This window comes from Microbacterium sp. K27 (genome assembly GCF_004794435.1).
Classification (GTDB): domain Bacteria; phylum Actinomycetota; class Actinomycetes; order Actinomycetales; family Microbacteriaceae; genus Microbacterium; species Microbacterium maritypicum_A.
Window position 1 is genome coordinate 1 of record NZ_SSDK01000024.1, and the last position, 56,831, is coordinate 56,831.

Sequence of the window (56,831 nt, forward strand, 5' to 3'; positions counted from 1 at the left end):
CGGCACCGCCCACGGCACCGCCCACGGCTCCGCCCGCACCGCCGACGGCTCCGCCCGCTGCTCCGCCGGCTCCTCCCGCAACCCCGGCGTCCCCGCCGACCGATCCCACACAGCCTCCGGCGTGATGGTCTGACGGTGTGACCTTCTGACACAGAGCCCCCGACCTCGGTCGGGGGCTCTGTGCTGTTCCGAGTGGTCGTCTATCCGCAGCGGCCGCTAACGTGGTGGCATGGTCTCGTCCCAGCGCCGTGTGGGTGCCTCCGGTCTTCTCGTGTCCGCCACCGGCCTCGGCTGCAACAACTTCGGGCGCGCGGGGACGATGACGGAGAGTCTTGCCGGCACGCGCGAGGTGATGGATGCGGCTCTCGCCAACGGCATCACCTTCTTCGACACCGCTGACATGTATGGAGCAGCAGCGGGGGCGAGCGAGCTGCTGATGGGCGAAGCTCTCGGGGGACGCCGCGACCGTGTGGTGCTGGCGACGAAGTTCGGACACGAGCGCGACATGGGTTACGCGTTCCCCGCTGCCCGGGGTTCTCGTCGCTACGTGCGTCGGGCCGTCGAGGAATCGCTGCGCCGGTTGCGCACGGACTGGATCGATCTCTATCAGCTGCATCTCCCCGATCCCGAGACGCCGATCGCGGAGACCACGGATGCCCTCGATGAACTCGTGCGCGAGGGCAAGATCCGCTACTACGGGCACTCGAACTTCGCCGGGTGGCAGATCGCCGAAGCGGAGTTCACGACGAGGGCGCGCTCGAGTGGCAGGTTCATCTCGGCTCAGAACCACTACTCCCTGCTGGCTCGGGCGGCGGAGCGGGAAGTGCTGCCGGCGGTGGAACGCTACGAACTCGGCTTCTTCCCGTATTTCCCCCTGCACAACGGCCTGCTCACGGGGAAGTTCACTCGCGACGGCGGGCCGCAGCAGAGCCGGATCATGTCGACACGGCGCCACGTGTGGGAGAACGCACCGTGGGATGCCCTGGAAGCATTCCGCGATTTCTGCGATGAGCGCGGCATCACGATGGTCCAGGCGTCGTTCGGCTGGTTGCTCTCGCATGCGGCGGTCTCGAGCGTGATCGCGGGCGCGACCTCGGTCCCGCAGGTCGAGGCGAACGCAGACGCGGGGGAGGCCTGGCGCCCCGACGCGGCCGAACTCGCCATCATCGATGATCTGTTCCCGCTGCCGGCCGATCCGGGTGCCAGGGTGTGATCGAGGTGCGCGTGACTTCTACTACGATGTGTTGTGAGTATCCTGCGACCGTCCGACCCGCCGCAGGCCCATCGGAGGCAGCACGTGGCTGAGACGAAGACGCACCGCGTCACGGTTGCGCAGCGCCCGCTGCTGCTGTCGTGGTCCGGGATCACCGATCAAGGCCGACGCCGGGAGACGAATCAGGACGCGTTCCTCGCCGACTATCCGCTGTTCATCGTCGCTGACGGAATGGGCGGTCATGCCGGCGGCGAGATCGCGAGTCAGAGCACGGTGGCCCGGTTGCAGGCCGTCGTCTCCTCGGGCAAGGTCGACGGACCGTCGATCGAGAACGCGCTCGAACTGGCTGTCGGAGACATCGCGGAGCATCCCGAGACCACCGACGAGGGCACGGGGACCACGCTCACGGGGGTGTACTTCGAGACCGATGGGGACGAGCCGCACTGGACCGCACTGAACATCGGCGACTCCCGCGTGTATCTCCTTCGCGACGATCGACTGGTCCAGATCACCACCGATCACTCGGTCGTGCAGGAACTGATCACAGCGGGCAAGCTCAGCCCGGAGGAAGCTGAAGGGCACCCCTACAGCAACGTGATCACGCGTGCCGTGGGGGCGAGTGAGCTCACAGCTCCCGATTACGTCTCCATCGACGTGCGTCCCGGTGACCGATTCGTCATCTGCTCGGACGGCCTCACCAAGGAACTGACCGACTACGGGATCCAGCATTTCCTCCGGGAGCACGACGATCCGGGTGCCGCGGTGGACGCGATGCTTGCGGCGGCGTTGGAGAACGGCGGTCGCGACAACGTGACCCTCATCATCGTCCAGGTGGCGGCAGAGGACGACTCGTCCTCCCCAATCGAGAACACCGCGGAGTAACGCTCCAGCGCTGTGCACAGCCCTGTTTCACGGGCCGTGATGCGGTCCACTGGATTCCATGGAATCCCCTCCGATCGTGCTTCCCGCGGCTCCGGCAGCGTCGCCTCGCGCTCCACTGCCTTTCATGGCCGCCCTCGTGCCGGTGGCCACGGGAGTGGTGATGTGGTTGGTCACCGGCTCCCTCCTCGCGCTCTGCTTCGCGGCATTGGGGCCGTTGATGATCGGCGCCTCACTGCTCGACGCGACACGTACGCGGCGCCGTGAACGCCGACGAACCGAGCAGCAGCTCGAAGCCGAGTGGGTTGCGGCGGAAGCGGATCTGGTCCAGCGTCAGCAGGACGAGCTCGAAGCCCTGTGGCAGCGGTGGCCCGACGCCGCGACCTGCATCGCACAGGCGCCCCTGCGCGGCGCTCAGGGAGTCGACGCGACGACTCCGATCGTCATCGGTGCCGGCAACACGACGAGTGCGGTCCGCTGCACCGGCGCGGATGACGCGCGCGGGCGGGACTTCCGTGAACGATGCCGTGTTATCGCGGACGCGCCGGTCTCCGCGCCGATCGGTGGGGGGATCTGTCTTCGAGGTGCGCGGCCTGTGGCCGAGGCGGCAGCGCGCGCTCTTGTCGTGCAGCTGTGTCTGCGGTTCGGCACCGGCCAGCTGTCGCTGATCGGCATCGATCCGGAAGACACTGATCTCGCTGACCACGGCCTGGCGAGCCTGCCCCACGCCCGGAGTGCGCGGCGTGGTGCTTTCCGGATCGGGCTCGGTCCTGCGGCGGGCGTCCGGGGGGACGCGGACGCCCTGATCGTGTTGACCGCGGTGGGGGAGGATGTCCCGGCGGGAATCACGACGGTCATCGACATCGTCGAACCTCGGCGGGCGACGCTGCGCACCCCGACAGGTAGCCAGCCAGTCGCTGTCGAGTGCCTGTCGCGTGCCCAAGCGGAGACCGTCTCCGCGGAGCTGGCGCGTCGGGACGACGAGACGGATGCGATCCCCGACGCGGTGCTGCTCTCCGAGCTCGAGCAGACCTCGGCCGGAGGCGGGCTCGTCGCGACCATCGGCCGAGGCGAACGCGCGAACATCACGGTCGACATCGTGGGAGACGGACCGCACGCGATCGTGACGGGGATGACGGGGACCGGCAAGAGCGAGCTGCTGGTCAGCTGGGTCACTGCGATCGCCACGGCGCACGGCCCGGACGAGGTGACGTTCGTGCTCGCCGATTTCAAAGGCGGAACGGCTTTCGAACCCCTGAGCGCACTGCCTCAGGTGGCCGCCGTCATCACTGATCTCGACGATCAGGGTGCAAGACGAGGCGTCTCCAGCCTGACCGCCGAGCTGCGACGTCGAGAGAGGGTGCTGGCCGCCGCCGGGGCGCGCGACGTCAGCGGTGTGTCGATGCCCCGGCTGATCATCGTCGTCGACGAGTTCGCGGCGCTTCTGACCGAGCACCCCGAGCTCGGTGCGGTCTTCATCGATATCGCTGCCCGCGGCCGCGCCCTCGGGATGCACCTGATTCTCGGGACACAGCGTGCTGCCGGGGTGATCAGAGACGCCCTGGCTGCGAACTGCCCCCTTCGCATCAGCCTGCGCGTCGGCGACGCCGCCGACAGTCGGCTCGTGATCGGTACCGATGCTGCCTCCGCGCTCACGGGAGACGCCGGTTCCCGCGGTCTCGGCTTGCTGCGTCGACCATCCGACCAGGAACCCGTCGCGATGCGCATCGCCCTGACTGAGGCTTCCGATATTCGTGGTGTCGGTCTGCGGTGGGCGGCAGCGGGCGAGTCATCCAGCCCGTGGCTTCCCCCGCTTCCGGCCATCCTGCCGATCGCCGAACTCGTCACGGAGGCCGGAATCCTCCCCGATGCGATCATCCTCGGTCGCGCCGATGACCCTGGTCGCCAGGCGCAGCCGCTGGAGATGCTCCGGCGCGGAGAGGAACGGGGGCTGGTGGTGCTGGGCGCCCCCGGATTCGGTAAGACCTCGGTGCTGAGAGCGGTCGCGGCGCAATGCGATGACGCATTCTGGATGCCCGGCGATCCCGAGGGCGCCTGGGACGTGCTCGCCGCATGGGTCGAGGGCGGGGAGCGTCCGCCCTCGGTCGTCCTGATCGACGACGTGGATGCGATGCTGGCGGCTCTGCCGGCCGAATACGCGCAGCAGCTCGCCCACCGCTGGGAGCGCGTGCTTCGGGCGACTCCGGACACGACCTTCGTTCTGACGGCCACCAGGGCGAGCGGGGCGTTGGGACGTGTACTCGATCTGGTGCCGCGTCGGGCGCTGTTGCGGATGCCGACGAGACTCGAGCATCTGGCGGCCGGCGGAGAGGCATCGGGGTTCGTGCGCGACCGCGTACCCGGGCGCGCCGTGATCGGAGATCGCGAGGTGCAGTTGGCGTGGGTCGACGAGGGCCGATGGGTGCCGCGAGCATCGCAGACGCCACGGTGGACGCCGTCGTCTGCGATCACCGCTGTCGTCAGTGCCGGCACCGATACGGTCATCGCCGCTCTGCGTGACGCGCACCCCGCATGCGAGGTGGTGGTGGCAGGATCTGAGTCGACTTCGCCGGGAACACGCTGCATCGTGGTCGCCGATGCGGAGACCTGGCAGCGGAACTGGTCGCTGTGGCAGCGCATCAGATCGGCAGGCGAGGTGCTCATCCGATGTGAACACCCCGGTGAGCTCCGGCAACTGGTCGGCGCGCGGGAGCTTCCTCCGTATGCACACCCGCACGCAGGCCGGGCCTGGTCGGTCACCGGCTCCGGTGCGCCGAAACGTGTCCACCTCGCCGAGCTGTCGCCTCGGTGAGGCGTTGCCCTGAGAAGCGATGCCCTGAGAAGCGTTGCCGTGCGGAGACGTTGTCGTGAGGAGAAGGCCCCTCGAATCGACGCTCAGCGACGAGGAACGCCGCCGCGGGCGTCAGACTCCTGCGCCGGGTCGGATGGAGCCGACGTTCTCCCCACCGCCGAGCACGGCGAGCGGAAGTGCGTCCGCGAGCGAGGCCACGTCGGCATCGCTCAGCCCGCCCGCCCGAGCGAGAAGGGTCGCGGCAACGATCGTCGAGGCTCGAGTGGCGCCGTCGAGCATCTTCAGCGCCACGGTCGTGCCGTTGGGGGCGACCATCACCATCACGCCCTCGGCGCCGTACTTGGTGAACACGCCGAGCCTCTCGGTCGCGATCGTGTCGGGGCGGCCCGGACCCTCGATCGTCCAGGGGTTCTCCCGCACGGCGCGGACCAGGGAACCGGCCACGCGGTGGAGGGCGAAGGGCGAGCGGTCGGAGGCGGTGCCGATGCGGTGGATCGCGCGCGCCAGCCCGGTCAGCGTCATCGCATGGACCGGCGCACCGCACCCGTCGATCGCGGTGTGGGCGATCTTCTCGCCGGTGAGGCGCTCGATGACGTCGCGGATGTGCTGTTGCAGTGGATGGGTCGGGTCGAGGTACCCGTCGGTCGGCCAGCCCGTCGCCACGCATGCGCGGAGCATCGCGGCGTGCTTGCCGGAGCAGTTCATGCGCACCCGGGTCGGCTCGCCGTGCTCGCGGACGAGCTCGTCTCGCGACGCCGAGTCGCTCGGCCACGTGGCCGGGCAGCGGAGGTCGTCTTCCGTCAGCCCGCCCTCGGTCAGGATGTCGCGTACCACCGAAGCGTGACGGTCGGTGCCGACGTGACTGGCCGTGGAGAGCGCGAGCTGCTCGCCTTCGAGGACGGCACCTGCGGTGATGCAGGCGATCGCCTGGAGAGGCTTGAGGCTGGATCGCGGCAGGATCAGCGCATCGGCATTTCCATGGCGACCGACGATGTCCCCGTCGGGGGAGAGCACGACGGCCGCGCCGGCGTGGCGGGATTCGACGAATCCGCTCCGCTCGACGACGGCGAGTTCCACGGAATCCTGAACGGTGAGAGTCTCCAGCACCCGTCAACTCTAGCCCGGGGCGTGCGGCGTCTCGCGTCGTGTCGGAGGAGCCTGACAGACTGAGCAGATGGCAGAGACGACCACGCGCACGCTCGGCGAACACCGCTACGCGCTCACCTCGACGTGGACCGGCAACACCGGCACCGGGACGACCGGATACCGGGACTACCGGCGAGACGTGACGATCGAGGTCGAGGGGAAGCCCGATCTCCTCGCCTCGGCAGACAAGCCGTTCCGCGGCGATCCCTCACGATGGAATCCGGAGGACCTGCTGCTCGCCTCCCTCTCCGAGTGCCACCTGCTGTCATACCTGCACGCGTGTGTGACCGCGGGCGTCGTCGTGGTGTCCTACCGCGACCGGGCCAGCGGGACGATGCGCGAAGACGGTACGGGGGGCGGATCGTTCGTAGAGGTGATGCTGCGGCCCGAGGTCGTCGTCGCCGAGGCCTCGATGATCGACGCAGCAGAGCGCGCCCACGCCCAGGCGAACGAGTGGTGCTTCATCGCGAACTCGATGAACTTCCCCGTACGCCACCAGGCGACGGTCACAGCCCTCGCCTGATTGGGGCTTACAGGCCTCAGCGACGCTCGTGCGGGAGTGCCTGCTTGATCTTCTCGATGGCACCTTGCGCCGGTGCCTCGTTGTACGCGCCGGCGAGCTCCTGGCCGGAGAGACCGTGGATCGCCGCCATGATCTGATCGGTGGCGAGACGACGTGCCCGCCCACTGGTCGCGGGCCCGTGCGGCGAGAGGTCGAGCGGCTCGCCGAAACGCACGGTGATGCGCTCCTTGAGGGTGGGGACCTTCGCTCCCACCGGCATCACCTTGTCCGTGCCGATGAGGCCGACCGGCACCACAGGGGCGCCCGTCTGCAGAGCGAGGAACGCGACGCCCGTGCGGCCTTTGTAGAGGCGGCCGTCGGTCGAGCGGGTCCCCTCCGGATACAGGGCGACGGCGAGACCTTCATCGAGGAGCTGGCGTTGCAGGTCGAGCGCGTCCAGCGCGGCCTGTCCGGCACCGCGTCGCACCGGGATCGCGCCGATCGATTCGAAGAAGGTCTTGCTCATCCAGCCTTTGAATCCGGTGCCTTCGAAGTACGTCGACTTCGCGAGGAAATGGACGGGACGAGGGGCCGCGACCGGTATCGCGATCGAGTCGATGAATGACAGATGGTTGCTCGCGAAGATGACGGGACCGGTCAGCGGCACGTTGTCGCGCCCCTCGATCCGAGGGCGGTACACCAGACGGGCGAGTGGCGTGATGAGGCTGCGGCCGAGCGTGTAGGCGAACCCGGCGTGGCGAGGCTTCGCAGTCTCCTCTGACGAGGATTCCTCTTCTGACGAGGATTCGGGCTCGACGGACTGCTCAGAGGTCATCAGAGCAGATTACTCCCGGATCCATGCCGGGGTGGGAATGAAGAGTTGCGCCGCGCCTCCCAGCGCGAGCAAAGGGGTATGGGGCAGGATGGAGTTTCCTGCCCGCGATCCCGAGGTCTCACTGTGCGCAAGCGTCCGCTCATCGTTCTGTCCACCGTCGCCGCGGCGACCCTGCTGCTGGCGGGTTGCGCCGGTGGTGGAGCCCCGGAGAGCTCCGGCACCCCGTCGCCCTCCGCATCGAGCACGTGCCAGTTGGATGCGAAGTCCGGGGATACCTCGGACGCGGTCGTCGTGGAGGGGGAAGGGGCAGACACCACCGTGACGGTCCCGGCCGATGCGCCGTTCGCCGGCGTCGAGAGGACCGTCATCTCCGAGGGAGACGGAGACGACGTCGTGGTCAATGACCTGGTGTCCGTCGAGTACCAGATCGTCGACGCGACCAACAATCAGGTGCTCGACTCGTCGGCTCGTGGTGAAGGTGGTGTGCTGCCCGTTCTCCTCGACACCAACCAGTCCTCGCTCTTCGTCGCGGCGCTCGAGTGCAAGCCGGTCGGCTCGCGCATCGTGCTGACTCTTCCCGGAAAGGTCCTCGGCGAGGGCGCCAACAACGTGGTCGTCTACGCCGAGGCCGTCGAGCAGCTGCCCGAGGTGGCGACGGGAACGCCGGTCGACCCGACTCCCGGCATGCCGACTGTCAAGCTCGACGACAAGGGCGCTCCGACCGTGACGATCCCGGACGGCGACGCGCCGACGGAGACCCAGGTCGCCGTCCTCAAGCAGGGTGACGGTGCGACGGTCGCCTCCGGCGACCTCGTCGTCGTGCAGTACCTGGGCGTCAAGTGGTCCGACGGCAAGGAGTTCGACTCCAGCTGGAGCCGCGACGCCGCGCCCGCGCAGTTCCAGACCACCGGCGTGGTCGCGGGCTTCCAGAAGGCCCTCGAAGGTCAGAAGGTCGGCTCACAGGTCATCGTCGTGATGCCGCCGTCCGACGGATACGGTGCGAGCGAGGGACATGAGCTCCAGAAGGAGAGCCTCGTGTTCGTCGTGGACATCCTGGCGACGACACCGGTCCAGGCGCAGCAGTAGCCGCTGGGTGCCGAGGGGGTGACCTAGGCTGACGGTATGCGTCGCGTCATCGTCCTCGGCTCCACCGGTTCCATCGGCACCCAGGCACTGGATGTGATCCGTGCCAATCCTCGCCGATTCGAGCTGGTAGGTCTCGCTGCCGGGTCCAACGCCGAGATGTTGGAAGCGCAGGCCGCACAGTTCCAGGTCGAGTCGACCGCTCTCGGCGCGCTCGAGGCCGAGCAGCTGGTCCGTGACGTCGATGCGGACGTGGTGCTCAATGCCATCACCGGCTCGATCGGACTGGGCTCGACGCTCGCGGCGCTGAAGGCGGGACGCGTGCTCGCTCTCGCGAACAAGGAGTCCCTCATCGTCGGCGGCGACCTGGTCCTCGCCGCCGCCGCTCCCTGTCAGATCGTCCCGGTCGATTCCGAGCACTCGGCTCTCGCGCAAGCGCTCCTGGCCGGTACCCATGCCGAGGTGCGCCGCCTCGTGGTGACGGCGTCGGGCGGGCCGTTCCGCGGTCGCAGCCGCGCGCAGCTGACCGAGGTCACTCCGTCCGAGGCTCTCGCGCATCCGACATGGGACATGGGACGGATGGTCACGACCAACTCCGCGTCCCTTGTCAACAAGGGACTCGAGGTGATCGAAGCGCACCTGCTGTTCGACGTCGCCTACGACGACATCGAGGTCGTGGTGCACCCGCAGTCCATCGTGCACTCGATGGTCGAGTTCATCGACGGTTCCACGATCGCACAGGCCTCCCCGCCCGACATGCGTCTGCCGATCTCCCTGGGTCTGGACTGGCCGCACCGCGTCGGTGGCGTCGGACGGCCCCTCGACTGGTCATCCGCCACTTCCTGGACGTTCGAGCCGCTCGACGCCGTGGCGTTCCCCTCCGTCGCACTCGCGAAGGCGGTGGGCCGCGCCGGCGGCACGTTCCCTGCTGTCTACAACGCCGCGAACGAACAAGCGGTCGACGCGTTCCACGAGGGACGGCTCTCGTTCCTCGGCATCGTGGACACGATCGCTCGGGTCGTCGACGCGCACGATGCGCCGGAGGCCCTCACCGTCGAGACGCTCGCCGAGGCCGAGACATGGGCGCGCTCGACGGCCGATCGGATGATCGCGGCGCTCTGATCGGGGACCAGGGCGGAGTCGCCCTGGTCGAGCAGGTCAATCCTCGTCGGGGTACGGGACCGGCCAACGCGAATCGGGTACGGGCCAGCCGGCGTCGCGCAGCGCGCGGCGAGCGAGCTCGCGTGCCGAATACGGTGTGCGGACGCCGCGGATGTCGCGATAGTCCTGGTGCCCGGGGCCGGCCCACAGGATGGCGTCGCCGTCGCCGACCAGGCCGACCGCGGTGATGATGGCGTTCTCGGGCGGTGAGGCCTCGTGGATCTCGGCATCCGGTCGTGCCGTGCGGGCGCCCTCGATGAGGGTCGCCCGAATGGACGCGGGGTCCTCGAAGCGGGGGTGGTGATCGGTGACGACGAGGATGTCACTGCCTTCGACCGCCGTGCGCGCCATGTCGAAGCGCTTGCTCGCATCGCGGTCGCCGTCGGCACCGAAGAGCATCAGTACCTTGCCCGGTGTCACACGCCGGACGGCGGCGAGGGTCTTCTCGAATGCGTCGGGTGAGTGTCCGAAGTCGACGAAGACGGCAGGCCCACGATCGCCGGAGACCAGCTGGGTGCGACCGGGCAGGTAGGCGCGGATCCCCCCGTCACGGGTGAGCGCATCGACGATGCGATCCCAGGCGTAGCCGCCCTCGAGGAGCATCACGATCGCCAGAGCCGCGTTGGCCGCCATGTGCGGTCCGATCACCGGGACCGTCGTGGTGAGGGACCCGGCGGGGCCGGTCATCGTGAAGGTCGTACCGGCGGCGCGCTCCTCGTCGATGACGACCACCCAGTCCGCGGCGGTCGCGGCGTCGGGATCGGCGGCGATCGACGGAGTGCCGACAGTGACGACCGGGATCTCGGCCCGGTCGACGACGACCGCACCGGACGGGGAATCCAGGCAGATGACCCCGCGCTGGGCGCGGTCGGGCCGGAAGAGGGGCAGCTTCGCCTCGAAGTACTCCTCCATGTCGGCGTAGTCGTCGAGATGATCGTGGCTCAGGTTCGTGAATCCGGCGACGTCGAACAGGATGCCGTCGACGCGGTGACGTGACAGCGCCTGTGCGCTGACCTCGACCGCGACGGCTTCGACCTGGCGCTCACGCATCAGCGCCAGGAGGGCGTGCATCTCGGATGCTTCGGGGGTGGTCAGGCGCGAGACGATGACCTCGCCCGCGATGTGACGTTCTGCGGTGGAGGAGAGGCCGGTGACCACGCCGATCTGATCGAGGATCCCCTCGAGCAGGTGGGAGACGCTGGTCTTGCCGTTGGTGCCCGTCGTCGCGAACAGCAGGGGGAGCGGGTCACCGGCGCCGGTGCCGTAGACCCACGCGCTGAGATCACCGAGCACGGCGCGAGGGTCGTCGACCACGAGGATCGGAAGCCCCGCGGCTTCGGCGATCTCCGCGCCAGCGTCGTCGGTGATGACGGCGACGGCACCCTTCTCAGCGGCGGTGACGGCGAAGTCCGCGCCATGCCGGTTGACGCCGCGGATCGCGACGAATGCCTCGCCGGGACGCAGGTCTGCCGTCGCGAGGGTGATGCCGGAGAGGGCGATTCCGTCGACATCGCCGCGGACGGTGCGGGCGAAACGGGAAGCGAGTTCGGACAGCTCACGCCGGGGCGGGTTCGCGGGGCGGAGCACGGGAGGCAGGCTCGGTTGTTGTTCAATCGACATGGCGCATCCATGATCTCACGACCGTGGTGGGAACCCTTCGCCGAGCGCCCCCTCGCGCGCCGCGTTGCGGAGCACGAGGGGGAGCTCGTGTCGTCAGGCTCGGCGTCGGTAGGCGAGGATCGCGACGACCAGGGCGGCGAAACCGGCGAGAAGCCCACCCGCCCCGAGCGCTACACCCAGGGGATCGGCGACCGTGGTCGGAGCCGTGCTCGCGGCCGCAGTGTCGGATTCGGTGTGCTCGCCGTGCCCGTCGCCGGCAGCGGCCGTGACGGAGACGACCGGAGCCGGCGCGTCGAGGCTGTGCGGATCCTGGCCGTCCTCGGCGATCTGCGTCCATTCGGTCGAGCCCTCGACGCACTGTTGGACCACGGGGAACGCCAGAGTGTCGGGGGTGGTCTCGTCCAGACCGACCCCCATGCTCACCGCGCCGCGAAGGTCGGTGGGCACCGGGGTGACCGCCGTATAGGTCACGGCGCTGACGAGACCGTCGTCGCCGCGCTCGACCTGGATGTCCCAGTCGGAGTCCATCGTCGGCGAGACGGAAGCGAGCCCCTCGGGCATCGTGATGCGCAGCGCGGTGGTGGGGGAGTTCTCGCAGCCGTGGGAGAACGAGAACGTGAGCACGCCGTGGTCTCCCGCAGCGATCTCGTCGGGGCTGACGCCCACATGGGCACCTGCCATCGTGGGAACGGCCAGGGCGAGTGCGGCTCCGCCGAGGACACCGAGCGCGGCGCGTCGCAGAGTGAGCGAGCGCCGAGCGGTGGAGCGCAGGGTGGTGGGGCGCGGAGTGCGGGTACGGATGTTGCGGGACATGAGAGTTCTCCTGGTGCTCGAAGTGCGGGCGCGCCACGGTGGCGTATCTCCGCGAGAAAGGGACGCTGCCCGTGTCGGAGCAGCGGATTCGAGTGCGACGGATCAGTCGCGCAGGAGAGCGGGAGGCCCGCGCCTCGGCACAGCGGCCGAGATGGTGACGGCGAAGCTGGGGATGGTGGTCGACCGCAGCCGCGGCGGCCGGCGATGCATGGCCGGTGCCCCGGCGGACGCGCGCCGGAAGAGGGCATCCACCCAGCGGGCGACGACCCGAACGACCGCTTCTCCGTGCCACACGAGAAGCGTCGTGAGCACGGCTGCGACGACGTGCGCGAACAGCATCAACGTGCCAGGGGCTGCTGTGGGCGCCGTGGAAGAGAGCGCGCTCAGATCGAGATGATGGGCGTGACCGCCGCCGCCGGCGATCGGAGCGGTACCGGTGGGCGAGCCCAGCAGTTGGAACACGACGTGGAAAGCGGCCTGTCCGAGGAACACGGCGATGGCGACACGACCCCGCGACTCACGGATGCCCACCAGGAGCGCCGACAGAGGGGTGAGCAGGGTCGCGACCGCCAGGATCAGCAGCATGTGCGGGACCGCTCCGCCGCCGAGGGTGTGCGAGAGGGCTGCGAGCAACGTCGCCACCGAGGAGACGGCCGCAGCGCGCACGAGTCGCAGCTGCCGGGCATTCACCGTCTCAGCCTAGCCGCGCGGCGTGCCGGGCGGATTCCTAGCTGTGGGCACTAACGTTGGCACGTGGAATTCCTGCTCTATCTGGCCGGCATCCTCTTCATGCTGATCGGCCTCGGGCTCTCGATCGGCCTGCATGAGGTGGGCCATCTCGTCCCCGCGAAGCTCTTCGGCGTGCGTGTCGGCCAGTACATGATCGGCTTCGGGCCGCGGCTGTGGTCCCGGCGCATCGGCGAGACCGAGTACGGGTTCAAGCTGCTCCCTCTAGGGGGCTTCATCTCGATGTCGGGCATGTACCCGGCGTCGAAGAACTCGGGCCCGGCGTCCGGCGTGTTCCGCTCGTTGATCCAGGACGCGCGCAGCGCCAACGACGAGACCATCGCCGAGGGTGCCGAGGATCGCGTCTTCTATCGTCTTCCCGTGTGGAAGCGCGTCGTCGTCATGCTCGGCGGGCCGGTGATGAACCTTCTCCTCGCGACCGTGATCTTCACCGTGCTGCTGTCGGGCATCGGCCTGCAGCAGGGAACGACGACGATCGCGTCCGTCACCGAGTGCGTCGTTCCGGCCGGTTCGACGGCGACCGAGTGCACACCCGATGACCCGGCCTCACCCGCCGCGGAAGCCGGGATCAAGCCGGGCGATGTGATCCTGTCCATCGACGGACAGCCCGTGTCGACGTTCGCGGAGGCGACGGCGATCGTGCAGGCCGCGCCAGGCGAGACGCTGGACATGGTCGTGAGCCGCGACGGGGCGGAGCAGTCGCTGAGCATCACGCCGATCGCCGCGGAACGCTCGATCACGGATGCCAGCGGCCAGCCCGTCCTCGATGAGGCCGGAAAGCCTGTCGTGAAGGAGGTCGGCTACGTCGGCATGGGCGCCCAGATGGGCTACGTGCAGCAGCCCCTCACCGCCGGCCCCGAGATGGCGGCGGACAGCACGGCGCGTGTCGCATCCTTGATCGTCACGCTCCCCGTGCGTCTATGGGACGTCGGCGTCTCACTCGTCACCGGCGGAGAACGCGATCCGAACGGACCGCTGAGCGTCGTCGGCGTCGGACGCCTCGCAGGAGAGGCGGCCGCTACCGATGCGCCGATCCTCAACAGGTTCGCGTTCCTGCTCGGTCTGCTGGGGTCGCTGAACATCGCGCTGTTCGTGTTCAACCTCATCCCGCTGCTCCCGCTCGACGGCGGTCACATCGTCGTCGCACTGTGGGACGGCATCAAGCGCGCGTGGGCCAAGCTCTTCCGCCGGCCCCCTCCGGCGCCGGTCGACGCGACCAAGCTCGTGCCGCTGACGGTGGTCGTCGCTGTGCTCCTGATCGGGATGGGAGCGCTGCTCCTGGTCGCCGACCTCTTCAATCCGGTCAACCTTCTCGGCTGAGTCGCAGGCCTGGTCGGACCGCGCGGGAGGCGAGCGCTGAGCAGCGATTCCTGTTCAGGCCAGCGCGTGGGAGACGAGACGCTCGAGCGTGCGGATCCCGTCGCGCGACAGGATCGACTCCAGGTGTCCCTGCACCGAAGCGAAGTGGTCTCCGCGGAGCGCGTACACGTCTCCCGAGTCGGGGTCCGCCGAGACGTCGGCGGCGCCGACGACCGTCGTGCCCGGTGCGACCCGCGCGGTGAAGGTGTTGTAGAAGCCGATCGATGCGGTCTCCCCGAAGACCGGGACGGGCTTCTGCAGGCCCTGGTGAGGGGCATCGAGCGGAGTCAGGGCGATGCCGAGCTTGTCGGCGAGGATCTGGTGGCTGAGGCACACCGCGAGCAGCGGCGCGTCGGAGTCCAGTCGGCGGGCGACGACATCGCGCATCCTCGCGATGCGGGCGTTCCGTGTATCCCGAGGGTCGCCGGGACCCGGGCCGGCGACGACCAGATCGGCGGCGTCCAAGTCCGCGTCCCGCACGTCGGCCCAGGGAGCGATCGTGACGGCGAGCCCGAGATGACGCAGCTGGTGGGCCAGCATCGTCGTGAAGCGGTCCTCCGCGTCCACGACGAGAGCGGAGCGGCCGGCGAACGGACCGGTGAAGTCCTCGCCCTGCGGGTTGAGCCAGAACTCGGCCAGGCGGGCGTTGCGCGATGACAGCAGCTCGGCGACGGTCGGGTCGTCGGCGAGGGCGCGCGCGTCGCCGGGCGCGTCGGCGTCGCTACGTGCCTCTGCCACCCGGTCGCGGTCGATCGCGCCGATGGCGCCCAGGACGCCGGCGGCCTTCCCGTGGGTCTCGGAGACCTCGCCCATCGGATCGGAGTGTCGAACCAGCGTCGCGCCGACCGGAACGCTGAGGGTGCCGTCCTGGAGGTAGACGGTCCGGATGAGGATAGGCGCATCCAGGTCGTGCCCGCCGTCCGCATTCGGGGTGAACAGCGCGGCGACACCGGAGTAGTAGCCGCGGGGCTTCTGCTCGTGACGGCGGATCACCGCGCAGGCGTTCTGCATGGGCGAACCCGTCACCGTCGGAGCGAACATCGTCTCGCGCAGGATGTCGCGGGGATCGAGGGCGCTGCGACCACGGAGCATGTACTCGGTGTGCGTGAGTCGCGACATCTCCTTGAGGTGCGGGCCGGTGATGCGGCCGCCGTCGGAGCAGACGGCGCTCATCATCTTGAGTTCCTCGTCGACGACCATGAAGAGTTCCTCGGTCTCCTTGGTCGAGGCGAGGAAGTCGACCAGCGTCTCCTTCGTCGCCCCTCCCGCCGGATGACGGAAGGTCCCGGAGATCGGGTTCATCGTGACGACGCCTTCGCGGGCGACCACATGCGCCTCGGGGCTGGCCCCCACGGCGATGTGCCCAGGAGTGACGACAGCGAACGTCCAGTAGGCGCCGCGCTCGTGCGTGAGGAGAGCACGGAACCACGTGAGTGCCGCAGTACGGTCCTCGACGTCGATGGTCGCGGTGAAGTCTCGACGGATGACGAAGTTCGCGCCCTCGCCGCGTCCGATCTCGTCGGCGATGACCGTCTCGACGATGGCCGCGTAGTCCGCGTCGGCGATGTCGAAGCCGTCGTCGTGGAGGGGGACGGGCGTGCTCGGGAGCGCGGGCAGAAGCTCGGCTGTCGGGAGGTGCAGGTGCTCGTCGACGATCACGCAGCGCAGCGGCGCCCCGTCGTCCTGGGCGACGAAGCCGCGTTCGCGCACCTGGCGATAGGGCACCAGGGCGAACACCTCGCGCGGGGTGCCGTCGACCGAGAGGGGGATGTCGGCAAGCAGCTCGACGTCGACGACGCCCCCGCTGAGCAGCTCGACGGTGTCGGCGCCGTCGCGTGCGATGAGCACGAAGGATGCCGTGGGATCGGCGCTGAGCTCGGCGAGTCGTGAGAGGGTCATCGATGTCTCCTGTGCAGTGCTCCGGCTCGGCGCAACGAAAAGACCGCCCCGGAGGCGGTCTGAATTCGTGGGAACGCGAACACACCGCCTAGAAGGCGGGCCACCAGGTGAAGTTCGCGAGCATGGGGCCGAAACTACCACATCGCGAGCGAGGGTCACGGCGCGATGACATCACCAGATGCTGCCGCCGGCCTCCGTCGACTCGGCGTCGAGGGCGTGATCCACGATGAGGCGCAGGGCGCGCGCCAGTTGCGCGTCGGCGAGGTGCAGCCCGCCTGCAGGGACCGTGGTCGTCGACCACGGAAGGTGCACGAATCCGGCACGCGCATCCGGCCGGACGGCACCCACTGCCGTGTACAGCACGTGGTTGCACACGTAGGTTCCCGCAGAGAGCGACAGCTGCGCCGGCAGCCCTTCCGCGGTCAGAACCTGGAGCAGGCGCTTCACGGGGAGCGTCGAGAACCGCGCGGCGGGACCGCCGGCCTCGCTGGGAGCATCGACGGGCTGTTCACCGTCGTTGTCGGGGATGCGGGCGTCGATCAGGTTGACACCGATGCGCTCGATCGCGACCCTGCTGCTCCCGGCGGCGAGCCCGGTAGCGATGACGACATCGGGGGAGTGCGCGGCGATCAGGGTCCGGAGCCGGTGAGCGGATGCCTCGAACGCGACCGGAAGTGTGGCCACCATGAGCTCGTGCGGACCGTCGTATGCGGCCGCGACCGCGTTCACGGCATCGGCAGACGGATTGCGGTCCGCCCCGTCGAAAGGGTCGAAGCCGGTCAGGAGGACGACGGTCATGCCTCCAGCGTAGGTGCGTCTGTTCAGCCCACTTGCATCCTGGCGGCGTAGGCTTGGGGCGTGCCAGCAGTGAACCTCGGAATGCCGAAGATCCCCGAAGTCCTCGCCCCGCGCCGCAAGTCCCGGCAGATCAGGGTGGGCAAGGTGCTCGTGGGCGGTGACGCTCCGGTCAGCGTGCAGTCGATGACGACCACCAAGACGACCGACATCAACGGGACGCTGCAGCAGATCGCCGAGCTCACGGCTTCGGGCTGCGAGATCGTCCGCGTCGCGGTGCCGCATCAGGACGATGCAGATGCATTGAAGATCATCGCGATGAAGAGCCAGATCCCCGTGATCGCCGACATCCACTTCCAGCCGCGCTACATCTACACGGCCATCGACGCCGGCTGCGGGGCGGTGCGGGTGAACCCCGGCAACATCCGCGAGTTCGACGGCAACGTCGGCAAGATCGCCGAGGCGGCGAAGGCGGCGGGAGTCTCCCTGCGCATCGGCGTGAACGCCGGATCTCTGGATCGTCGCATCCTCACCAAGTACGGCAAGGCGACGGCAGAGGCGCTGGTCGAGAGCGCCGTGTGGGAGGCATCGCTGTTCGAGGAGCACGACTTCCACGACTTCAAGATCTCCGTCAAGCACAACGACCCCATCGTCATGGTCAAGGCGTATCGGCAGCTGGCCGAGCGGGGCGACTGGCCCCTTCACCTCGGTGTGACCGAGGCGGGCCCGGCGTTCCAGGGAACGATCAAGAGCGCCACCGCGTTCGGAATCCTCCTCGGCGAGGGCATCGGCGACACGATCCGCGTGTCGCTCTCGGCGCCGCCCGCAGAAGAGGTCAAGGTCGGACACCAGATCCTTCAGTCCCTCAACCTGCGCGAGCGCAAGCTCGAGATCGTCTCCTGCCCCTCGTGCGGACGCGCTCAGGTCGACGTCTACACCCTGGCCGAGAACGTGACGGAGGGGCTCAAGGACATGACCGTTCCGCTGCGCGTCGCCGTGATGGGCTGCGTCGTCAATGGCCCGGGCGAAGCGCGAGAGGCCGACCTCGGCGTGGCTTCGGGCAACGGCAAGGGGCAGATCTTCGTGAAGGGCGAGGTCATCAAGACCGTGCCGGAGGCCGACATCGTCGCCACCCTGATCGAAGAGGCCAACCGGATCGCCGCTGAGATGGGACCTGAGGCCCCGCTCGGCACGGCCCAGGTCGTCACAGCCTGAGCTCGGAGGAGCGCGTGATGTCGGATGTCACCCTGCCCACGCCTGTCCAGGTGATGGTCGATGCGATCAACGCGGCGGATACCGATGCGTTCGTCGATGCCTTCACCCCGGACGGGCATGTCAGCGATTGGGGCACGGTCAAGGCCGGCCCTGATGGGGTGCGCGAATGGGCAGGCAGCGACGCGATCGGCGCCGGAGCGCGGATGACCGTGCTCTCCGCCGAGACCGACGGCGACACGACCCGCATCCGCTTCGGATGGGCGAGCCGGGTCTTCAACGGAGAATCCGACGGCATCTTCGTCGTCGAGGGCGACAAGCTCGCCAGCTTCACCATCCCGCCGTCCCACTGACCTTTCGTACCGGGGTCCGCCCCGCTCTCACGACGGCCCGACGGCCGCGAACACCGTCGAGATCACCGACGAATCCGAGGAGAACCATGTCGACGCCCACCACTGTGACCTTCTCGGACGGGACCATCGCCGGAGACGGCATCGTCACACGTGTGAAGAGCTTCGCCGACGGAGCGGTCGTCGTCGTCGACACGACGCCCTTCCATCCGGTCGACCACACCTGGCCGGATCAGCCGGGCGACAGCGGAACCATCACGGCCGCCGGCGTCACGGTCGCGGTGACCGAGGCTCTCATGGCCGCGATCTCCGACGAGGGCGAGTTCGCCGTGGGCCGCGAGATCCCGGTCAAGCGCGGTGCGGAGGGCTGGACGTGGCTGGTCGGGCATCGCATCGAGGGTGCCGTGCCGGCATCACTCGTTGAGGGAGCACCGGTGGCGCTCGCGGTCGACGGTGCCCGTCGCGCGGGACTCAGCCGCGGCCACACGGCATGTCATGTCGCTTCCCTGGCGCTTGATCTGGCCCTCGTCGATCTCTGGCGGAAGGACCCGGGGGAGGACGCTCTCGGGAACCCTGACTTCGAGGGTCGCGCCAACCAGTCCAGTCGTATCCAGGAGGACGGGGCCGTCGACGAATACCGGCTCGGCAAGAGTCTGCGCAGGGCAGGCTTCGACACCGAGACGTTCGCGGCGACCCTCGCCGACCGCGAGGCGCGGGTGAACGACCGACTGGCCGCTTGGATCGCCTCGGGTGCTTCCAGCAGCATCGAGACCGAGGGGCCGACGATCGTCGACCGGCGTCGCTGGCACTGCTCTCTCCCGGAGGGCGAAGCCGTGATCCTCTGCGGGGGAACCCATGCCGACTCCCTCGCCGCGTTCGGATCGATCACGGTGTCGCTCGATCTCAGCGATCCCCAGCTCCTCGTCATGACGACCACGGCTGTCCCCGCCGCCTGACATCAGCGCACGAACCCAGCCTGCAGCCGTCCGCCCGCTCGATCGAGCTCCTCCTCGACGCGATCCGCGAAGGCCGCGAAGTCTCCGGTGAGCAGCGGCGCACTCAGCCGCTCGGTGCGCTCCTCGCTCAGAGCGCGCAATCGACGGGGGAGCCACTTCCCGGTGGCGATCCAGCGGCGGTCGCCTAGCAGCATCAGCTCCGCGTTCCGCTCGGAAAGCACGTCGGCGACCACGCGTCGCCGATGAGCAGAAGGTCAGATCGCTAACTCGACTTCGCCCTTCGCGATGTCCGCACGCACGATGCGGAGTCGCACGACATCACCCGGCTTCGCACCCGGCGGCAGCGGTGCGGTCGCTGTCACGGCGGGATCGGCGATCTGCACGGCTGCGCGTTCACCGCGCAGCTCGATCACGGTCGCCTCGATCGTCGTGCCGACCAGGGGCGTGAGCAGCGCGGCCTCGACACTGTTGAGCGTCGCCGCGTTGAGGCGCGATGCACGCTGGCCGGATTCCTGCATGAGGGCGGGGAGCTCGCCGAGCGATGCGCGCGCCCATTCGGGGGCGGGCTCGCCGTTCGCGGCGGCGAGGCAGATCGCCAGTGCCCACCGGTCGACGAGTCGGCGCAGGGGAGCGGTCGCGTGGGCATAGGGCGCGGCGATGGCGGCCTGCACGGCGGTATCCGGCGCTTCGCCGTCGAACACCAGGTACCCGGCTCCGCGGAACAGCGACGACGCGGCCTCCAGCACGGGGAGGGTCATCGGGTCGGCGCGGTCGAGCCCGCGAAGGTAGTCGCCGTATGCACCGGCCGTCCACGGGCGCCCGAGGGCCTCGGTCTGATGCCGGAAGGTCTCGAAAGCGGCCGCATCCGGCTCCGGCATCGTCCGGAGGATGCCGACTCCGGCGTCGAGCATGAGGGAAGCTGCAGCCATCCCTGTCATGAGCGAGAGCTGGGCGTTCCACTCCTCCACGGGAAGTGGGCGGCGACGTTCGATCGCATAGGTGCCGTCTTCTGCACGTGCGACTTCTTCGTCGGGCAGATTCAGGCTCGCTCCTCCTCTCAGGCGCTCCTGCTCCATGCGCAAGGCTCCGATCTCCGGGAGCAGTGCCGCCGGGCCGTCCTCGCCGCGGTCGATCGCCAGCTGCGTCGTCGCGTAGTCGAGCTGTGCGCGCGAGCGGATCAGCGCGCGTTCCAGGCGGAAGTCGGAGACGACACCGCTGGAGTCGAGGGCGAAGGTCCACACCAGCGCCGGTCGGTCGACGTCGGCGAGCAGCGAGGCTCGATCCTCGCTCAGCACACGCGGATGCAGCGGGATCGAACCATCCGCGGCATACAGTGTCTGTCCGCGACGCCGTGCCTCGGCATCCACCGCACCGCCCGGTGCGACGAACCCGGGGACGTCGGCGATCGCGTAGCGAACGGTGTATCCGGTCCCCGCGCGCTCGAGGTGGAAGGCCTGATCGAGGTCGCGAGACCCTTCAGGGTCCAGCGTTGCGAAGGGGACGTCGCGAAGGTCGATCTGTGGCACGGGGGCGGTGGATGCCTCGGCCTCGGCGATGACCTCGTCGGGGAAGTCGAGGGGAGCATCGACAGATTCCCGCAGCCCGGCGAGTGCCGAGGCCAGCTCGGTCTGCGCAGCGGACGGGGCGACGTGTGATCGGCGCTGGGGCATGGCTCCACCCTAGGCGTGGCGATCAGGCGGAGCGGAATGAACCGGCCCCGGGGACGTCATCCCGCGTTAGCGTGGAGTCATGACCACTGCAGCCAAGGCCCAGACCCTTGTCGGACTCTATGACGCACCGGAGATCCTTCGCGTCGTGAATGTGTGGGACGTCGTCTCCGCGCGGGCGGTCGCCGCCCTCCCCGAGACCCAGGCGATCGCCACCGCCGGACACGGCATCGCGGCGTCGTTCGGCTACGACGACGGCGCCACGCCGCGCGAGATCATGATCGACATGGTGGGTCGCATCGCGGCCGCCGTCCATGTGCCCGTGACCGCCGATCTCGACGACGGATACGGCGACGCGGGGGAGACCACCCGCCTCGCCATCGGGGCAGGCATCGTCGGCGCGAACGTCGAGGACCGACTCAAGCCGCTCGACGAGTCCGTCGCCTCCGTCGAAGCGATCGTGAAGGCGGCGGAGGCCGAGGGCGTCCCGTTCGCCCTCAACGCCCGCACGGACGCCTTCGTCCGCGCCGGCGGTCGGCCCGTGCAGGAGAGCATCGCCGATGCCATCCAGCGTGGGCGGGCCTACCTCGACGCCGGAGCGACCGCGGTGTTCGTGCCCGGCATCCTCGACATGAACGTCACGCGTCAGCTCGTCGAGGGCATCGGCGAGCGCAAGATCAGCGTCATCGGGATTCCGGGTGCCCTCGCCGCCTCGGAGTACGAGAAGCTCGGAGTCGCGCGCATCTCCTACGGTCCGCTCCCACAGCGGGTCGCGCTGACGGCGCTGCAGGAGCTGGCGGCCGACCTGTACGCCGGCGGCGTCGTACCCGCGAACCTTCCGGCGCTCAACTGACGTCGTCGAAGACGAGTGACCGCGGCTCACTAGACTTGCTCCGTGGTCACTCGTCTTTCGAACTTCTTCCTCCGCACGCTCCGTGAAGACCCTGCAGGCGCAGAGGTCGCCAGCCACCGGCTGCTGATCCGGGCCGGATACATCCGCCCGCAGGCCGCCGGCATCTTCGCGTGGCTGCCACTGGGTCTCCGCGTCAAGTCGAAGATCGAGACCGTCGTCCGCGAGGAGATGGCCGCCGCAGGCGCACAGGAGGTGCACTTCCCGGCACTCATGCCCCGTGAGTCCTATGAGGCCACCGGCCGCTGGGACGAGTACGGCGACCTGCTCTTCCGTCTGCAGGATCGCAAGGGCGGCGACTACCTGCTCGCGCCCACCCACGAAGAGGCCTTCACTCTGCTCGTGAAAGACCTGTACTCCTCGTACAAGGATCTGCCGCTCACGATCTACCAGATCCAGGACAAGTACCGCGACGAGGCGCGCCCGCGGGCGGGCCTGCTCCGTGGACGCGAGTTCACGATGAAGGACGCGTACTCGTTCGACTCGTCCGATGAGGGGCTGGACGCCAGCTACCTGGCGCAGCGCGACGCGTACGAGCGCATCTTCCAGCGTCTCGGTCTCGAGTACGTCATCGTCCAGGCCGATGCGGGGGCGATGGGCGGATCCCGCAGTGAGGAGTTCCTGCACCCGACTCCGGTCGGCGAGGACACCTTCGTCCGCAGCGCCGGCGGCTATGCGGCGAACGTCGAGGCGTTCACCACCGCGGTGCCCGAGGCGATCGCGTACGACGCCGACGAGTCCCCGGTGATCTTCGACTCTCCCGACACACCGACCATCGAGACGCTGGTCGCGCATGTCAACCGAGAGCTCGAAGGCGAGTACACCGCAGCCGACACGCTTAAGAACGTCGTGCTCGCGCTGACCCACCTCGACGGCACCCGCGAACTCGTGATCGTCGGCATCCCCGGCGACCGTGAGGTCGACGAGAAGCGCGCCGAGGTCGCCTTCGCGCCTGCCGAGGTCGAGACCGCCACAGCGGACGACTTCGAGAACAACCCGCTGCTCGTGAAGGGCTACATCGGCCCCTGGTCACCCACCGGTGCGGTGCTCGGCGAGGAGTCGGCCACGGGCATCCGGTATCTTGTCGACCCGCGCGTCAGCGAGGGCACCAGCTGGATCACCGGCGCGAACATCGACGAGAAGCACGCGCACTCCGTCGTGGCCGGGCGTGACTTCGCCGCGGACGGCATCGTCGAGATCGCGAACGTGCGCGCCGGAGACCCGGCTCCCGACGGCTCGGGCCCGGTGGAGCTCGCGCGCGGCATGGAGATCGGACACGTCTTCCAGCTGGGCCGGAAGTACGCCGAGGCTCTGGGGCTGAAGGTGCTGAACGAGAACGGCAAGCTCGTCACCGTCACGATGGGCTCGTACGGCATCGGCGTGACCCGCATCCTCGCGATCATCGCCGAGCTCAACAATGACGACAAGGGCCTCATCTGGCCGGCGTCGGTCGCGCCGTTCGACGTGCAGGTCGTCGCGGCAGGTCGTGATCAGGTCGCATTCGAGGTGGCGGAAGGTATCTCCGCGCAGCTCGAGGCCGCCGGTCTCGATGTGCTGTACGACGACCGCCCCAAGGTGTCGCCCGGTGTGAAGTTCGGCGATGCCGAGCTCGTCGGAGTGCCGAGGATCGTCATCGTCGGCCGCGGGGCCACCGACGGCCAGGTCGAGCTGTGGGATCGCGCCACGGGGGACCGTGACGCGATCTCCGTCGACGAGGTCGTCGAGCGCCTCACCGTCGCACGCTGAGATCCACGGCCGCGTCGTCAGCAGACGATGCGGCCGTGGTTCATGATGTCGTCGTCCGGCGTATCGCGGGTGACGAGGGACTTGAGCGCTCCGGCAGCGAGGGCGAGTTTTCCCTTCGACGGCTCCCAGAACTCCGTGACCTTCGGAGTCACCTTGAGGAGAGCGATGCCCGGGGTGTCGAGGCCGTCGGCGAACCAGATCTCCAGCGACGCCGAGTAGAGCTCTTCCATCTTCGCGCGGTCGTGCACGACCTCTGCCGTTCCCGCGACGGACACGTAGCGCATCCCCTTCGCATCGCAGTAGGCGAGGCCGACATCGCGGTGCTTGCGTGCCTCATCGACCTTCTCGGTGTCTTCGGCCGTGAAGAACCAGATGTCGCCGGCGTCGTCCATCTGCCGGGTCGACATCGGCCGACTCACGAGGTTGCCGTCGTCGTCGGTGGTGGTGAGCATCGTGATGTCGATGTCCTCCACGAGCTCGACGACGCGGGCGAGGGCTTCGGGTCCTGTGATCTCGGTCATGACGTCAGCGTGCCGCCTGCGGGCGTCGTGGTCACGGGCATTGACACCGTGGCGGTGTCGTGACAGGGAGGCGACGGCGTCTCGCGGCGACACCCCGGCGTTGCGGCCCGTCGTCGCACTGCCGCATGACACCCTGGTGACATGATCGACGCACCCCTCCCCGAAGCCCTCAGCTCCGAGATCAACGCCGTCCTCGACGATGCGGGAGTGCATACCGACCGCAGGCTCGTGATGCGTATGCTGCGCACCGCGATCCTGCTCGGCGAGGACGGCGCCGATCGGCTCGACCTGAAGATCGCCTCGGCGGCGTTGGCCGAGATGCGTGACGCGTTCCGCCTGTTCGCGCCGTTCCGGGGAGTCCCCAAGGTGACGGTGTTCGGGTCGGCCCGAACCCGGCAGGACGATCCGCTCTACCTCACCGCCCGCGACGTCGCCGCCGCACTGGCCGGTGACGGCTGGATGGTCGTCACGGGAGCCGGCCCCGGCATCATGCAGGCGGCTTCCGAGGGCGCGGGCCCCGCGCTCTCCCTGGGGGTCTCCATCCGCCTGCCCTTCGAGGAGAAGCCCAACGGCTTCGTCGCGGGCCAGGACCACGTGGTCGCGATGAAGTACTTCTTCACCCGCAAGCTCATGCTCATCAAGGAATCGCTCGGATTCATCTGCCTCCCTGGCGGCTTCGGCACGCTCGACGAGATGTTCGAGCTGCTCACGCTGCAGCAGACGGGGAAGGCGGAGCCGACGCCCATCGTGCTCCTCGACGAGCCGGGCGGCACCTTCTGGCAGGGGCTGCGGAGCTTCATCGACGACCACCTCGCCCCGACCGGCGTCATCTCGGAGGGCGACTTCGACCGCGTCGTCATCACCGATTCGGTCGACGCGGTCCGGGCGGAGATCACCGGGTTCTGGCACAACTACGACTCGCTGCGATGGGTCGGCGACGCGCTGGTGCTGCGTCTGCGGGCCGAGCCGACGGATGCCGAGATCGAGACGCTCAACGGGCAGTTCGCCTCGATGCTCTCGTCGGGACGGATCGAGCGGACGGAGCCGCGGCCGCCGGAGGTGGCCGACGACGACAACCTCGACCTGCCGCGTCTGATCCTGCACCTGGATCAGCGCCAGGTGGGCAACCTGTTCCGGCTGATCGGTGCGATCAACGCACTTCCGTCTGCTCCCGCGCGGTGATACGGGCGGCGAAGTCAGCGAGGTCGACCGGACGATCGAGGATGCGCTCCGCGGCCCTGTGCCCGGAGTAGAACGCCGCGCCGACCGTCGCCGGCTCGTCACCCCAGGTGGCCTCGCCGGCGAAATGCAGAACGCCGTCGACGGGTCCCGCCAGCGCGTCATGATCGTGATGCGTCGAGCCCAGCGCGAGGTGCGAGTAGGAGCCGTTCGAGAACTCGTCCTCACCCCAGCGGGTGATCCAGTGAGCGAGTGGCTCGCCGACGGCGTCCCCGTAGAGGAGACGCAGCGCGCTGACCGCGTCGGCGACGATCTCGTCGTCCGGACGGTTCTGCATCCGGCGGCCGAACGGCCCGGCGGCAAAGGTCAGCAGGGTGGGGATGCCGCTGACGGCGGAGACGTCGTACCAGGAATGCCAGTGCTCGCCCGCCTCGCCGAGCGCGCGGATCACATAGCTCTCCTCGTTCCAGAACCGCTCGGGGAACTGGACGAACACCTTGTTGAAAACGCCCATCCCCAGCCGTGAGACGGGACCGGCGACCGCATCCGGCAAAGCCGGTTCGAAGGTGATCGTCCCGGCTTTGAGCACGCCGAGCGGCACGGTGACGATCGCCCGGTCTGCGCGGTACTCGGTGCCGCCCGCGTGCACGACGACTCCGTCCGCCGAGCGGCTCACCCGGGTCACGACGGTCTTCAGCCGCACGTCGAGGCCGGCCCCGATGCGCCGCGGCAGCTCGTCGTACCCGCGAGGGAAGATCACCTCGTCTCCGTCGATCGCATCCTCGTCGAGACCGTGCGCGTCGAGGTCGCCGATCCACGCGCCGCACTGCTCCTCGACCCGATGGCGGAAGAACTCGCGGACGTCGTCGATGCGCTCGGGCGACAGCCCCGACCTGTCGAGAGCGCGTTCGGTGACATCGAGATAGGTGTCGCCGGAGGAGGACGAGGCGATCTCCTCGACGAGAAGACGGTCGGCGAGTTCGACGTCGGCGACCCATCGCGAGGTGGCTGCCTCGTCCATGGCACGACCCTCGCCATCGAAGTTCTCGATCGGTCGACCACCCACCTGGAAGCTGCCCACCGTGTACTCGATCGCCGGGATCCTGAGCGCGTGGACGAGGTTCCACAGCGGCGAGTCCTCGATGCCGTGGATCCACGATGCACCGAGATCGACGGAGAATCCGGCACTTCGGTCGGTGTGCATCCGGCCCCCGATGCGGTCACGTCCTTCGAGGACGACGACACTCCGGCCCGCGTCGGCGAGCATGCGCGCGCTCGTGAGCCCCGACATCCCGGCGCCGATCACGATCGTGTCGAATGTGCTCACGTGCTCCTCCTCGAGCGGCTCCGGATCCCGACACCGCCGCCGCCGTGCGAGGGCCGGTGGGCACAGGGTATCGTGGTACGGATGTCGCGCGTGCGAACAGGCGCGACGAGAGCTGAATAGAGAGGCCGTCATGGACATCGAACTGAGTCTGCTGCGAGGGATCGAGAAGGAGAAGGCGATCCCCTTCGATGAGCTCGTCGCGATCATCGAACAGGCGATCCTGACCGCGTACTCCAAGCACGTCTCCGCCGACGGCGTCACTCCCGAGGGCGTCCGCGTGGATCTCGACCGCAAGACCGGCCACGTCGCCGTGCTGCAGGTCGTCAAGGACGAAGAGGGCGCGATCATCGGCGAGGAGGACGCCACGCCGGACGACTTCGGGCGTATCGCGGCGTTCGCGGCCAAGCAGGTCATCAGCCAGCGTCTGCGCGACATCGCGGACGACGTCGTGCTCGGTGACTTCAAGGACAAAGAGGGCGACATCGTCGCCGGTGTGATCCAGCAGGGCCCGAACCCCCGCATGATCCACGTCGATCTCGGAGCCGTCGAGGCGATCCTGCCGCCGGAGGAGCAGGTTCCCGGCGAGGAGTACACGCACGGCTCGCGTTTGCGCGTGTATGTCACCAGTGTCGCCAAGGGTCTCAAGGGGCCGCAGATCACGGTCTCGCGCACGCACCCCGGCCTGGTCCGCAAGCTCTTCGCCCTCGAAGTGCCCGAGATCGCTGCCGGTCTGGTCGAGATCGTCGCCCTGGCCCGCGAGGCCGGTCACCGCACGAAGATCGCGGTGAAGGCGAACGACCCGTCGATCAACGCCAAGGGTGCCTGCATCGGCGAGCTCGGGCGTCGCGTGCGCGCCGTGACCGAGGAACTCGCGGGCGAGAAGATCGACATCGTCGACTACGACGCCGATCTGCCGACCTTCGTGGCGCACGCGCTCTCACCGGCCAAGGTGACGAGCTCCTTCGTGCTCGACGCCAGCACCAAGGCCGTCCGTGCCCTGGTGCCCGATTACCAGCTGTCGCTGGCGATCGGTAAGGAAGGTCAGAACGCTCGTCTGGCCGCCAAGCTCACCGGCGCGAAGATCGACATCCAGCCGGACAGCGTCCTCGACTGACACGGCTTCGGCCTTCCGCCGCGCCCGGGAGCGGGCGAGGTGGGGTGAAACGCAGGTGTAAGATGGAACCCGTACGAACGTGCGTCGGTTGTCGCACGCGTGCTCCCCGCTCCGCCCTTCTCCGGGTGGTGGCCCAGAACGACACCCTCATCCCCGATGAGCGTGCTGTCCTGCCGGGGCGTGGCGCGTGGGTGCATCCGACAGCTGAATGCATGGCGGCCGCTCTGCGGCGGCGAGCTTTCGGACGAGCACTGCGTGTGACCACTCAGCTGGACACACGGACCTTCGAACAGCACCCACCAAGAAACAAAGGCTGAACAGCTATGGAAACAAAGTGAACGGCTCGAAATGAGACCCGTCCGCGACTAGTGGTCTGCCCTGTCTGGGTGGACCGACTCAGACAGGAGAATTGTGGCTGGTGAACCACGCGTACACGAGATCGCCGCCGAACTCGGCGTCGACAGCAAGATCGCACTTGCGAAGCTCAAGGAACTCGGCGAGTTCGTGAAGAGCCCGTCCTCGACCATCGAACCGCCCGTTGCGCGCAAGCTGCGCGCGGCGATCGAGGCCGATGGCTCGCTCAAGGGCTCCGCTGACGCCGCTCCCGCGGCGAAGCCCGCGGCTGCGAAGCCTGCAGCTGCGAAGCCCGGTGCCAAGCCGGCACCGACCCCGGGCCCCAAGCCCGGTCCGAAGCCTGCCCCGGAAGCTCCGGCCCCCGCACCCGCTGCGCCGGCTCCCGCCCCTGCCCCCGCGGCAGAGGCTCCCGCCGCATCCGATGCGGCGAAGCCGGCCGAGAGCGGCGCGCCGACTCCCGGTGCTCCGCGTCCGGGTAACAACCCCTTCTCGTCGGCGCAGGGCATGGGCCAGCGTCCGGCCGGTCCGCGTCCGGGTAACAACCCGTTCGCGTCGGCTCAGGGCATGGGCCAGCGTCCGACGCCGGGCAACATCCCGCGTCCGCAGGCTCCGCGTCCCGGCGCACCCCGTCCGGGTGCCCCTCGTCCCGGCTCGCCTCGTCCCGGTGCACCGCGCGGTGGCCAGGGCGGTCGTCCCGGTGCTCCGTTCCAGCAGCGTCCCGGCGGCCCCGGTCGTCCCGGCGGTGCCGGCGGACCCGGCGGTGCCGGCGGTCCTGGAGCACGCCCCGGCGGCGGCGGTTTCGCCGGTCGTCCCGGTGGCGGTGGCGGTCGCGGCCGTGGTCCCGGCGGTGGTACCGCAGGTGCCTTCGGCAAGGGCGGCGGCAAGAGCAAGCAGCGCAAGTCGCGGCGGGCGAAGCGGCAAGAGTTCGAGATGCGGAGTGCTCCGGTCGTCGGTGGCGTCAACGTCACCCGCGGTAACGGAGAGATCATCCGCATGCGCCGCGGCGCATCGATCGCGGACTTCGCCGACAAGATCGAGACGCTCACCGGCTACACGGTCCAGCCCGGAACCCTCGTCACCATCCTCTTCAACCTGGGTGAGATGGCCACGGCCACCGAGTCCCTCGATGAGGCGACGTTCGAGGTCCTGGGTGCTGAGCTCGGCTACAAGATCCAGATGGTCTCGCCCGAGGACGAGGACAAGGAGCTCCTCGAGGGCTTCGGCCTCGACCTGGAGGCCGAGCTGGAGGCCGAGAGCGAAGACGACCTCGAGATCCGTCCGCCGGTGGTCACCGTCATGGGTCACGTCGACCACGGTAAGACGCGACTGCTCGACGCGATCCGTCAGACCAATGTGATCGAGGGTGAAGCCGGTGGCATCACCCAGCACATCGGTGCCTACCAGGTGTGGACCGAGCACGAGGGCATCGAGCGCGCCATCACGTTCATCGACACCCCGGGTCACGAGGCGTTCACCGCCATGCGTGCTCGTGGTGCGCAGGTCACCGACCTCGCGATCCTCGTGGTCGCGGCCGACGACGGCATCATGCCGCAGACGGTCGAGGCGCTGAACCACGCCCAGGCGGCGAACGTGCCGATCGTGGTCGCGGTGAACAAGGTCGACAAGCCCGACGCCAACCCTTCGAAGGTGCGTCAGCAGCTGACCGAGTACGGGCTGGTCGCCGAGGAGTTCGGTGGAGACGTCATGTTCGTCGATGTCTCGGCTCGTGCGGGCACCGGCATCCAGGAACTCCTGGACGCCGTGCTGCTCACCGCCGACGCCGGTCTCGACCTGACCGCCAACCCGAACAAGGCCGCTCGTGGTGTCGCCATCGAGGCGAAGCTCGACAAGGGCCGCGGTTCGGTCGCAACGGTGCTCATCCAGTCCGGAACGCTCCGGATCGGTGATGCGATCGTCGCGGGCACGGCGTACGGCCGTGTGCGTGCGATGGCGGACGAGAACGGCGAGCAGGTCCTCGAGGCCTTCCCGTCGCGTCCGGTGCAGGTGCAGGGTCTGAACTCCGTGCCGCGTGCCGGCGACGTCTTCATCGTCACCGAGGAAGACCGCATGGCCCGTCAGATCGCTGAGAAGCGTGAAGCGGTCGAGCGCAACGCCCAGCTGGCCAAGGCCCGCAAGCGCATCTCGCTCGAGGACTTCACCCGTGCGCTCGAAGAGGGCAAGGTCGAGTCGCTCAACCTCATCATCAAGGGTGACGTCTCCGGTGCCGTCGAGGCACTCGAGGAGTCGCTCCTCAAGATCGAGGTCGACGACTCGGTGCAGCTGCGCATCATCCACCGCGGTGTGGGTGCCATCACCGAGTCCGACGTGAACCTGGCGACGATCGACAACGCGATCATCGTGGGCTTCAACGTCCGTCCCGACACGAAGGCGCGTGAGCGTGCCGCCCGTGAAGGCGTGGACATCCGTTTCTACTCCGTCATCTACAACGCGATCGACGAGATCGAGAGCTCGCTCAAGGGCATGCTCAAGCCGGAGTACGAAGAGGTCCAGTCGGGTGTCGCCGAGATCCGCGAGGTGTTCCGCTCCTCGAAGTTCGGCAACATCGCCGGTGTCATCGTGCGGTCGGGAACGATCACGCGAAACGCCAAGGCTCGCGTCATCCGCGACGGTGTCGTGCTGGCCGATGGTCTCGCCATCGAGTCGCTGCGTCGCTTCAAGGACGATGTCACCGAGGTCCGCACGGACTACGAGGCCGGTATCGGCCTCGGCAAGTACAACGACATCCAGATCGGCGATGAGATCGAGACGACCGAGCTCGTCGAGAAGCCTCGCGGCTGATCACTTCGAAACACCTTCGGGCGTCTCCCTCTCCTGCTCCTTCCGAGCACGGAGACGGGGGACGCCCTGAGGGTTCCTGGACAGGGAGATAACAATGGCAGGCGAAAGACAGGCCCGTCTCGCGGATCGGATCCGCGTGATCCTCGCCGAACGGCTGGAGAAGGGGCTGCGCGACCCGCGCCTCGGCTTCGTCACCATCACGGATGTCCGCGTGAGCGGCGACCTTCAGCATGCATCGGTGTTCTACACGGTGCTGGGGACCGAGGAGGAGCGCATCTCCAGTGGTGCGGCGCTCACGTCGGCGACCGGAATGCTGCGTAGCGAGGTCGGACGGCAGCTGAGCACTCGGCTGGTTCCGACGCTCGAGTTCATCCCCGACGCGCTTCCGGAGAACGCCGACCACATCGGGGCGCTGCTCCGTGAGGCGCAGCAGCGTGATGCCGACGTCGCCAAGCTCGCTTCGTCGGCATCCCATGCCGGTGACGCGGACCCCTACCGCACGGACGACGACGCGGAGTGAGCGCCGTTTGATACGCTCGGCTTCGCGGGACCGGCTCCCGCGAAGCTGAGGGGGATCGGCATCGAGGGTACGGGCACGTCTGGGGGGCCGTTCATCGCGCCCGCCGCCGTCGGTCTCCTCCTGGAAGAACTGCTCGCGCAGGATCTCGGCTGTGCTCCACATGTGCTCGCCCGGTTGGCCGGCGATCTGGATGCCGACGCTGCCACGATCCGCGCGGTCGTCGAGCGGTTGACTCCGCACCAACGCCATGGGCTCCGACCGTTGCCGTCGCCGTTGCCCCTGGTCGCGGCGATCTCACGCAGGTTCGAGGGACTGCTGCTCGACGAGCGGGATCGTCAGCTCCTCCTCGCGCTCGCGGTCTGCTTGGACGATTCGTTGGGTCCGCTCCTGGAGTTCGACGGACGCACGGCGACCGAGATCGCCGCTGCCGCCGTCGGCGATCACTTGACCCTGCACGCCGGCCGCGTGCGTTTCGTCGACGCCCGACTCTCGATCTGGGTGCGGGCGACGACCTGCACTGCCGGGACCGCGCTGGTCCATGAGCGTCTGAGCGCGGTCTTCCTCGATCGTGGTGACCCGATGAGCGCGGACTGGCACCGGGCACGGGCATCTCTCGAGGGCGACCCGTCGACCGCGCGGGAGCTCACCCTCATCGCGCGGCAGCTGAGCGAAGCCGGACATCCGGAGCGTGCACTGATGCTGGCGCGTGAGGCGGCAGAACATGCAGTCGGCGAGGATCAGGACGAGGCGCGGCTCGTAGCCGGGGCGTCGGCGGTCGGTGCCGGGTTCGCGGTGGAGGCCGCCGCCTGGTTGGGGACGCTGTATCCGCACAGCGGTGAACGACACAGGTGGGCGGGGCTCGGGGCTCTGATCGTGGCGCAGACCTTCGTGCAGGGGGCTGTTCCCGGGATCGATCCGACCACCGTGCGGCCGGGATCCGCCGACGAGAGCGATTGGCGTCATTGGACCAGAGCAGCCGCTCTCGCCGCCATCCTCTGCGCCGAGCGAGGAGACCGGCGGGGGATGCGCCTGTGGCTCGATGCCCTCCGGGACGGTGCCGTGCGGATCGGTGCCGAGCAGGAGCTGAGGGATCCGGTCGTCGCGCTGGGGTGGCTCATGGCCGGAGATCGCGATGCCGACATGGTGACGGAGTCGAGCTCGGTGAGCGGGGGGATGCTCCGAACTCTGCGCGCCGCGGTCGAGGGAGACATCGATCTGGGGCTGCGTCTGCTCGTCGTCGATGAATCGACGCCGTCCGGCGGTCCTGATCCTTTCGTGCCGGGCTACGAGCACAGCCCGGTCGTCCATGCGTATCGGTCGGTCGTCGAGGTCCTCCTGCTCGCGTGGCGAGGTGACATCGGTATCGCGCGGGACAGGCTGATCCAGGCGGCGCTCACCCTTCCCATCGCGCTGCCCCTCGCCGGGCTCGGAGTCGTCCTCGCCCGACGCCTCGATCTGGCGGTGCACGGCGAACTCGGCCCGTTCGCCCGGTCGCTCACGCTCACCCTTCCGCCTGGCGCGAAGATGGATCTGCTCGTGGACCGTGGTGTCCGGTCCTTCCTCACCGGCTCCTTCGACGATGCCGCAGCCACGGTCCGGCTCTGGTCCGATCTCGGCGCCCCGCAGACGACGATGACCGTGCCGGGTCTGGACGAGCTGGCCTCGCCTTCTCCCGGTGTCCTCATGGTGGCCGCGTCTCTCGAGCCTCCGGAGATCGCGCTGGCGCAGCAGCTGCGGACACGCATCGCGACGGCGGCGGACGGGCGATGGCGTACGGACGGCGAAGAGGTCGCGGAGATCGCGCGAACGTTGCGTTCGCCGTTCGAGCGGGCGCGCGTGGAGATGATGCTCGGGACCCGGCATGCGATCCGCGACGATCACTCCGCCGCGAGGATCCATCTGCAGTATGCCGAACGACTGTTCGAGCTCTCCGGCGCGACGGCATGGGCGAAGTCGGTGCGCGGGAGGCTGGACCGACTCGAGGCCAGAGAGGGGAGCGTCGTCCCGGCGGTGGGCCTGCTCTCGGCATGCCGTGCCGCCTGGTCGCTCCGACTCACCGCCCGGGAGCTGGAAGTGGCGATGCGTGCGGTCAGAGGGGCAGCGAACCGTGAGATCGGCGAGGAGCTGAACGTTTCGGTCCGCACCGTGGAAGTCCACCTCGGCCGGATCTTCACCAAGCTCGACGTTCGGAGCCGCGTCGAGCTGACGGTACTTGCACATCGCACGGATCAACACGTCTGAGTCGTCATCGTCCGTGATCCGCCGTCGCGCGGGGCGCCGTCAGCGGGGCAGGAACAGGGTGGCCCCGTCGGCTTCGGCGAGCCCGTCGGCGATCAGCGAGTCGATCGCTCGGTCGCGCTGTCCGGTGTTGGGCCAATCCGGGAGGACGGCATCGAGCGGGACGGCATCGGGATCCTGGTTCCGCAGCAGACGCAGCACCGCGCCACGGGCCTGTCGATCGGATCCTTCGTACGTGGCCTGGCGTCGGCGTTCGTCGCCCGTGTCGGGCCGGCCGGCCGCCAGCCAGGCGCAGTTGCCGGCCAGGGGGCACAGCTCACATCGTGGTGCCCGTGACGTGCACACCGTGGCCCCGAGCTCCATCGCCGCCGCGTTGAAGACGGTGGCCTCATCGACGTCATCCGGAAGCAGTGAGGCCATCAGATCGAGGTCACGGCGCGATGCGGGTCCCGGCTGCGCGCGGCCCTCGACAGCTCGGGCCAGAACCCGCCGGGTGTTCGTGTCCACCACGGGGTGGCGGTCGCCGTAGGCGAAGACCGCGACGGCGCGGGCGGTGTAGTCGCCGATGCCGGAGAGCGCCAGCAGCGCGTCCACGTCACGCGGAACGACTCCGCCATGACGATCCGTGATCTCGACGGCAGCGCGGTGCAGCCAGAGCGCGCGTCGGGGATATCCCAGGTTCGCCCATTGCTGCACGACCTCCGCCGTCGACGCCATCGCCATCGTGGCAGGGGTCGGCCACCGATCCAGCCATGCCTCGAGATGCGGAATGACCCTCGTCACCGGGGTCTGCTGCAGCATGAATTCGCTCACGAGAACGCCCCAGGCGCCGAATTCATCATGGAACTCGGATCGGCGCCACGGAAGGTCGCGTGCGGTCGCCCGATACCACGTCGGCAATGGCGACATCAGCTCGAGCGGGGCCGGCGGGAGAGGCACCCCTCCACTCTAAGCGAGCCCATGCACAGCGCGGACGGAGAGCGAACAGGGCGACCGGGCGGCAGGTCGCCGGTCGCGCTCTCGGTAGGCTGGGGGGATGGTCTCGCCCGGCATCCTTCTCGTCGACAAGCCCGCAGGGCTGACCAGCCACGACGTCGTCGCCCGCACGCGACGAGCGTTCGGCACCCGCAAGGTGGGGCACGCCGGAACGCTCGACCCGATGGCGACCGGTCTGCTGGTCATCGGCATCGAGGGAGCGACCAGGCTCCTCACCTACATCGTCGGCGCGGACAAGACCTACACGGCGACCATCCGTCTCGGGCAGACGACCAGCACGGACGATGCGGAGGGGGAGATCCTCACCACCGCCGCGCCCGAGGCGTGGGATTCCGTGACCGATGCTGCGGTCGCGGCCGGCATAGCGGAACTCACGGGTGCGATCTCGCAGGTCCCCAGCGCCGTCTCCGCCATCAAGGTGGACGGACGGCGTGCGTATGACCGCGTCCGCGCCGGTGAAGAGGTCGTGCTCGCGGCCCGCGACGTCGTCGTCTCACGGTTCGACCTGCTCGGCCGTCGCGAGGGCGACGGGTACATCGATCTCGACGTCGTGGTCGACTGTTCATCCGGAACGTACATCCGTTCGCTCGCCCGCGACCTCGGCTCCGCTCTCGGCGTCGGCGGTCACCTCACCGCGCTGCGACGTACTCGTGTCGGGCCGTTCGATGTGACGGATGCCGTCGGCATCGAAGCGCTCGAGGGCGCACCGACCCTGACCCCCGGTGAGGCTGCAGGACGCCTCCTCCCGGTCCTTGCGATGTCGGTCGATGACGCGCGGGACCTCCGCCACGGCAAGCGTCTCGCAGGGCAGGCCGTCCGTCTCGAGAGCCGCCTCGGCGCAGCGATCGACGAGGACGGGGTTCTGATCGGGATCGTCGAGAGGCGCGGCGCAGACCTCAAGAGCGCCATGAACATGCCGGAGGGCGACCGATGATCCTGTGGTTCACGATCGCGCAGATCGTCGTCGCGGTCGCCGCGGGCGTGTTCTGTCTCGTCGCGGGGCTGATCGGCAGACGACCGAGTGACTTCAGCGTCGGTGCTCTGGCCCTCGTCGAGGCGCTGCTCATCGTTCAGGTGATCGTCGCCATCATCGCGCCCTTCTCAGGAAACCCGCCGACCGGAGACCTGCTCGAGTACTGGGTCTACCTGGTCTCCGCCGCGCTCCTGCCCGTCGGCGCGGTGCTGTGGGCGCTCATGGAACGCAGCCGCTGGAGCACCGTGATCCTGGGCGTCGCCGCACTCGCGATCGCGATCATGCTCTGGCGGATGCAGGTCATCTGGGCCGTCCAGCTCGCGTGAGGCGAGAGGCCTGCGCGGAGACCGGCCGTCTTCCGCGGCTCTAGGATGGAATGCGCTATGAGCTCCACCGCCCCCTCCTCTCGGATGACCGGAATCGGTCGTGTCCTCGTGATCGTCTACGCCGTCATGGCGCTGGCCGCCACGGGACGCAGCTTCGTGCAGATCGTCCGTCGGTTCGACGAGGCGCCGCTCGCGTACTCGCTCTCCGCACTCGCCGCGCTCGTGTACATCCTGGCCACGCTCGCCCTCGTCCTGGCTCGTCGTCGCGGCTGGTACACCGTCGCCTGGATCGCGATCGTCTTCGAGCTCACCGGCGTGCTCGTCGTCGGGTTGCTGAGCATTCTGCTGCCCGAGCTGTTCCAGCATGAGACCGTGTGGTCGCTGTTCGGGCGGGGCTACCTGTTCATCCCGCTGGTCCTCCCGATCTTCGGCATCTGGTGGCTGCGCACGCATCGCCCCGCCGAAGTCGCGCGCCCTGTCGAGGTCGACGCGTGATCATCTTCCGAAGCCCGGATGAGGTGCCGGACGACTTCGGCCCGAGCGCGGTCGCCATCGGCAAGTTCGATGGGGTCCACGCCGGCCACCGCGCTGTGATCGCGCGCCTCGAGGAGGCGGCTGCTGCCACCGAGAGCCGATCGGTCGCGGTCACGTTCGATCGGAACCCGTTGGCCGTCATCCGCCCGGATCGCTGCCCCGAGAACGTCGTCACGGTCGACCGCAAGCTCGAGCTCCTCGGTGAGCTCGGGCTCGACGCGACGCTGGTGCTCACGTTCGACGAGGAACTCGCGGCCCGCAGCGCGGAGGATTTCGTCGTCGATATCCTCGTGGGAGCCCTCCAGGTGTCGACGGTCCTGGTCGGGCAGGACTTCCGGTTCGGGAACAGGGGAGCGGGGACGCCGGAGCTGCTGCGCGAACTCGGACCCCGCTACGGCTTCTCGGTCGAGGTCGTCGATGACGTCTACCTTCCGGGTTCTTCGCGGCGCGTGTCGTCGAGCTGGATCCGCGAACTGTTGATGGAGGGCGATGTCGCGACAGCCGCGACCGTTCTCGGGCGGTACCCGGATGTGCGCGGCGAGGTCGTGCACGGGCTCAAGCGCGGGCGGGAGCTGGGCTTCCCCACCGCGAATCTCTCGACCATCGTCGATGCCTTCGTTCCGGCGGACGGCGTCTATGCCGGGTGGCTCGTCGACCACGACACCGGCATCCGGCACCCTTCGGCCATCTCGGTCGGGACCAACCCCACGTTCGACGATGTCCTCGTGCGCCAGGTCGAGGCCCACGTGCTGGGCGAGACCGGCCTCGACCTCTACGGGCACGACGTCACGGTCGAGTTCGTCGACAGACTGCGGGGCATGGTGGCCTTCGAGGGCATCGACAAGCTGATGGAGCAGATGGGTGCCGACGTGAACGATGCCGCACGGGCCCTCGGACTGACGTCGTAGCGCGCGACCCGTTCGGCGGTTCGAATGGGCGGCTCGGCGTGGGCGATCGCGTCCACGCGGGCACGATGACATAGAATGGACATCGGCTCCCGCCGAACTTCGCGAATCTCGCGATCCCCGACGGGAAGAAGATCCACTGTTCGTACGGTCCTGGCTCACGCCACACGCGGACAACGAGAACGGCCCATGGCTTCCTGGGGAAGCCGGAGCCTTCACGCTCAGGAGGAGCATGCCGACTACGGCAACCGCCGCCACGCGGCGCAAGAAGACGTCCCGTCGTGACGACGAGGCACCCCTCATCCCGATCCTCGCGCGCAAGGTGCGCGAGATCGAGGCCAAGTCGCAGCGAGGGAAGCTCGGCCCCACGAATCGGGTGAAGTTCCAGGTGATCGCCTTCCTGGTGCGCGAAGAGCGCGCGCGTGTGAAGGCGGATGCCGAGATCGGTGATCCTGCTCGCGCCGAGCTGTTGAAGCGGCTCGACGGCGTCGCCACGATCCTCGCGAAGACGGCTGCGCGCGACACCTCGCTCATCCAGCTGCTGGAGGCCGACCAGGCGACATCGCCGGTGGCGAAGCGCATGCGCCGCGACTGGCTGCTCGAATCCGGCGCCGACCTCGCCCCGGAAGAGCTCATTATCGCCGACGCGGCACCGGTGCAGATCTCCACGATCCCGGCGGCGATCGCCGAGCGACAGGTCACCCCGCCGTCCGTCGAAGCTCGACAACTGGCCAATCCCTTCCTCGCTCCCGACCTGACGCCTCGACCGAGCGCCACGCCGCGACGCCGCCTCGACGGCTGGGAGCTCATGGGGCCGCTGTACAAGGCCTTCGAGACCGGAGCCGGCGGATCCGCCGCGTCCATGGATCTGCCTCCGGCGCCGGAGTTCGACCACATCTCGCCCAAGGGCCTCGAGGTCATGGTGCACCAGTCCCGGTTCCTCGAAGCCGTGAAGGCGGGGCACCGCAGCTTCCTCCTCGCCGATGAGCCCGGACTCGGCAAGACCGCGCAATCAGTGCTTGCCGCTTCCGTGGCGGGCGCGTACCCGCTGCTCGTCGTCGTCCCCAACGTCGTGAAGATGAACTGGGCGCGCGAGGTCGAGCGCTGGACTCCACAGCGTCGTGCCACGGTGATCCAGGGTGACGGCGACGACATCGATGCGTTCGCCGACGTGTTCATCGTGAACTACGAGATCCTCGATCGGCACATGTCCTGGCTCGCCTCGATCGGGCTGCGCGGCATGGTCGTCGACGAGGCGCACTTCATCAAGAATCTCTCCTCGCAGCGTTCCCAGAACGTGCTGTCGTTGGCCGCCCAGGTGCGCGAGCGCACTCCCGGGCACGACCCCCTGATGCTCGCCCTCACGGGTACGCCGCTGATCAACGACGTGGAGGACTTCGACGCGATCTGGCGCTTCCTCGGCTGGACCACCGGTGAGAAGCCGGGGCCCGAGCTCATGGAAAAGCTCGATGCGACCGGATTCACCCCGGCGGACAAGGCCTTCTATCCGGAAGCGCGCGACGCGGTGATCTCGATGGGCATCGTCCGCCGCAAGAAGAAGGACGTCGCAGCCGACCTGCCCGACAAGCTGATCGCCGATCTGCCGGTGCAGCTCGACGACGAGTTCGGGCGCAGCATCCGCCAGGCCGAGCGCGAGCTGGGGGAGCGCCTCGCCGCTCGCTACCGCCGCATCATCGAGGCCCGCGGCGACCGTGGACTCGCACCCGGAGAGATCGACGACGACATCGTGCGGCTGGTCGCCCAGAACGAGCTCGAGGAGTCGAAGGCCGCCGGCACCGGGGGAGACAATGTCTTCACCATGGTCCGGCGCATCGGTCAGGCCAAGGCGCCACTGGCTGCCGACTACGCCGCTCAGCTGCAGCGTTCGGTCGGCAAGGTCGTGTTCTTCGCGAAGCACATCGACGTCATGGACCAGGCCGAGGCGCACTTCGCCGCCGCCGGCATCCGTTCGGTCTCGATCCGTGGGGACCAGACGTCCACGACCCGCCAGCAGGCGATCGACGACTTCAACGGCGACCCCGAGGTCGGCATCGCCGTCTGCTCTCTCACCGCTGCCGGCGTGGGACTCAACCTGCAGGCGGCGTCGAACGTCGTCCTCGCCGAGCTGTCGTGGACGGCAGCCGAGCAGACGCAGGCGATCGACCGCGTGCACCGCATCGGGCAGGACGAGCCGGTGACGGCGTGGCGGATCATCGCCGCGCACACCATCGACACCAAGATCGCCGAGCTGATCGACCAGAAGCAGGGACTCGCGGCACGCGCCCTCGACGGGGAAGCGGTCGAGGAGTCGGCCGGGGAGCCGGTGCAGCTGGCGGCGCTCATGCACCTGCTGCGACAGGCGCTGGGCGGGGCGTAAGCCTCAAGATCGGCTGTTCTTAACGCGGGATCTGGCGCGAAAGCCGGCGCTGGCGGGAAGTTCATCGATATCGGCGAATCGCCTTGTCAAGATCGGCGTTTTTCGTCGAGCCCGAATGGCGCCCGGGCACGCAGGGGCGCTAGTGTCGATCGAAGGCAGCGTCGCCTGTTCCCCCCATCTCCCGAACGTCTGAAGGCACCAGCATGAAGATCGGCATCCTGACGAGCGGCGGCGACTGCCCCGGCCTCAACGCGGTCATCCGCGGCATCGTGCTCAAGGGCACGACCTCATACGACCTGGAGTTCGTCGGCATCCGCGACGGCTGGCGCGGACTCGTCGACGGTGACTTCATGCCTCTCACCCGGCACGAGGTGAAGGGACTGTCGAAGGTGGGCGGCACGATCCTCGGCACCAGCCGCACGAACCCGTATGAGGGCGAGCGCGGGGGAGCCGAGAACATCGCCAAGACCCTCTACGGGCACAAGATCGACGGCATCATCGCGATCGGCGGTGAAGGCACGCTCGCAGCCGCCGACCGCCTCGCCAAGGATGGCATCAAGGTGATCGGCGTCCCCAAGACGATCGACAACGACCTGCAGGCGACGGACTATTCGTTCGGCTTCGACACAGCCGTGAACATCGCCACGGACGCGATGGATCGCCTCCGCACGACCGGTGACTCCCACCAGCGCTGCATGGTCGCCGAGGTCATGGGTCGGCATGTCGGCTGGATCGCCCTGCACGCCGGAATGGCCGCCGGTGCGCACGTCATCTGCATCCCCGAGGTACCGATGTCGATCGACGACATCACGGAGCTCGTGACCAGCGCCCACGACCGCGGTCGCGCGCCCCTGGTCGTCGTCTCCGAGGGGTTCAAGCTCCTCGGGATGGACGAGGCATACAGCGACAAGGGGCTCGACGCCTTCAATCGACCGCGCCTCGGCGGTATCGGCGATCAGCTCGCCCCCGAGATCGAGCGCATCACCGGCATCGAGACGCGTGCGACGATCCTCGGCCACATCCAGCGCGGTGGATCGCCGTCGGCCTTCGACCGCGTTCTCGCCACGCGCCTGGGGCTGCATGCGGCGGACGCGATCGTGGACGGCGCATGGGGACAGATGGTCGCCATGCAGGGCACCGACATCGTGCGGGTGCCGTTCGCCGATGCGCTCGGCGAACTGAACACCGTCCCGCGCTACCGCTACGACGAGGCTGCGGCGCTCTTCGGCTGAGTCCGAGAGCGATCGGATCCATCACGCCGAATCAGGCGACCTCGCGGAATCAGGCGACTTCTCCTCCCGCGTGCCTGATGCGGCGTGTTCGCCTGATCTCGCGTGCTCTATGTCGCGCGTCGAATCGCGCCCGGGTCGCGCGGTGAAACAGCCGCGGGTTCTCAGGTGTGCGTCTTGTGCCGGTGCAGAACCTGGACTGTTCTGACGTGATCGCCTGATGTGGCGCCCACGAACGGGCGCTCACACCAGGAGGTCCGGCGCTCAGGCGTCGGCGAGGCCGAGCGTCTCGAGGATCCAGGCGAGTTCGAAGGCCCGCTCCTTCCAAGAGTTGTAGCGCCCGCTCACGCCGCCGTGCCCGGCGACCATCTCGCACTTGAGGAGCACGTCCTTCGCCCCGGCTTCGCGTAGACGGGCGACCCACTTCGCGGGCTCCACGTAGAGCACACGGGTGTCGTTCAGGGATGTGACGGCGAGGATCCGCGGGTACTCGACGCCGTCTCGGACATTCTCGTACGGGCTGTACGACTTCATGTAGGCGTAGACATCCGGGTCGTGGAGGGGGTCGCCCCATTCGTCCCACTCGATCACGGTCAGCGGCAGCGACGGGTCGAGGATCGTGGTCAGGGCGTCCACGAAAGGCACCCCGGCGAGGATGCCGGCGAAGAGCCCGGGCGCGAGGTTCGTCACCGCCCCCATCAGCAGGCCCCCGGCGCTGCCGCCCTCGGCCACCATGAGACTCGGTACCGTGACCCCGGTCTCGACCAGGTGCTCGCCGCAGGAGACGAAGTCCGTGAAGGTGTTGCGCTTGTGGAGGAGCTTGCCGTCCTCGTACCACTGTCGCCCCATCTCTCCTCCTCCGCGGACGTGCGCCACCGCGAAGATCACACCCCTGTCCAGCTCGGAGAGGCGTGCGACCGAGAAGCCGGGATCGATGGAGTGCTCGTACGAGCCGTACCCGTACAGGTGCACCGGCCGTGCCTCGTCCCCGGGTTCGCCGAACGAGCGCTTCCAGACGAGCGAGATCGGCACGCGGACGCCGTCCGCAGCGGTCGCCCACTCACGCCTCTGCCCGTAGTCGGCGGGGTCGTATCCACCCAGCACCGGCACCTGCTTGCGCAGCACGAGCTCGCGGGTCGCGAGGTCGAGGTCGTACACGGTCCCCGGCGTCACGAACGACGTGTATCCCAGGCGCAGGAACGGGGAGTGCCATTCGGGGTTCCCGCTCACTCCGGCGGAGTAGAGCGGCTCGTCGAAGGCCAGCTCGTCGACGACATCCGTCTCGTAGTCGAGCAGGCCGACGCGTTCGAGTCCTTCGCTGCGGTACTCCACGGTGGCGAAGTCGCGGAACGCGTCCACACCCAGCAGGCGTCTGCCCTGTTCGTGCGCCACCACCACGTGCCGCGATCCCCGGGGGTCCGCGGCGGCGACCGACACGAGCTCGAAGTCGAGGGCTCCGTCGTTGTGCAGCACGAGCAACCGGTCCTCGCCGCCCACGACCGCGTGCTCGACGGAATACTCGACGCCTTCGCGACGCGGCCAGACCAGCTGCGGCTCAGCGGTGAGCTCGCCGGTCAGATCGACGAGGTACTCCTCGCTCGTGATGCTCGAGCCGACCGCGATGACCAGATACCGGCGGCTGCGGGTGATCCCTGCCCCGAGCCAGAACTTCTCGTCCGGCTCGTGGAAGAGCCGCACGTCGTCCGACACCGGCGTGCCGAGGCGGTGCAGCCACAGGGTGTCGGGGCGCCACGCCTCGTCACGGGTCGTGTAGAGCACCCCGGTGCCGTCGGGCGTGAAGAAGGCGCCGCCCGTGTTCGGGATCTCGTCGTCGAGCGTGGTGCCCGTGGCGAGGTCGCGCACGTGCACGGTGTAGAGCTCGTCACCCTCGAAATCGGTGGACCAGAGCAGCTTCGTGGCGTCGTCAGACGTGTCGAAAGCGCCGAGCGAGAAGAAGTCGTGTCCTTCCGATTCGACATTGCCGTCGAGGAGCACGATCTCTCCCGGAACCGCGACTCCTGGCTCGAGACGCGGGGGAGTCCAGTCTTCCGGGGCGGCAGCGGCGCGGCAGTGGATGCCGTACTGGGCCCCCTCCTCGCTGCGGCTGTAGTACCACCAGTCCCCTCGGCGAGTGGGGACGGACAGGTCCGTCTCCTGGACACGGCCCTTGATCTCCTGGAAGAGTCTCTCGCGCAGATCGGCGAGGTGCGCCGTCTCGGCGTCTGTGTGGGCGTTCTCCGCTTCGAGGTGGGAGATGACCTCGGCGGATTCCTTGGCACGAAGCCATTCGTAGGGATCCTCGAAGGTGTCACCGTGATGGGTGCGGAGGGTCGAGCGGCGGTCGGCGGCAGGGGCGTCAGTCACCGTCTCACGCTATCCCAGGTCGAGTTGACCGGCACGGGGGAGGGTGGGAGAATTCACCGGGGCCGGTTAACGGAAGTCAAACCCACGGTGAACTCTTCGTTCGTCACGTCGATCTCGTCGACATCTCCTTCTTCCTCAAACGACCGAAAGCGAACGGTGGAAACCGCAGCCCTCATCGTCGTGCTTGTCATCGCGCTGGCACTCTTCTTCGACTTCACCAACGGCTTTCACGACACGGCGAATGCCATGGCGACGCCGATCGCCACCGGCGCGCTGAAGCCCAAGACCGCCGTCCTCCTCGCCGCAGTGCTGAACCTCGTCGGCGCCTTCCTGTCCACCGAGGTCTCCAAGACCATCTCGGGCGGCATCATCCGCGAGGATGCGATCATCTCCGCGGGAGCCGATCTGTTCCTCTCGTTGATCTTCGCCGGTCTCATCGGCGCGATCACCTGGAACATGCTCACATGGCTCCTGGGGCTGCCTTCGAGCTCGTCGCACGCGCTCTTCGGCGGACTCATCGGCGCCACTCTGGTCGGTGCGGGGATCGGGGGCATCGACTTCGGCATGGTGCTCTCGAAGATCGTGCTCCCCGCCCTGATCGCCCCTGTCACGGCAGGGCTGATCGCGTTCGCCGCGACGAAGATCGCCTACTCGGTCACCCGTCGCTACGACGGGAAGCCCGACGGCCGCGACGGCTTCCGATGGGGCCAGATCTTCACGTCGTCCCTCGTCGCGCTCGCCCATGGGACCAACGATGCGCAGAAGACGATGGGAGTGATCACCCTCGCGATGATCACGATCGGCTGGCAGTCCGGCGCCCATCACGAGCCCGAGCTGTGGGTCATCGTCGCGTGTGCCTTCACCATCGCCCTCGGCACCTACCTCGGCGGATGGCGCATCATCCGCACCCTCGGCAAGGGGCTGACCGACGTCAAGCCCGCGCAGGGCTTCGCTGCGGAGAGCTCGACCGCGGCCACCATCCTCGCCTCCAGCGCCCTCGGCTTCGCCCTCTCCACCACGCAGGTCGCGTCCGGTTCGGTTATCGGCTCGGGCCTCGGCCGCCGCGGGTCCACCGTGCGCTGGCGGACCGCCGGTCGCATCGGAGTCGGCTGGCTGCTGACACTTCCCGCTGCCGGAGGCGTAGGCGCTCTCGCGGCGCTGCTGGTGGTCTGGCTGGGCAACTGGGGAGTGGCGATCGATGCCGTGATCGCCCTGGTGATCATCCTCGGCCTCTTCATGCGCTCGCGTCGCAATGCCGTCACCCCGGCGAACGCCATGAGTGACGTCGCCGAGTCCGGCAGGGCCGTCGAACTCCCCGATACGCCTCCGCCGACGCGCCGTCAGCAGCGCATCGAGCAGGCCAAGGCCGAGGCCAGGGCCCGTGCCGAGGCGCGCGAGCAGGCGAAGGCTCAGGCGAAGGCTCAGGCGAAGAAGGACGCCGAGAAGAAAGCCGAGAAGAAGAAGGCCAAGAAGGCGGAGGCCAAGGCCGGTGCCGGCTCCTCGAAGGCTGCGGCCTCGACGACGAAGCCCGACGCCGACCGGAACGGGGAGTCCGAATGAACGTCGTGATCGACTGGGTCGCCTTCCTCCAGGTGTTCGCGGCAGCCCTCATCGGCGCCGCCGCCATCGTCACGTTCTACGCGCTGGGACTCCGACTGCTCGTGCGCAGCGGGCGGGCCCCTGTGGTGAGTCCTGCAGAGTTCACGGACGCCATCACCGTGATCACGGAGAAGGAACTCAAGCGCGCCGAGAAGCAGGCGGCGAAGGCGGCACGCAAGAGCCCGCTGACCGAGGGCCAGAAGACGGTGGCCCTGGTCGGCGCTTACGGCTGTTTCGCGCTCTGCGCCGCTGCCGTGGTGAGCGGCATCCTGCTCCTCGTCGTCGGTCACTGACCTCGGAGGGCGAGCGCGGGTCGCGTCCGCCGCTGCCGGTGCGGCAATAGGCTGAGGCCATGTCCGCAGGAACCGGCAGTCCGTACGTCTTCGGCAGGCACGAGCCCGCGTCGCACGTGCTCATCCACGTCAGCGACCCGCATTTCCTCGCGGGGGGAGCGCGCCTGGGCGGACGCTACGACGTCGAGGCGAACTTCGACCGCACGCTCGACGCGATCCGCGCGGTGCATCCGCATCCGACGGCGATCGTCGTCACGGGTGACCTGGCCGACCTCGGCGAGCCCGACGCGTATCGCCGTCTGCGCGCGGCGGTCGAGCCGGTCGCGGCGGAACTCGGCGCCCCGGTGATCTGGGTGGCGGGAAACCACGACGAACGTCCGGCGCTGCGTGAGGGGCTGCTCGATCTGGCTCCGACCGAGGAGCCTGTGACCGGTGTCTGGGACCTCGAGGGTCTCCGACTCGTGGCGCTGGACACGAGTGTCCCGGGCTGGCATCACGGGGATCTCGATGACGGTCAGCTCTCCTGGCTCGCGGAGGTCCTCGCCGAGCCGGCCCCGCACGGCACCCTGCTCGCAATGCATCATCCGCCTCTTCCGAGCCACCTCCCGCTGTTCGACATCCTGGAGCTGCGACATCAGGACGAGCTCGCCGCCGTCGTCCGCGGCAGCGACGTCCGAGGCATCCTCGCCGGGCATCTGCACTACTCCTCGCACGGCACCTTCGCCGGCGTGCCGGTGAGCGTGGCATCGGCGACGTGCTACACCATGAACGTCGCGCTCCCGTCTGCCGAGGTCAACGGAATGGACGCCGCTCAGGCGTTCCAGCTCGTGCACGTGTACCCCGACACGATCACCCACACCGTGGTTCCGGTGACCGGTGCCGACACCGGCGACTACTTCTCCGAGGCCTGGCTGGAGCGCATGGCGAAGCTCGACCCGGAAGGGCGACTCGAAGCCTTCTCCCGCAAACCCGCACGCTGAGCGGCGTAGACTGAAGACATCCCCCACCCTTCTCACCCGCCACGACCCACGAGGATGTGACATGGCTTCTGCCGCGCCTACCCTGACCCGCACCGAGACCGATTCGCTCGGGAACATGGAGATTCCCGTCGACGCATACTGGGGGATCCACACCGCCCGCGCCGACGCGAACTTCCCGATCACGAAGCGGCCCATCTCGGTGTATCCCGACCTCGTGGTCGGCCTCGCGATGGTCAAGCAGGCCAGCGCCCGTGCGAACCGCGAGATCGGCGTGCTCGACCCGGAGCGGGCGGACCTGATCGACCGGGCGGCTCAGCGCGTGATCGACGGCGAGTTCCACGAGCAGTTCACGGTCGGCGTCATCCAGGGTGGAGCCGGCACGTCGACCAACATGAACGCGAACGAGGTCATCACCAACATCGCGCTCGAGATGGCGGGCCGCGAGAAGGGCGACTACGCCTTCCTTTCGCCGATCGACCACACCAACCGCAGCCAGTCCACGAACGACGTGTACCCGACCGCGGTGAAGATCGGCCTCTCGCTGACCCTGCGCTCGCTGCTCGAGGAGCTCGACCTGCTGCGGCTGTCGTTCCTGGGCAAATCGCGCGAGTTCCACGATGTGCTGAAGGTGGGGCGCACGCAGCTGCAGGACGCCGTGCCGATGACGCTGGGGCAGGAGTTCAACGGCTTCGCCACGACGCTCGGCTACGACCACACCCGTCTCACCGAGAACGCCTCGCTGATGTTCGAGATCAACATGGGCGCCACCGCGATCGGCACCGGGATCACCACCCACCCCGGTTACGCACCCGCCGTGCTCAAGCACCTGCGCGAGATCACGTCGCTCGACCTCCGCACTGCCGGTGACCTCGTCGAGGCCACCAGCGACACCGGCTCGTTCATGTCGTTCTCGTCGACTCTCAAGCGCAACGCGATGAAGCTGTCGAAGATCTGCAACGACCTCCGTCTTCTCTCGTCCGGCCCGCAGGCGGGTCTCGGCGAGATCAACCTTCCTGCCATGCAGGCGGGCTCCAGCATCATGCCCGGCAAGGTCAATCCGGTCATCCCCGAGGTCGTGAACCAGGTGGCGTTCGCCGTCGCCGGTGCGGACATGACGGTGACGATGGCGGCGGAGGCTGGACAGCTGCAGCTGAACGCCTTCGAGCCGGTCATCGCGCATTCGATCTTCCAGTCGATCACCTGGATGCGTCAGGCGATGTGGACTCTGCGAGTGAACTGCGTCGACGGCATCACCGCGAACCGCGACCGCCTCGGCGCGATGGTCGGTGCCTCGGTCGGAGTCATCACGGCGCTGACCCCGTTCATCGGCTACGCCGCGGCGGCCGCTCTCGCGAAGACCGCACTGCTGACCAACCGCAGCGTGGCCGACCTCGTGGTGGAGGCCGGTCTCATGTCGCGCGACGAGGTCGTCAAACAGCTCTCGCCGGCGCGACTTTCGGGACTCGAGACCATCACGGCCGCGATCCCGGTGATCTCACCGGAAGACCTGATCGAGATCTGATCTCACAGACGGATAGACGAAGGGGACGGATGCACCGCATCCGTCCCCTTCGTCTATCCGTGAAGTCAGTCGGTGATGCGGCAGTGGGTGGTGAGCTCGCCGATGCCGTCGATGCCCACCGTGACGGTGGACCGGTCGCGAAGGAAGATCTGCGGGTCGCGCGAGTAGCCGGCACCGCCGGGGCTGCCGGTCGAGATGAGGGTGCCGGGGAGCAGCGTGAGCGACTGCGAGAGGTGCGCGATCAGCTTCGCCACCGAGCGCACCATCTGATCGGTGCTCGCATCCTGCACGGTGTGACCGTCGACGACGGTCCAGATGTGCAGGTCCTGCGGGTCGGCGATCTCATCCGCGGTCACCGCGAACGGTCCGGTCGGGGTGAATCCGTCGAACGACTTGCAGCGTGACCACTGAGCCTCGGAGAACTGGATGTTCCTGGCGGTGATGTCGTTGACCACCGTGTATCCCCAGACGTGCGACAGCGCATCAGCCTCGGCGACGTCCTTCGCAGGCGAGCCGATGAGCACGCCGAGCTCGGCCTCGTAGTCGACGGCCTCACTCAGCGTGCGCGGCCAGGATGTGGTCTGGTCGTGTCCGGTGAGCGAGTTCGGCCAGAGCGTGAAGACGGTCGGGGCGGCATCGGTCTTGAGACCGAGCTCACTCGAGTGCGCGGCGTAGTTGAGGCCGACGGCCAGGACCGCGGGCGGAGCGAGCACGGCCGAGGCGAACGCCCATCCCGCGAGCGGATGCCGCGGCGCGGTGGTGTCCGCCAGAGCGCGGCGCAGTGCGTCGAGACCATCGTCCCCTCTCTCGATCAGCTGCTGCAGCGTGGCAGGAGGGTCGGTCAGGAGATCAGAGACGAGGACGGCGTCCGAGCCCTCCACGACGGCGAGAACCGCGAGAGGGGAGTCGGGACGGCGCAGGTGAGCGAACCGCATGCTTCTACGCTACCGGGTGGGTGCAGGTCGCCGGGTGGAGGGGGTCGCCATATCCGGGTGCCCGGCGTTGTGCCCATAAGCTTTGCCTATGAGTTCCGGAGGACCGTCCCAGCCGCAGCAGCCCTCGCCGTATGCGCCTCCGCCGGCACCGCCGTTGCCGTCGACACCGCCGCAGCAGGTACCGCCGCAGCAGGCCCCGCAGCCGGTACCGCCGCAAGCCTTCGCGCCCGCGCCGTACGCGAGCCAGGTCTCGGCGCCCGCGGCCCGCACCTCCGTCACGGGGTATGCATCGTCCCTCGCGCAGCCGACCCCCTACACGCCGCCGGCTCCCGTCGCCCCGTCACCGGCGGAGTCGCTCCCGGCGCTGCCCGTTCCGACGAGGAAAGGGCGCACGGTGTCGCTCTGGCTCTTCGGGGTGCTCGGCTTCCTCCTGATCGCCCTCGTCGGCTACTTCGTCTGGGCGCTCGGATCGTTCGCTTCCGTCGTGGGGCTGGTGCTCGCGCTCATCCCTCTGACCATCGTGTTCCTGGGCGTGCGCCTGATCGATCGGTGGGAGCCCGAGCCCAAGCGGCTGGTGGCGTTCGCCATCGCATGGGGCGCCGTCGCGGCCGTCGGGCTCACCCTTCTCGTCGACACCGCGCTGACCCTCCTGCTCGACATCCGCTCCGAGGAGTTCACCGCCGTCGTGCAGGCGCCTATCGTCGAGGAGCTCTGGAAGGGGCTCGGCGTCTTCCTCATCTTCCTGCTCGCCCGACGAGCTTTCGACGGCCCTGTCGACGGCATCGTGTACGGCGCGCTGGTCGGGGCGGGTTTCGCCTTCACCGAGAACATCCAGTACTTCGGGGTGAGCCTCATCGAGGGTGGCGGCGAGCAGCTGACCGTCACGTTCGTGGTGCGCGGGCTCTTCTCGCCCTTCGCTCATGCCATGTTCACCGCGATCACCGGCTTCGCGATCGGCCTCGTCGCTCGGCGTCACGGCTCCGCGAAGGCCGCGCTCGGTGCTGGCGCGGTGGGGGTGGTCGGGGCGATCCTGCTCCACGCCCTCTGGAACGGCTCGGCGACGTTCGCCGACTTCTTCGGTCTCTACTTCACCCTTCAGGTGCCGCTCTTCATCGGATTCATCCTGTGCATCGTCGCGTTGCGTCGTGAGGAGGCCCGACTCACCCGTGCCCGCCTCGAGGACTACGCCGCGGCCGGATGGTTCACGCCCGAGGAGGTCACCATGCTCGCCACCCCTGCCGGGCGCAAGGTCGGACTCGCCTGGGCGTCGCAGCTGCGGGGGGACCGTCGTCCGCTGATGCGCGCCTTCATCAAAGAGGCGACCGAGCTCGCCGCTGTCCGTCAGCGGGCGATCACCGGCCGCGACCCCATGGCCGTGGATGACGAGCGCGCGCTCCTGATCCGCACCAGGGCGACCAGGGCGGCCCTTCTGGCGTACTGACGCGACACGCGACGGCGTACCCTTCTCGGAGGGAAGGCGGTGGCGGATGAGCACCTTCGTCGTGATCCACGGTGGCGGAGATGTCGGATGGTCCTGGCATCTGGTCGCCGCTGAGCTGCGAGCGCGCGGGCAGGAGGTGTTCGCGCCCGACCTTCCCGCCGACGACGACACGCTCACTCTCGACGACTACGCCGACGCGGTTGCGGAGCTGGTGGGTGCGCAGGCGGGGGTGGTGGTCGTGGGTCATTCCTTCGGGGCCTTCACCGCGCCGCTGGTCGCCGAGCGCCTCTCCGCCGATCTCCTCGTCCTGATGGCGGGGATGATCCCGTCCCCGGGCGAGTCCCCGGATCAGTGGTGGGCGAACTCGGGATACGTCACGGCATCTGCCGCCCAGTCGGCGCGGGACGGCGGGTTGACCGGGAACGACGACCCCCTCGTCAGTTTCTACAACGGGGTTCCGCACGAGCTGGCAGAGGAGGCGCTCCGACGGGAGCGGGCGCATCCGTCGCAGGCGGCGATGGAGAGGCCGTGGCCTCTGGCGGCGTGGCCCGACGTGCCGACGAGATTCGTGCTGTTCGCCGACGATCGCTTCTTCCCTGCCGCATTCCTGCGCGACCTCGCCGAGACGCGCCTGGGAGTGGTCGCGGATGAGCTGCCCGGCGGACACTGCGCGATGCTGAGCCGACCGGTGGAGATCGCCGAGCTCCTCGCAGGATACGTCGAGTGAGGGGCCGGGAATCGCTCCAGGACAAGACTCAGCGCCCGGTGCTGCGGCGATGCCTGCGAGTCTCCCGGGCGCTGAGTTGATCTGTAATCAGGGTGCACCCGGCCCTGCATGAGTGTCAAGAGCTTCTTGCCGAGGTTCGCCGGCGAGGGCATGAGGTGTTCGCTGTGAGCAGGTGTGCGTGCGTTGACCGGGTCCGTCGGCCTCGGGTTTGATGGAGACATGACTGAACGCACAAAGCCTGAGTTCGAAGCCCCCAGCACTCCCGCTCCGGCGGAGCTCGTCGTCCGCGACATCATCGAGGGCGACGGCGCCGAGGCGAAGCCCGGCGACACCGTCACGGTCCACTACGCCGGCGTCGAGTTCGACTCCGGCGAGGAGTTCGACTCCTCGTGGGGCCGTGGCGAGACGATCCAGTTCCCGCTGCGCGGCCTGATCCAGGGGTGGCAGGACGGGATCCCCGGCATGAAGGTCGGCGGTCGCCGCGAGCTGATCATCCCGCCGCATCTCGCCTACGGCCCGGTCGGCGGCGGGCACTTCCTCTCCGGCAAGACGCTGATCTTCATCATCGATCTGGTCGCCGTCGGCTGACATCGGTCTCTTCCACGAGGCGTCTCTCTTCTCCGGGAGGGAGGCGCCTCGCGGCATGTGCGGGAAGAGTTTCTTCATTCAGGGGAATACATGCGAATGAATGTAAGTTGTCACAGTGGTCGCGGCGACGCGGCCCCTGTCCCTTGCCGCAGCAGCGGCTGAAGTCTCCAGAGGAGAAGCAATGACCAGCATCGACATCCCCGGCTACCGTCCCGGCACCTGGGTCCTGGACCCTTCGCACAGCGAGGTCACCTTCAGCGTGCGCCACATGATGATCTCGAAGGTGCGCGGCACCTTCGGTGTGAAGAGCGCGACCCTGATCGCTCCGGAGAACCCGTTGGACGCCAAGGTCGAGGCCACGGTCGACGTGACCTCCATCGACACCAACGACGAGGGTCGCGACGCGCACCTGCGCTCGGCGGACTTCTTCGACACCGAGAACTTCCCGACCATGGAGTTCGTCTCCACCGGTGCGCACGTCAAGGGCGACGACCTGTACGTCGACGGCGACCTCACCATCCGCGGCGTCACCAAGCCGGTCAGCTTCGAGCTCGACTTCGGCGGCTTCGGCACCGACCCCTACGGCAACTACAAGGCCGGCGCCTCTGCCAAGACCGTCATCAACCGCGAGGACTTCGGCCTCACCTGGAACGCCGCGCTCGAGACCGGCGGCGTGCTCGTCGGCAAGGATGTCACGATCAGCCTCGACCTGCAGGGCGCTCTGCAGCAGGACTGACCTCCACGGAGCATCGTCCGGACCCCGGGCCCGTCAGGGCTCGGGGTTCTCTGCGTCGTAGTCGTGGAAACGGCGGTTGCGCTGCGCGAGCGCGGCGACGAGGGCGATGACCAGCACTCCACCGAGCAGGGGAGGGAACCAGAGGGTCGTGAGCGTCGCCAGCGTGCCCGCGTACAGCGCCCCGACGCGGGGCCCGCCGGCGACCACGACGATGAACAGGCCCTGGAGGCGTCCGCGCATCGAGTCGGGTACGGCGGCCTGCATCATGGTGTTCCGGTAGATCGAGCTGACGTTGTCGGACGCACCGGACAGGGCGAGGGCGACGCAGGCGGCGACGATCAACCCGATGTGGGGAGCCGTCTCGGTCGCGGGTGACGAGAACGCGCCGACGAGCAGCACGATCCCGAACAGCAGGATCGACGCGCCATAGGCCTCCACGGCCCGGGCGATGCCGCGGCCATGCCAGCGGTACTGCACGACGCGACCGGAGAACAGGCTCGACGCGAAGGTGCCCACCGCCACCGCGGCGGTGAGGATGCCGGTCGTGAGCGCTCCGCCGCCCAGCAGCACCGTGCCGAGCGCGGGGAAGAGGACGAGCGGCTGCCCGAACGTCATCGCGATGATGTCGATGATGTACTGCATCCGGATGTTGCCTGCTCTGCGGAGGAAGCGCCAGCCGTCCACCAGCGACTCGAGGCCGGGGCGGACGATCTCTCCCTCCGGCCGCAGCGCCGGGAGCGTCCACAGTCCCAGGAACATCGACAGCATGAGCACGACGTCGATCGTGTACGTCCAGCCGTAGCCGGCGAGGGCGACGAGGAGGCCCGCCAGCGCGGGTCCGGCCATGACCGTCAGCCCGAAGGCCACACCGTTCAGCGCGGATGCTGCGGCGAGCTTCTCACGGGGGATGAGCCGCGGCACTATCGCCGTGCGCGTGGCCATGCCCACCGAATTGGCGGCGGAGTTGATCATGCTCAGCGCATACAGCCACCAGATGGTCTCCATACCCGTCCAGGTGAGAGCCGCGAGCAGGGCGGTGGAGACGAAAGTGATGGTCGCCGCGATCAGTGCCACCCGGCGTCGGTCGAACGCATCGGCGAGCATGCCGCCGTACAGGCCGGCGAGGATCATCGGCACGAGTCCGGCCACGGCGATCATCGAGACCGCGAAGGTGTTCTGCGTCAGGGCGAACACGTGCAGCATCACCGTGACGATGGTGAGCTGGCCGCCGATGCCGGCGAGTGTCGACCCGATCCACATCCGGGCGAACGCCGGACTGGACTTCAAGGGGGAGAGGTCGATCAGATGACCGCGGCGGGCGCTCACTCCTCGAACTTCTTCTGCACGTTTCGAGACTAGTTGACCCTGACGGACTCGCTCCGCCGCCGGTGTCACCGAGGGCGGTTGTCGGCTGGTAGACTCGTCAGGTTGCCGTTTGATCGGCCGCGGATAAAGAGAGCCCACGTATCAGGCGTCGGGCGCCGCGCAACAAGCAGAGAGGGGATCGAATCTATGGCACTGGAAGCAGACGTCAAGAAGGCGATCATCGAAGAGTACGCGACGCACCCCGGTGACACCGGATCCCCCGAGGTGCAGGTCGCAATGCTGACGCAGCGCATCAAGGACCTCACCGAGCACCTCAAGGAGCACAAGCACGACCACCACTCGCGTCGTGGGCTGTTCCTGCTCGTCGGTCAGCGCCGTCGTCTTCTCGGCTACCTCCAGGACATCGACATCGCGCGCTACCGCTCGCTGATCGAGCGTCTCGGACTCCGCCGCTAAGGCACTGCGATCCTGCGTTCAATCGCGCAGAACATTCTTGAGAAGGCCGCCCCACGGTGTGGGGCGGCCTTCGTCATGTCCGAGGGTTGATTCCCCACTCGCTTTCCGATAGGAAAGTAGAGAGCTTTCCACAAGGAAAGTGGGGGAGGCCCGACATGCAGCAGAAGCCGATTCCCGGTCACGACGCTCTCGTGCCGCCGGATGCCGACATCGCGCGCCGGTATCTGGCCGCAGCGGACGCGGTGGTGGAGCGCCGAGGCCGCGCCGTCGACCGACGTGCGCTCGCCGGGCTCCAGATCGCCAATGCGGTGATCACGGCCGGGTATCTCGTCGCGTTCGCGCTCATCCTCCGGCAGAGCGATGTCCACGCCTCCCAGGTGATCCTGTTCACCTTTCTGGTGTGGGGGCAGCTGGCGAGCGGGATGGCGCAACGCAATGGGATGCAGTGGCGCTGGAGCGCTTCCCGGTGGCCGCTCATCCTCGGCGAAGTCGTGGTTCTCGTCGGCGCTGTCGTCGTTTTCGGTCTCGTCGCGTTGGATCCCGGTCTCCCGGTCGGCGTCGTGCTGATCCCCGCGGGCATAGTCCTGGTGGGTATCGGCGGTTACGGCGTGCTCCAGCTGTTCCGCGCGGCCGGAGATGCGCGGTCCCCGCGGCCTCCGCGGGTCACCCTGCCCGCTCCGATCCGATGGGGGACCCTGCTCGTCGGCGTCGCTCTCGGCGTGCTGACCATGCTCGCGGGGGCGCCGGACGATGTGCTGCGCAGCGTGATCAGCCTGCTGGTGATGCTGGTTCTCCTCGCCTGGATCGTCGCCTTCAACACACCCGTCGGGCTTCCCGCCATCGGTGCTTCCTGGCGGTGGCCGCATGTGGCGGCATTCTTGCTCGCGGCAGGCATACCTGTGGCTCTCGTGCTGGGGGGAGGAGGGGGCAGCGCATCGGGGCTCGCCGGTGTCGTCGGAGGTGTCGTCGTGATCGTGCTCTTCGTCCTGGTGTCGTTCGTTCCGGGGCGGGAGGGTCGTGGCTGAGGCGGGGTTCCGGCCGCACCCGCGCACGCAGCTGGACGATAACTTCGCCTCACCGATCCGGTTCTCGTTGATGGCCGCGCTCGGCGACGGCATGGAGTTCGACTTCCCGGCGCTCCGCGACATCCTCCAATGTGGTGATTCGCCGCTGAGCAAGGCGATCGCACACCTGCAGACCGCGGAATACGTGCTCGCGCGCAAGGGCGTCGTCGGGGGTCGCACGCGCACGTGGGTGCGTTCGACAAAGGCGGGCCGCGATGCTTTCGCGGCCCACCTCCAGGCGCTCCGGCAGATCGTCGCTCTCGGCGGCGGGCAGGAGTTGTGACCCGTGCGTCAGGCGGGCGCGTTCACGAGGTCGGCGTGGTGGATCGCGGCGACATCCGGGTGGGCGCGCAAGCGTGACTTGAGGGCGTTCTCGCCGTAGAGCGCGTGGATGGGATTGCTCGGGTCATCGGTCACCCCGTTCGCTTCGGCGGCCAGCTCCTCGGGCAGCTCGATCAGGGGCAGCCGCTTGTCGAGCGCGGGGTTGAAGAAGAACGGGATCGAGATCCGCTCGTCCGGTGCCTGCGGCGAGACCACGCGGTGGTTCGTCGCTTTGAGGTACCCGCCCGTCGCGTACTCCAGCAGCTCGCCGATGTTCACGACGAAAGCTCCGGGCACCGGGGGAGCGTCGACCCACGTGCCGTCGCGTTCGACCTGCAGACCGCCCTTGCCCGGCTCCACCCAGAGGAGGGTGAGCACGCCCGAGTCCTTGTGCGCACCGACGCCCTGCTGAGGCTCAGGTTCGTGCGTTCCGGGATAGCGGACGATCTTGATGAGGGTCGACGGCTCGCCGAAGTGCTCGTCGAAGTAGGACTCGTCGGCGCCGAGGGTCTGGGCCCAGGCGCGCAGCAGTTTGCGAGCGACCTCGGACAGGGTCTCGTGCCACTCGGCCACGACATCCTGCAGCTCGGGCTGCGCCGACGGCCAGAGGTTCGGCCCGATGAGGCGGTTGAAGGCGGGGCCGTCGTCGACGGGTTCGCGCTCGGGGCCGATGTCGATCTGCTCGCGCCAGTCGACCTTCCCCTGGGTGCGTTCTCCGCCGATGCGCGTGTAGCCGCGGAAGTGCGGGCTGTTCACGTTCTCGATGGCCAGCTTGTCCTCTTCGGGGAGGGCGAAGAAGTCCAGGGCGGCCCGGTGGAGCCGTGCCTCGAGCGCGGGGGAGATCCCGGTGCCGGTGAGGTAGAAGAAGCCGACATCGTGGGTCGCCGCCCGCAGGTCGTCGCGGAATCGTGCCGCGGCCTCGGGGCTTTCGTCGAGCTGGGAGAGGTCGAGAATGGGGAGCGAGAGTTCAGCCATGGACCGAGGCTACGTCGCGTCGACCGGGGTGGGATCCTGTGTTGCGCTCCGTTACTTCCGTCCCTCGTGTGCGGTGGAGGTCGATCTCGGTGCTAGAGTCTCCTCGGTAAGGGCTGCCTTACCTCAGTCACCGCCAGAGAGTGTTCTTCCGTGCTCGCCACTTTTCTCATCGGGCTCCGCGAGGGCCTCGAAGCCGCACTCGTCGTCGGCATCCTCGTCGCCTACCTCCGTCGTCTCGGACGGCAGGACGCTCTCCCGAAGATGTGGGCGGGCGTCGGACTCGCGATCGCACTGGCTCTCGGCATCGGCGCGGTGCTCACCTTCGGGGCCTACGAACTCACGTTCCAGGCGCAGGAGCTGATCGGTGGCGGCCTGTCGCTGCTCGCCGTCGCGATGGTGACCTGGAT

52 protein-coding genes (1 of these 52 running past the window's edge) are annotated in these 56,831 nt (G+C 68.5%); 36 read left to right on the plus strand and 16 right to left on the minus strand.

Annotation, left to right across the window (positions count from 1 at the left end):
- The first annotated feature begins 229 nt into the window (after positions 1-229).
- The 3 genes from DW307_RS00985 to DW307_RS00995 all read left to right on the plus strand — a co-directional run bounded on the left by DW307_RS00985 (position 230) and on the right by DW307_RS00995 (position 4,904).
- Positions 230-1,213 carry an aldo/keto reductase gene (locus DW307_RS00985; protein ID WP_136023684.1) on the plus strand — a complete coding sequence of 328 codons (984 nt, stop codon included), beginning with the start codon at positions 230-232 and terminating at the stop codon, positions 1,211-1,213.
- Between the two features lie 84 nt (positions 1,214-1,297).
- Entirely contained in the window at positions 1,298-2,095 is a 798-nt protein-coding gene (locus DW307_RS00990; protein WP_021199379.1) for a PP2C family protein-serine/threonine phosphatase, read from the plus strand.
- A 124-nt stretch (positions 2,096-2,219) separates the two neighbouring features.
- Positions 2,220-4,904 carry an FtsK/SpoIIIE domain-containing protein gene (locus DW307_RS00995; RefSeq protein ID WP_168440961.1) on the plus strand — a complete coding sequence of 895 codons (2,685 nt, stop codon included), beginning with the start codon at positions 2,220-2,222 and terminating at the stop codon, positions 4,902-4,904.
- Between the two features lie 111 nt (positions 4,905-5,015).
- Here the strand turns inward: DW307_RS00995 and DW307_RS01000 are convergent, their stop codons facing one another.
- Positions 5,016-6,011: an asparaginase gene (locus DW307_RS01000; protein ID WP_029258169.1), complete on the minus strand. Its 996-nt coding sequence runs from the start codon at positions 6,009-6,011 to the stop codon at positions 5,016-5,018.
- Positions 6,012-6,078: 67 nt separating this feature from the next.
- Between DW307_RS01000 and DW307_RS01005 the strand changes: the two genes are divergently transcribed.
- A complete protein-coding gene (locus DW307_RS01005; RefSeq protein WP_136023686.1) occupies positions 6,079-6,573 on the plus strand; it encodes an OsmC family protein in 495 nt (164 codons plus the stop codon).
- A 16-nt stretch (positions 6,574-6,589) separates the two neighbouring features.
- Here the strand turns inward: DW307_RS01005 and DW307_RS01010 are convergent, their stop codons facing one another.
- Positions 6,590-7,387 carry a lysophospholipid acyltransferase family protein gene (locus DW307_RS01010; protein WP_029258171.1) on the minus strand — a complete coding sequence of 266 codons (798 nt, stop codon included), beginning with the start codon at positions 7,385-7,387 and terminating at the stop codon, positions 6,590-6,592.
- 123 nt (positions 7,388-7,510) lie between these two features.
- On the opposite strand from DW307_RS01010, the gene DW307_RS01015 reads away from it, so the two are divergent.
- Positions 7,511-8,473, plus strand: coding sequence for an FKBP-type peptidyl-prolyl cis-trans isomerase (locus DW307_RS01015; RefSeq protein ID WP_021199384.1), 963 nt, complete (start codon positions 7,511-7,513; stop codon positions 8,471-8,473).
- A gap of 36 nt (positions 8,474-8,509) precedes the next feature.
- Positions 8,510-9,592 carry a 1-deoxy-D-xylulose-5-phosphate reductoisomerase gene (gene dxr, locus DW307_RS01020; RefSeq protein ID WP_136023687.1) on the plus strand — a complete coding sequence of 361 codons (1,083 nt, stop codon included), beginning with the start codon at positions 8,510-8,512 and terminating at the stop codon, positions 9,590-9,592.
- Between the two features lie 36 nt (positions 9,593-9,628).
- On the opposite strand, the gene DW307_RS01025 is transcribed toward dxr, so the two are convergent.
- From DW307_RS01025 to DW307_RS01035, 3 genes are all read right to left on the minus strand, one after another.
- Positions 9,629-11,251, minus strand: a complete 1,623-nt coding sequence (locus DW307_RS01025; RefSeq protein ID WP_046398913.1) for a Mur ligase family protein — start codon at positions 11,249-11,251, stop codon at positions 9,629-9,631.
- 93 nt (positions 11,252-11,344) lie between these two features.
- Positions 11,345-12,064, minus strand: a complete 720-nt coding sequence (locus DW307_RS01030; RefSeq protein WP_029258174.1) for a YcnI family copper-binding membrane protein — start codon at positions 12,062-12,064, stop codon at positions 11,345-11,347.
- A 102-nt stretch (positions 12,065-12,166) separates the two neighbouring features.
- Positions 12,167-12,754, minus strand: a complete 588-nt coding sequence (locus tag DW307_RS01035; RefSeq protein WP_029258175.1) for a hypothetical protein — start codon at positions 12,752-12,754, stop codon at positions 12,167-12,169.
- A 63-nt stretch (positions 12,755-12,817) separates the two neighbouring features.
- Here DW307_RS01035 and DW307_RS01040 point away from each other — a divergent pair, with 63 nt between their 5' ends.
- Complete coding sequence (locus DW307_RS01040) at positions 12,818-14,131, plus strand: M50 family metallopeptidase (protein WP_021199389.1); 1,314 nt, start codon at positions 12,818-12,820, stop codon at positions 14,129-14,131.
- 54 nt (positions 14,132-14,185) lie between these two features.
- On the opposite strand, the gene DW307_RS01045 is transcribed toward DW307_RS01040, so the two are convergent.
- Positions 14,186-16,069: a chorismate-binding protein gene (locus tag DW307_RS01045; RefSeq protein WP_136023688.1), complete on the minus strand. Its 1,884-nt coding sequence runs from the start codon at positions 16,067-16,069 to the stop codon at positions 14,186-14,188.
- A 171-nt stretch (positions 16,070-16,240) separates the two neighbouring features.
- Positions 16,241-16,867: a pyroglutamyl-peptidase I family protein gene (locus DW307_RS01050; RefSeq protein WP_136023689.1), complete on the minus strand. Its 627-nt coding sequence runs from the start codon at positions 16,865-16,867 to the stop codon at positions 16,241-16,243.
- Between the two features lie 81 nt (positions 16,868-16,948).
- On the opposite strand from DW307_RS01050, the gene ispG reads away from it, so the two are divergent.
- The 3 genes from ispG (at position 16,949) to DW307_RS01065 (ending at position 19,382) form a co-directional block, all read left to right on the plus strand.
- Complete coding sequence (gene ispG, locus DW307_RS01055; RefSeq protein ID WP_136023709.1) at positions 16,949-18,079, plus strand: flavodoxin-dependent (E)-4-hydroxy-3-methylbut-2-enyl-diphosphate synthase; 1,131 nt, start codon at positions 16,949-16,951, stop codon at positions 18,077-18,079.
- A gap of 17 nt (positions 18,080-18,096) precedes the next feature.
- Positions 18,097-18,429, plus strand: coding sequence for a nuclear transport factor 2 family protein (locus tag DW307_RS01060; protein WP_136023690.1), 333 nt, complete (start codon positions 18,097-18,099; stop codon positions 18,427-18,429).
- Positions 18,430-18,515: 86 nt separating this feature from the next.
- A complete protein-coding gene (locus DW307_RS01065; protein ID WP_136023691.1) occupies positions 18,516-19,382 on the plus strand; it encodes a hypothetical protein in 867 nt (288 codons plus the stop codon).
- Between the two features lie 2 nt (positions 19,383-19,384).
- Here the strand turns inward: DW307_RS01065 and DW307_RS01070 are convergent, their stop codons facing one another.
- Entirely contained in the window at positions 19,385-19,576 is a 192-nt protein-coding gene (locus tag DW307_RS01070; RefSeq protein ID WP_136023692.1) for a hypothetical protein, read from the minus strand.
- Positions 19,577-19,636: 60 nt separating this feature from the next.
- Complete coding sequence (locus DW307_RS01075; protein ID WP_136023693.1) at positions 19,637-21,052, minus strand: RNB domain-containing ribonuclease; 1,416 nt, start codon at positions 21,050-21,052, stop codon at positions 19,637-19,639.
- Positions 21,053-21,131: 79 nt separating this feature from the next.
- Here DW307_RS01075 and DW307_RS01080 point away from each other — a divergent pair, with 79 nt between their 5' ends.
- The gene (locus tag DW307_RS01080; RefSeq protein ID WP_136023694.1) at positions 21,132-21,902 is read left to right on the plus strand and encodes an isocitrate lyase/PEP mutase family protein; all 771 of its coding nucleotides are present in this window, start codon (positions 21,132-21,134) and stop codon (positions 21,900-21,902) included.
- Positions 21,903-21,944: 42 nt separating this feature from the next.
- A complete protein-coding gene (locus DW307_RS01085) occupies positions 21,945-23,705 on the plus strand; it encodes a proline--tRNA ligase (RefSeq protein ID WP_136023695.1) in 1,761 nt (586 codons plus the stop codon).
- Between the two features lie 17 nt (positions 23,706-23,722).
- Here the strand turns inward: DW307_RS01085 and DW307_RS01090 are convergent, their stop codons facing one another.
- Positions 23,723-24,226: a pyridoxamine 5'-phosphate oxidase family protein gene (locus DW307_RS01090; RefSeq protein ID WP_029258182.1), complete on the minus strand. Its 504-nt coding sequence runs from the start codon at positions 24,224-24,226 to the stop codon at positions 23,723-23,725.
- A 141-nt stretch (positions 24,227-24,367) separates the two neighbouring features.
- On the opposite strand from DW307_RS01090, the gene DW307_RS01095 reads away from it, so the two are divergent.
- The gene (locus DW307_RS01095; protein WP_136023696.1) at positions 24,368-25,408 is read left to right on the plus strand and encodes an LOG family protein; all 1,041 of its coding nucleotides are present in this window, start codon (positions 24,368-24,370) and stop codon (positions 25,406-25,408) included.
- Here the strand turns inward: DW307_RS01095 and DW307_RS01100 are convergent.
- Positions 25,377-26,732: a flavin monoamine oxidase family protein gene (locus DW307_RS01100; RefSeq protein ID WP_036330861.1), complete on the minus strand. Its 1,356-nt coding sequence runs from the start codon at positions 26,730-26,732 to the stop codon at positions 25,377-25,379. The genes DW307_RS01095 and DW307_RS01100 overlap by 32 nt on opposite strands.
- Positions 26,733-26,862: 130 nt before the next feature.
- Here DW307_RS01100 and nusA point away from each other — a divergent pair, with 130 nt between their 5' ends.
- The 5 genes from nusA to DW307_RS01125 all read left to right on the plus strand — a co-directional run bounded on the left by nusA (position 26,863) and on the right by DW307_RS01125 (position 33,760).
- Positions 26,863-27,846 (plus strand): transcription termination factor NusA, encoded by a 984-nt coding sequence (nusA, locus tag DW307_RS01105; protein WP_021199402.1) that lies wholly within the window; start codon positions 26,863-26,865, stop codon positions 27,844-27,846.
- A 62-nt stretch (positions 27,847-27,908) separates the two neighbouring features.
- Complete coding sequence (locus tag DW307_RS01110) at positions 27,909-28,163, plus strand: YlxR family protein (protein ID WP_081859620.1); 255 nt, start codon at positions 27,909-27,911, stop codon at positions 28,161-28,163.
- 94 nt (positions 28,164-28,257) lie between these two features.
- Positions 28,258-30,999, plus strand: a complete 2,742-nt coding sequence (gene infB, locus DW307_RS01115; protein WP_136023697.1) for a translation initiation factor IF-2 — start codon at positions 28,258-28,260, stop codon at positions 30,997-30,999.
- Positions 31,000-31,093: 94 nt separating this feature from the next.
- A complete protein-coding gene (rbfA, locus tag DW307_RS01120; RefSeq protein WP_021199404.1) occupies positions 31,094-31,519 on the plus strand; it encodes a 30S ribosome-binding factor RbfA in 426 nt (141 codons plus the stop codon).
- A gap of 162 nt (positions 31,520-31,681) precedes the next feature.
- Positions 31,682-33,760 carry a response regulator transcription factor gene (locus DW307_RS01125; RefSeq protein WP_136023698.1) on the plus strand — a complete coding sequence of 693 codons (2,079 nt, stop codon included), beginning with the start codon at positions 31,682-31,684 and terminating at the stop codon, positions 33,758-33,760.
- Positions 33,761-33,799: 39 nt separating this feature from the next.
- On the opposite strand, the gene DW307_RS01130 is transcribed toward DW307_RS01125, so the two are convergent.
- Positions 33,800-34,666, minus strand: coding sequence for an A/G-specific adenine glycosylase (locus tag DW307_RS01130; protein WP_136023710.1), 867 nt, complete (start codon positions 34,664-34,666; stop codon positions 33,800-33,802).
- Between the two features lie 127 nt (positions 34,667-34,793).
- Here DW307_RS01130 and truB point away from each other — a divergent pair, with 127 nt between their 5' ends.
- From truB to DW307_RS01160, 6 genes are all read left to right on the plus strand, one after another.
- Entirely contained in the window at positions 34,794-35,687 is an 894-nt protein-coding gene (gene truB, locus DW307_RS01135; RefSeq protein ID WP_136023699.1) for a tRNA pseudouridine(55) synthase TruB, read from the plus strand.
- Entirely contained in the window at positions 35,684-36,052 is a 369-nt protein-coding gene (locus DW307_RS01140; RefSeq protein ID WP_136023700.1) for a hypothetical protein, read from the plus strand. Before truB ends, DW307_RS01140 begins: the two co-directional genes overlap by 4 nt.
- A gap of 57 nt (positions 36,053-36,109) precedes the next feature.
- Positions 36,110-36,547: a hypothetical protein gene (locus DW307_RS01145; protein ID WP_231479831.1), complete on the plus strand. Its 438-nt coding sequence runs from the start codon at positions 36,110-36,112 to the stop codon at positions 36,545-36,547.
- Positions 36,544-37,494, plus strand: coding sequence for a bifunctional riboflavin kinase/FAD synthetase (locus DW307_RS01150; RefSeq protein ID WP_021199412.1), 951 nt, complete (start codon positions 36,544-36,546; stop codon positions 37,492-37,494). Before DW307_RS01145 ends, DW307_RS01150 begins: the two co-directional genes overlap by 4 nt.
- A gap of 229 nt (positions 37,495-37,723) precedes the next feature.
- Positions 37,724-39,868, plus strand: a complete 2,145-nt coding sequence (locus DW307_RS01155; RefSeq protein ID WP_136023701.1) for a DEAD/DEAH box helicase — start codon at positions 37,724-37,726, stop codon at positions 39,866-39,868.
- A gap of 203 nt (positions 39,869-40,071) precedes the next feature.
- Positions 40,072-41,100 carry a 6-phosphofructokinase gene (locus tag DW307_RS01160; protein WP_021199414.1) on the plus strand — a complete coding sequence of 343 codons (1,029 nt, stop codon included), beginning with the start codon at positions 40,072-40,074 and terminating at the stop codon, positions 41,098-41,100.
- A 261-nt stretch (positions 41,101-41,361) separates the two neighbouring features.
- Here the strand turns inward: DW307_RS01160 and DW307_RS01165 are convergent, their stop codons facing one another.
- Positions 41,362-43,461 carry a S9 family peptidase gene (locus DW307_RS01165; RefSeq protein WP_136023702.1) on the minus strand — a complete coding sequence of 700 codons (2,100 nt, stop codon included), beginning with the start codon at positions 43,459-43,461 and terminating at the stop codon, positions 41,362-41,364.
- Positions 43,462-43,617: 156 nt separating this feature from the next.
- On the opposite strand from DW307_RS01165, the gene DW307_RS01170 reads away from it, so the two are divergent.
- The 4 genes from DW307_RS01170 (at position 43,618) to DW307_RS01185 (ending at position 47,855) form a co-directional block, all read left to right on the plus strand.
- Positions 43,618-45,021 (plus strand): inorganic phosphate transporter, encoded by a 1,404-nt coding sequence (locus DW307_RS01170; protein WP_021199416.1) that lies wholly within the window; start codon positions 43,618-43,620, stop codon positions 45,019-45,021.
- The gene (locus DW307_RS01175; protein ID WP_021199417.1) at positions 45,018-45,353 is read left to right on the plus strand and encodes a hypothetical protein; all 336 of its coding nucleotides are present in this window, start codon (positions 45,018-45,020) and stop codon (positions 45,351-45,353) included. Before DW307_RS01170 ends, DW307_RS01175 begins: the two co-directional genes overlap by 4 nt.
- A 59-nt stretch (positions 45,354-45,412) precedes the next feature.
- Positions 45,413-46,333, plus strand: coding sequence for a phosphodiesterase (locus DW307_RS01180; protein ID WP_136023703.1), 921 nt, complete (start codon positions 45,413-45,415; stop codon positions 46,331-46,333).
- A 61-nt stretch (positions 46,334-46,394) separates the two neighbouring features.
- Positions 46,395-47,855, plus strand: coding sequence for an aspartate ammonia-lyase (locus tag DW307_RS01185; protein ID WP_136023704.1), 1,461 nt, complete (start codon positions 46,395-46,397; stop codon positions 47,853-47,855).
- Positions 47,856-47,920: 65 nt separating this feature from the next.
- Here DW307_RS01185 and DW307_RS01190 read toward each other — a convergent pair whose 3' ends face one another.
- Entirely contained in the window at positions 47,921-48,790 is an 870-nt protein-coding gene (locus DW307_RS01190; protein ID WP_021198596.1) for a fumarylacetoacetate hydrolase family protein, read from the minus strand.
- A gap of 88 nt (positions 48,791-48,878) precedes the next feature.
- On the opposite strand from DW307_RS01190, the gene DW307_RS01195 reads away from it, so the two are divergent.
- From DW307_RS01195 to DW307_RS01210, 4 genes are all read left to right on the plus strand, one after another.
- A complete protein-coding gene (locus tag DW307_RS01195) occupies positions 48,879-50,231 on the plus strand; it encodes a PrsW family intramembrane metalloprotease (protein ID WP_240750434.1) in 1,353 nt (450 codons plus the stop codon).
- Between the two features lie 46 nt (positions 50,232-50,277).
- Positions 50,278-50,958 (plus strand): alpha/beta fold hydrolase, encoded by a 681-nt coding sequence (locus DW307_RS01200; RefSeq protein ID WP_136023705.1) that lies wholly within the window; start codon positions 50,278-50,280, stop codon positions 50,956-50,958.
- Between the two features lie 219 nt (positions 50,959-51,177).
- Positions 51,178-51,546, plus strand: a complete 369-nt coding sequence (locus DW307_RS01205; protein ID WP_021198599.1) for an FKBP-type peptidyl-prolyl cis-trans isomerase — start codon at positions 51,178-51,180, stop codon at positions 51,544-51,546.
- A 181-nt stretch (positions 51,547-51,727) separates the two neighbouring features.
- Positions 51,728-52,282 (plus strand): YceI family protein, encoded by a 555-nt coding sequence (locus DW307_RS01210; protein ID WP_029265550.1) that lies wholly within the window; start codon positions 51,728-51,730, stop codon positions 52,280-52,282.
- Between the two features lie 33 nt (positions 52,283-52,315).
- Here the strand turns inward: DW307_RS01210 and DW307_RS01215 are convergent, their stop codons facing one another.
- Positions 52,316-53,608, minus strand: a complete 1,293-nt coding sequence (locus DW307_RS01215) for an MFS transporter (protein WP_136023706.1) — start codon at positions 53,606-53,608, stop codon at positions 52,316-52,318.
- A gap of 186 nt (positions 53,609-53,794) precedes the next feature.
- On the opposite strand from DW307_RS01215, the gene rpsO reads away from it, so the two are divergent.
- From rpsO to DW307_RS01230, 3 genes are all read left to right on the plus strand, one after another.
- On the plus strand, positions 53,795-54,064 hold the full coding sequence (gene rpsO / locus DW307_RS01220) for a 30S ribosomal protein S15 (protein ID WP_017830938.1): 270 nt from the start codon (positions 53,795-53,797) through the stop codon (positions 54,062-54,064).
- Positions 54,065-54,219: 155 nt separating this feature from the next.
- Positions 54,220-55,089, plus strand: a complete 870-nt coding sequence (locus DW307_RS01225; RefSeq protein WP_136023707.1) for a hypothetical protein — start codon at positions 54,220-54,222, stop codon at positions 55,087-55,089.
- A complete protein-coding gene (locus tag DW307_RS01230) occupies positions 55,082-55,411 on the plus strand; it encodes a transcriptional regulator (RefSeq protein WP_021198603.1) in 330 nt (109 codons plus the stop codon). Before DW307_RS01225 ends, DW307_RS01230 begins: the two co-directional genes overlap by 8 nt.
- Before the next feature lie 8 nt (positions 55,412-55,419).
- On the opposite strand, the gene DW307_RS01235 is transcribed toward DW307_RS01230, so the two are convergent.
- Positions 55,420-56,424 carry an isopenicillin N synthase family dioxygenase gene (locus tag DW307_RS01235; RefSeq protein ID WP_029258995.1) on the minus strand — a complete coding sequence of 335 codons (1,005 nt, stop codon included), beginning with the start codon at positions 56,422-56,424 and terminating at the stop codon, positions 55,420-55,422.
- Positions 56,425-56,574: 150 nt separating this feature from the next.
- Between DW307_RS01235 and efeU the strand changes: the two genes are divergently transcribed.
- A protein-coding gene (gene efeU, locus DW307_RS01240) for an iron uptake transporter permease EfeU (protein WP_029265548.1) crosses the window boundary here: on the plus strand, positions 56,575-56,831 show its beginning. The gene runs 688 nt beyond the window's last position; only the first 257 of its 945 coding nucleotides appear in the window; its start codon is at positions 56,575-56,577; the stop codon falls past the right edge of the window.

What these genes read in the sequence shown, in the direction of transcription:
- DW307_RS01175 (WP_021199417.1), top strand. Translation starts at nt 45,018, where the DNA reads ATGAACGTCGTGATCGACTGGGTCGCCTTCCTCCAGGTGTTCGCGGCA.
- DW307_RS01110 (WP_081859620.1), top strand. Translation starts at nt 27,909, where the DNA reads ATGGAACCCGTACGAACGTGCGTCGGTTGTCGCACGCGTGCTCCCCGC.
- DW307_RS01060 (WP_136023690.1), top strand. Translation starts at nt 18,097, where the DNA reads ATGTCGGATGTCACCCTGCCCACGCCTGTCCAGGTGATGGTCGATGCG.
- DW307_RS01140 (WP_136023700.1), top strand. Translation starts at nt 35,684, where the DNA reads ATGATCCTGTGGTTCACGATCGCGCAGATCGTCGTCGCGGTCGCCGCG.
- truB (WP_136023699.1), top strand. Translation starts at nt 34,794, where the DNA reads ATGGTCTCGCCCGGCATCCTTCTCGTCGACAAGCCCGCAGGGCTGACC.
- rbfA (WP_021199404.1), top strand. Translation starts at nt 31,094, where the DNA reads ATGGCAGGCGAAAGACAGGCCCGTCTCGCGGATCGGATCCGCGTGATC.
- DW307_RS01200 (WP_136023705.1), top strand. Translation starts at nt 50,278, where the DNA reads ATGAGCACCTTCGTCGTGATCCACGGTGGCGGAGATGTCGGATGGTCC.
- DW307_RS01190 (WP_021198596.1), bottom strand. Translation starts at nt 48,790, where the DNA reads ATGCGGTTCGCTCACCTGCGCCGTCCCGACTCCCCTCTCGCGGTTCTC.
- DW307_RS01195 (WP_240750434.1), top strand. Translation starts at nt 48,879, where the DNA reads ATGAGTTCCGGAGGACCGTCCCAGCCGCAGCAGCCCTCGCCGTATGCG.
- DW307_RS01095 (WP_136023696.1), top strand. Translation starts at nt 24,368, where the DNA reads ATGATCGACGCACCCCTCCCCGAAGCCCTCAGCTCCGAGATCAACGCC.
- DW307_RS01185 (WP_136023704.1), top strand. Translation starts at nt 46,395, where the DNA reads ATGGCTTCTGCCGCGCCTACCCTGACCCGCACCGAGACCGATTCGCTC.
- DW307_RS01075 (WP_136023693.1), bottom strand. Translation starts at nt 21,052, where the DNA reads ATGCCCCAGCGCCGATCACACGTCGCCCCGTCCGCTGCGCAGACCGAG.
- DW307_RS01130 (WP_136023710.1), bottom strand. Translation starts at nt 34,666, where the DNA reads ATGTCGCCATTGCCGACGTGGTATCGGGCGACCGCACGCGACCTTCCG.
- DW307_RS01010 (WP_029258171.1), bottom strand. Translation starts at nt 7,387, where the DNA reads ATGACCTCTGAGCAGTCCGTCGAGCCCGAATCCTCGTCAGAAGAGGAA.
- DW307_RS01180 (WP_136023703.1), top strand. Translation starts at nt 45,413, where the DNA reads ATGTCCGCAGGAACCGGCAGTCCGTACGTCTTCGGCAGGCACGAGCCC.
- DW307_RS01025 (WP_046398913.1), bottom strand. Translation starts at nt 11,251, where the DNA reads ATGTCGATTGAACAACAACCGAGCCTGCCTCCCGTGCTCCGCCCCGCG.
- nusA (WP_021199402.1), top strand. Translation starts at nt 26,863, where the DNA reads ATGGACATCGAACTGAGTCTGCTGCGAGGGATCGAGAAGGAGAAGGCG.
- DW307_RS01160 (WP_021199414.1), top strand. Translation starts at nt 40,072, where the DNA reads ATGAAGATCGGCATCCTGACGAGCGGCGGCGACTGCCCCGGCCTCAAC.
- DW307_RS01205 (WP_021198599.1), top strand. Translation starts at nt 51,178, where the DNA reads ATGACTGAACGCACAAAGCCTGAGTTCGAAGCCCCCAGCACTCCCGCT.
- DW307_RS01065 (WP_136023691.1), top strand. Translation starts at nt 18,516, where the DNA reads ATGTCGACGCCCACCACTGTGACCTTCTCGGACGGGACCATCGCCGGA.
- DW307_RS00985 (WP_136023684.1), top strand. Translation starts at nt 230, where the DNA reads ATGGTCTCGTCCCAGCGCCGTGTGGGTGCCTCCGGTCTTCTCGTGTCC.
- dxr (WP_136023687.1), top strand. Translation starts at nt 8,510, where the DNA reads ATGCGTCGCGTCATCGTCCTCGGCTCCACCGGTTCCATCGGCACCCAG.
- DW307_RS01045 (WP_136023688.1), bottom strand. Translation starts at nt 16,069, where the DNA reads ATGACCCTCTCACGACTCGCCGAGCTCAGCGCCGATCCCACGGCATCC.
- DW307_RS01030 (WP_029258174.1), bottom strand. Translation starts at nt 12,064, where the DNA reads ATGTCCCGCAACATCCGTACCCGCACTCCGCGCCCCACCACCCTGCGC.
- DW307_RS01210 (WP_029265550.1), top strand. Translation starts at nt 51,728, where the DNA reads ATGACCAGCATCGACATCCCCGGCTACCGTCCCGGCACCTGGGTCCTG.
- DW307_RS01090 (WP_029258182.1), bottom strand. Translation starts at nt 24,226, where the DNA reads ATGACCGAGATCACAGGACCCGAAGCCCTCGCCCGCGTCGTCGAGCTC.
- ispG (WP_136023709.1), top strand. Translation starts at nt 16,949, where the DNA reads ATGCCGAAGATCCCCGAAGTCCTCGCCCCGCGCCGCAAGTCCCGGCAG.
- DW307_RS01080 (WP_136023694.1), top strand. Translation starts at nt 21,132, where the DNA reads ATGACCACTGCAGCCAAGGCCCAGACCCTTGTCGGACTCTATGACGCA.
- DW307_RS01155 (WP_136023701.1), top strand. Translation starts at nt 37,724, where the DNA reads ATGCCGACTACGGCAACCGCCGCCACGCGGCGCAAGAAGACGTCCCGT.
- DW307_RS00995 (WP_168440961.1), top strand. Translation starts at nt 2,220, where the DNA reads ATGGCCGCCCTCGTGCCGGTGGCCACGGGAGTGGTGATGTGGTTGGTC.
- DW307_RS01225 (WP_136023707.1), top strand. Translation starts at nt 54,220, where the DNA reads ATGCAGCAGAAGCCGATTCCCGGTCACGACGCTCTCGTGCCGCCGGAT.
- DW307_RS01145 (WP_231479831.1), top strand. Translation starts at nt 36,110, where the DNA reads ATGAGCTCCACCGCCCCCTCCTCTCGGATGACCGGAATCGGTCGTGTC.
- DW307_RS01070 (WP_136023692.1), bottom strand. Translation starts at nt 19,576, where the DNA reads ATGCTGCTAGGCGACCGCCGCTGGATCGCCACCGGGAAGTGGCTCCCC.
- DW307_RS01235 (WP_029258995.1), bottom strand. Translation starts at nt 56,424, where the DNA reads ATGGCTGAACTCTCGCTCCCCATTCTCGACCTCTCCCAGCTCGACGAA.
- rpsO (WP_017830938.1), top strand. Translation starts at nt 53,795, where the DNA reads ATGGCACTGGAAGCAGACGTCAAGAAGGCGATCATCGAAGAGTACGCG.
- DW307_RS01050 (WP_136023689.1), bottom strand. Translation starts at nt 16,867, where the DNA reads ATGACCGTCGTCCTCCTGACCGGCTTCGACCCTTTCGACGGGGCGGAC.
- DW307_RS01005 (WP_136023686.1), top strand. Translation starts at nt 6,079, where the DNA reads ATGGCAGAGACGACCACGCGCACGCTCGGCGAACACCGCTACGCGCTC.